Below are 42,150 nucleotides of genomic sequence, written 5' to 3'. Positions count from 1 at the left end.
CCGTTGGATCTGCAAGCGCGCGAGTCACTTCCGCCTGCACCGACATGTAGCCATTCGCCTGGCCGGGCTGCTCGGTGTAGGTGCGGTAGTAGTCCCGGTCCCAGAATCGGGTGACCCGCGTCAGTCGCCACGCCAGGCCCTCCATCGCCCACGTCAACGCCGTGGTCTTGCGGCCGTAGAGCACCGAGCGGCCCGTCGCGGGGTCGACGCTGCGCGCGGCGAGCAGCACACCGTGGCAGATGGCGCCCACGACCAGCCCGCGGGCGAAGGCGTCCACGACGAGCCGGTGCAGGATGTCGCTGTCGATGTAGCTGCGCATTCCGCGGGCGCGATGGCCGCCGGGCAGCAACAGCGCGTCGATGCCGTCGAGACCGGCTTGGGACCAGGCAATCGGATGCTGAAACTCGTTTGACGCCAACATGTCTCGATAGGCGGCGCGCCCGTCCCTGTTGGCCCTGAGCATCAGCCCGATCAGCGGGATGGCACCGAGCACCGGCAGGGCGGACCAGGCGTCCAGTCCGCGGCCGGTCACCATGATGTCGTCGGCCGAGCCCGGCGTGCCGCTCTCGGTGGCGAACACCACCCGATGACCGTCGCGGGTCAGGACGCGCCAGCTGACGGCGACCTCCGTGGGGTCGAAGTCGCGGTCCGGGATGGGGACGAGGACGGTGCCCATGAGGCCCTAGGCCTGCGCCACCTTCAACTCGAGGCCGACGTTGTTCTCCATGCCGCCGCGCAGCTTGCTGACGAAGTTGAACACCTTGCCCACGACGCCGTAGCGCTGCCCGATCGCGTCGTAAACCGCCGCCGTTTGCGACTTGTCGAGGATGGCCGCGGTGCCTTCGACGGCCTCGCTGGTCGGCTTGCCCTGCATCGTGCAGGTGGCCAACGTGACCCGCGGCGTGTTGCGGATCCGCTTGACCTTCCACGACTTTTCTCCAGTGATGACCAGGAGCCGGTCCTTGTCCGGGGCCGCCCAGATCGGCGTCGGCTTGGGCTTGCCGTCCTTGGTGAAGGTGGTCAGCAGGATGTATTGCGCCTTGGCGAGATCGGCGAAGGTGGGTGTCACGCTGTCAACCTACGGCAAATTGGGCGGCGAGCACACGCCTTACCCGTCGCAGCGGGCTCGGTGACCGCTGCGCCACAGACATGATGACCGCGCCCTCCACGGCGGCAACCGCGGTGGTGGCCAGATCGGCGGCCGCCGACCGTTCCACGCCCGCTTCGCGGAGTAACTGGGCCAGCATGCCTTCCCACGTGCTGAAGGCCGCCGCCGCGGCGTCGGCGGCGGCGGGCGCCTCCCCGCGGCCCAGCGTCGCCGCCACGATCGGGCAGCCGGCCGTGTAGTCGGTGTCGGCCAGCATCGCTTCCCACTTCTGCAGGAAGGCGCCCACCGCTCGCGCGGGATCGGCGTCATTCATGCAGTTCTGGATGGTTCCGGTGAGCTCGGCGGCAGCGGTTTCGGTTGCCGCCTCCACGAGTTCCGGTTTGCCACCGGGGAAGTTCAGGTAGAGCGTTCTGCGCGCCAGGCCCGAGTGGTCGAGTAGTGCCGAGACGCTCGCGCCGGCGACTCCGGCGGTGCGAACGAGCGCAATCGCGCTGGCAATCAACCGCTCCCGTGCAGACATCGACTTTCCTCACCTTCGCAGTTCGGCTCACTCACTTGCGGTAGACCGATCATTCTACTAGATTAGCGCCAATGGTAGACCGACCGATCTACCGCGACGAGGACCGGAGGCTACCGATGTCGAGCAACGCGGACGACACGATCACGACCCGACAGGCCGTCCGAAAATTCCGAAGGGAACGCCTCATCGGGCGTTACGTCGCCAACCCGGTGGTGGCGATACTCAGCCGGCTCGGCGTCCGGACGACGTTCGCGACCGAGCTCGAAACGACCGGGCGAAAATCCGGGACCCGCCGCCGCGTTCCGGTTGCCGCTAACTTCGACGATCAAGGAGCCTGGGTGATTTCCCAGCACGGACGACGCTCCGGCTGGGCGCTCAACGTCGCGGCCGACCCGAAAGTGCGTATCCGGCAACGGAACCGGTGGCGTTCCGGCATCGCCCGGTTCGCGCCCGACGATGATCCTGCGAAGCGGGCCCGCACCTTCGCGACATCGCGGCTGTGGTCACCGGTCGTCGCCGCAACCTTCCGCGCCCTGCAGTCCGACCCGATCAGCGTCCGAATCGACTTCACGGACTGACCCCCGCGAGCAGACGCAAAATCGCACGGGAATGGTCCCATTTATGCGATTTTGCGTCTGCTCGCGCAGGGAAACTTAGCCCTCCAGGTCGCCCTCGGTCTCGAGCAGGGCCTGGCGCAGCCCGTCCAGGGTCTCCTGGTCGGGCTGTGCCCACATGCCGCGGCCGGCGGCCTCCAGCAGCCGTTCGGCCATCCCATGCAGCGCCCAGGGGTTGGACTCCGCCATGAACTTGCGGTTCTCGGGATCCAGCACGTAGCGCTCGGTGAGCTGTTCGTACATCCAGTCCGCCATCACGCCCGCGGTCGCGTCGTAACCGAACAGGTAATCCACGGTGGCCGCCATCTCGAACGCGCCCTTGTAGCCGTGCCGACGCATGGCGGCCATCCAGCGTGGGTTGACGACGCGGGCACGGAAGACCCGCGTGGTCTCCTCGGACAGCGTGCGAGTGCGGATGGCGTCGGGTCTGGTGTTGTCGCCGATGTAGGCGGCCGGCGCCTGGCCGGTCAACGCCCGCACCGTGGCGACCATGCCGCCGTGGTACTGGAAATAGTCGTCGGAGTCGGCGATGTCGTGTTCGCGGGTGTCGGTGTTCTTGGCGGCCACCGCGATTCGCCGGTACTGACGGTTCATGTCATCGACGGCCTCGCGGCCGTCCAGATCGCGACCGTAGGCGAAGCCACCCCACGCGGTGTACACCTGCGCCAGATCGGCGTCGTCGCGCCAGTTGCGGCTGTCGATCAGCTGTAGCAACCCGGCGCCGTAAGTTCCCGGCTTGGAGCCGAAAATCCTTGTCGTGGAGCGGCGCTCGTCGCCGTGCTGCGCCAGGTCGGCCTGCGCGTGCGCCCGCACGTAGTTGTCGTCGGCCGGCTCGTCGAGCCCGTCGGCCAGCCGCACCGCGTCGTCGAGCATCGTCACCACGTGCGGGAAGGCGTCGCGGAAGAACCCGGAGATCCGCACGGTCACGTCGATGCGCGGGCGGCCCAGCTCGGCGAGCGGTATGGCGGTGAGGTCGACGACGCGCCGCGACGCGTCGTCCCAAACCGGCCGAACTCCCAGCAGCGCAAGCACTTCGGCGATGTCGTCGCCGGCGGTGCGCATCGCCGAGGTGCCCCACACCGACAGCCCCACCGATTGCGGCCACCGCCCGTGGTCGTCGCGGTAGCGGGTGAGCAGCGAATCGGCCAGGGCCACACCGGCTTCCCAGGCCAGCCGCGACGGCACCGCCTTGGGGTCGACGGAGTAGAAGTTGCGCCCGGTGGGCAGCACGTTGACCAGACCGCGCAGTGGCGATCCGGACGGCCCGGCGGGGATGAAGTGGCCGTCCAAGGCATTTAGGACCTGGTCGATCTCGGCGGCGGTGCCGGCCAGCCGGGGCACCACCTCGGTGGCGGCGAACCGCAGCACTTCCGCCACCTCGGGGTTGTCGGTGATGCATTCGGCCGCATCGGGATCCCAGCCGCCGGCCTGTAGGGCCGCGACGAGCTCACGGGCGGCCGCTTCCGTCCGATCGACCACGCCACGCTCATCGGTGCCGTCCTCGGCCAGGCCCAACGCCTGCCGCAAACCCGGAATGGCGTGTTCGCCGCCGAACAGTTGGCGGGCCCGCAGGATCGCCAGCACGAGGTCGAGTTCGGTTTCGCCCAAGGGCTTTTGCCCGAGGATGTGCAGGCCGTCGCGGATTTGCACGTCCTTGATCTCGCACAGCCAACCGTCGACGTGCAGCAGCATGTCGTCGAACGAGTCCTCCGGGGGCCGCTCGGTGAGCCCGAGATCGTGGTCCATCTTGGCGGCCCGGATCAGCGTCCAGATCTGTTGGCGGATGGCGGGCAGCTTGCCGGGGTCCAGCGCCGCGACGTTGGCGTGCTCGTCGAGCAATTGCTCCAACCGGGCGATGTCACCGTAGGTTTCGGCGCGCGCCATCGGCGGGATGAGGTGGTCGACGAGCACCGCGTGTGCCCGCCTCTTGGCCTGGGTGCCCTCGCCGGGGTCGTTGACCAGGAAGGGGTAGATCATCGGCAGGTTGCCCAGCGCGGCGTCGGATCCGCAGGCGGCCGACATGCCCAACGTCTTGCCGGGCAGCCATTCCAGGTTGCCGTGCTTGCCCAGGTGCACCACGGCGTGCGCACCGAACCCGGCGTCGAGCCAGTGGTAGGCGGCCAGGTAGTGGTGGCTGGGCGGCAGGTCGGGGTCGTGGTAGATCGCCACCGGGTTCTCGCCGAAACCGCGGGGCGGCTGCACCATCAGCACCAGGTTGCCGGCTTGCATTGCGGCGATGACGATTTCACCGTCGGGGTCTCGTGTGCGATCGACGAACAGGTCCCCGGGCGGCGGGCCCCAGTGCTTTGTCACCGCATCGGTCAGCTCCGCGGGCAGCGTGGCGAACCAGTCCCGGTAGTCCTTGGCGGACAACCGAATTGGGTTGCCGGCCAGTTGACCCTCGGTGAGCCAGTCGGGGTCCTGCCCGCCGCGCTCGATCAATGCGTGGATCAGCGCGTCACCGTCGTCGGCGTCGACCCCGGGCACGTCGCCCACCCGGTATCCGCGCTCGCGCATCGCCCGCAGCAACGCGACCGCGCTCGCCGGGGTGTCCAGGCCGACGGCGTTGCCGATCCGCGCGTGTTTGGTGGGGTACGCCGAGAACACCAGGGCCACTCGCTTGTCGGCCGCGGCGATGTGGCGCAGCCGCGCGTGCCGAATCGCCAGACCCGCGACTCGCGCGCATCGTTCCGGGTCGGCGACATAGGAGATCAGCCCGTCGTCGTCGATCTCCTTGAACGAGAACGGGACGGTGATGATGCGGCCGTCGAACTCGGGCACCGCCACCTGGGTGGCCACGTCGAGCGGGCTGAGCCCGTCGTCGTTGTCGCTCCACTGGGCCCGAGAGCTCGTCAGGCACAATCCCTGCAGGATCGGAATATCCAGGGCGGCAAGGTGTTCGACGTTCCAGCTGTCATCGTCTCCGCCGGCGGACGCCGTGGCCGGTTTCAGTCCCCCGGCGGCCAGGACGGTGACCACCATGGCGTCGGCGTCGCCCAGTCGTTGCAGCAGTTCGGGTTCGGCGGTGCGCAGCGACGCGCAGTACACCGGCAACGGCCGCCCGCCGGCGTCCTCGATGGCGCGGCACAGCGCCTCGATGTAGCCGGTGTTGCCGGCCAGCTGTTGCGCGCGGTAGTACAGGACGGCGATCGTGGGGCCGTCGCCGACGGCGGCGGGCCGCTCCAGCTCGCCCCACGTGGGGGTGACGACGGGCGGCCCGAACCCGAAGCCGGTCATCAGCACGGTGTCGGACAGGAAGGCGTGCAGCTGGCGCAGGTTTTCGACACCGCCGTGCGCGAGGTAGATGTGCGCCTGCACCGCGATGCCGGCCGCGAGCGTGGACAGGCCGGTCAGCTCGGCATCGGCGGCCTGCTCGCCGCTGACCAGCACCGTCGGCACGCCGCTGGCGATCACCGCATCGATGCCGCTCTGCCAGGCGCGGTAGCCCCCGAGGATGCGGACCACGACGATCGCGGCGTCGGACAGCAGGTCGGGCAGATCGGCTTCATCCAGGCGGGATGGGTTGGCCCACCGATAATTTTTTCCGCTGGAGCGGGCGCTGATCAGGTCCGTGTCGGACGTCGAGAGCAGCAGGATGGTCGGCTCAGCCACCCCCTATTCGTACCGGAACGTCCCCGCGATCCGGGCGGCGACCTCCTCGGCGACCCGCAGCGCCTCCTCGCTTTTGCCCGGCTCGTAGCGATCCGCCGCGGCGTCGTAGTCGGCGCCGGCGATGGACCCGTGGTCGGCGGCCAGCTCCACCAGCTCCACCGGCCACCCGACCCGTTGGAGGCTGGCGGCGAACTCCGTGCTGACCGCCACCGGTACGACGTCGTCGCCCAGGCCGTGCAGCAACGTGAACGGCGCGCCGACACGCTCCGGGGAGAGTTCGTCGCTGACGCGCCGACCGAAAATCGGGTCGGGGACCATGAACGCGCCTGCCAAACAGACGGTATGCGCCAACTGCACATCGCCGCTGACGGCCAGCGCCGCCGCCGCCACGCCTCCCATCGACCACCCGACGAGCACGATGGCGTCGGGTTCGGCGGCGTGCTTGCGCGCGAAGTCGAGCGATCCCAACAGGTCCGCGCGGCCGCCGTCCTCGGCGTGGGAGTTCCAGTCCGGCGCCACGACCGCCGCGCCGCGCTCGGCGAGCATGCCGGCGAGGGGCCCGAAAGACGCGCGCGCATCCGTCTGCATGCCGTGCCATAACAGGACCGTGGGCTGCGCCGGATCGCCGTAGACATCGACCAACCGGCCTGGCGCGTATTCGACCGTCTGCATGCGGACGAGTGTGCCCGGCGCGGCACCGATCCAATCCCAGACCCGGAAAAAATTAGTGACGCTCGCGTGCCTTAGCCGGTGTTAGCGTTGTTTGAACGTCAAGAACGACAAGCTGACCCGAGGATGGCCGAATGTCAATAGTTGCCGATGCACTCCGCATGCTCACCAACTTGGGAAACTTCGGATCGCAGTTCATCGGACTGGACGCCAAACTCACGCCGCCCACCTCCGACACCGACGGCGGCAGCGAATACCTGGCAGCCAGCGTGACCGGCATGACCGGCGGTCTGGGAAGCTCATTTACGTCGCGTCAAATTCTCGGCGGGGTATATAAGGCGACCGATTTCGTCACGCAATACGACCGCAACAAAGGGGTCAGAACTAATTTCAGTGACGCGAGATGGGCGAAACATACCAAGTATTTGTACAACCCAAACGACAGGGTGCAGACCGCTTTGCGGGGCAAGCCGGGTTTCAATGTGGCAAACCCTATGCAAGGCCGTACGGGCGCAGCGGTAAATATCCTCCCCTGGACGGCCAGCGTTGTCGGGTACTTGGAACTGCTGACGGGATTCGGCCCTCCTAACGAGGGAAACGATCTGAAAGCGGGTGCGGAACTGTGGGGTGCACTCCACGAACAGCTGAAATCAGCCATTCCTCGCGAGGGCTGGGAAGGAGAGGCTTCTGACGCCTACGCAGCCCAGGTGGCGTTGCTGCGAGACATCGCGCAGACGATGGCGGGTCTGGACGGCCAGCTGGCAGAGATCGTCGCGAATCAAGCGGAATGGGTCACCCACTTTCGCCTAGGCTTCGGGATATTGCTCAACCTGCTTACCGCGGCGATCGCCATTGAGGTCGTCCTGAGAATAGCTTTGGCGTATGTACCGGGCGGACCGGCGTGGGCAGTGGGTTGGGCAATCGCGGCGTCGTCGCTTGCAATGGCTGCTGCCCTCGGCATGCTCGGCGCCTTGACTGGCATATCGGTGGAAAACCGCAACAAGGCGGACCATCTGACCTCCGAGATTGAGCGCCTGGGTGCGGCCGCGGCCCAAATCGCGGTTGAGTCGACCGCCCAGAGCGTGGTCACGGCGGCACCCGAGTCGCGGGTCTCCGAATTCCAAAGTCTTGACGGCCCGTCCGCGACGCTAGCCGCGCCCGGCGGCGGGCAATCCGTCCGGCCAAAGGTGACTGGGCAGGAATCCGAACGCACGCAGACAGGCACGCTCGAGAGTTCCCCGGACGCCAAACGCGACGACACCCAATCCGCCGGAATGCCAACCCTCGCGGCATTGATGCAATTGTCGAATCGAGAGGGGAACAACCCGGCGCAATCACCCGGTCGGCAACGGCGCCAGGCGAATTCAACGACCGAAGCGACCCCGGCGGACACCGGCCAAACCCAGGGCGCGGGCTCGGATGCCACCGACCGGGCACCCGTCGAGGCCGCCGGCGCTACCAAGCGGACGCCTCAACCGAACCTCGGCACGCAACTTCGCTGACGGCGTGGCCGTACCGTGGACGGATGGCCAGATCGCGTGACACCGACGCCTGCCCGGGTGCGCTGCAGGTGCACCGGGCGGCCGACGGCGCGTTGGCGCGGATCCGGCTGCCCGGCGGCGCGCTGACCGCCGCCCAACTGGCGGCGCTGTCGCGGGTGGCGAGCCAATACGGCTCGTCGACGCTGGAGCTCACTGCGCGCGGCAACGTGCAGGTGCGCGGGATCAGCGATGTGGCGGCCGCGGCCGCGGCGGTCGCCGAGGCCGGACTCTTGCCGTCGGAGACGCATGAACGGGTCCGCAACATCGTCGCGTCCCCGCTGTCCGGCCGGGCCGGTGGAACCGCTGACGTGCGGCCGTGGGTCGCCGAGCTGGACGCGGCGATCCGCGCCGAACCGAGCCTCGTCGAGCTGGGCGGCCGGTTCTGGTTCAGCCTCGACGACGGGCGCGGCGACGTCTCGGGCCTGCGCGCCGATGTCGGCGTGCACGCGTTCCCCGACGGTTGGGCGCTGCTGCTCGCGGGCCGTGACACCGGTGTCCGGCTGGCGGACGGCGAGGTGGTCGAGACGCTCGTCGTCATCGCGACCCGTTTCGCGACCACACGCGGAACCGCTTGGCGCGTCAAGGAATTGGACGACATAGAAGGCCTGTTGCCGGGTGTCGAACTCGGTGACGATCCCTTTCCGGCGGTCACCAGGCCGCCGGTGGGCTGGATCAACCAGAATGACGGCCGGGTGGCGCTCGGGGCCGCGGTGCCGTTGGGTGTGCTGTCGGCACGCGTCGCGGAGTATCTGGCGGTGATCGAGGTGCCGCTGGTGATCACGCCGTGGCGATCGGTGCTCGTCTGCGATCTCGACGAGGCCGTCGCCGACGTCGCGCTGCGGGTGTTGGCGCCGTTGGGATTGGTTTTCGACGAGAACTCGCCCTGGCTGAATCTCAGCGCCTGCACCGGCAGCCCCGGGTGCGCGCATTCGCGTGCCGACGTGCGCGCGGACGCAGCCATGTCGCTCGATGCCGACGCCACGGTGCACCGTCATTTCGTCGGCTGTGAACGCGCCTGCGGCAGCCCTCCGGCCGGTCAGGTGCTCTTGGCGACGGGCGACGGATACCGCCCGCTTCGCGGCGACCCCCAGCGCGGCGAAGCCGCCAGAACCTTAGGGTAATCGGGTGCTCGACTACATCCGCGACGCGGCGGAGATCTATCGCCAGTCGTTCGCGGCGATTCGCGCCGAGGCCGACCTGGCCCGGTTCCCGGACGACATCGCCCGGGTGGTGGTCCGCCTGATCCACACCTGCGGGCAGGTCGACGTCGCCGAGCACGTCGCCTACACCGACGACGTCGCCGCCCGCGTCGGATCCGCGCTGCGCAACGGCGCCCCGGTGCTGTGCGATTCGTCGATGGTGGCGGCCGGGATCACCGCGGCGCGGCTGCCCGCCGGCAACGAGGTGGTGTCGCTGGTCGCCGATCCGCGCGCCCCCGAGCTGGCCGCCCGGCGCCAGACCACCCGGTCGGCGGCCGGGGTGGAGCTGTGGGCCGACCGGCTGCCCGGCGCCGTGCTGGCGGTCGGCAACGCGCCGACCGCACTTTTCCGGCTGCTCGAGCTGATCGACGAGGGTGTCGCCCCGCCGGCCGGGGTGCTGGGCGGCCCGGTCGGATTCGTCGGGTCGGCACAGTCCAAGCAGGAGCTCATCGACCGCCCGCGCGGGATGTCGTACCTGGTGGTGCGGGGCCGCCGCGGCGGCAGCGCGATGGCCGCCGCCGCCGTCAACGCGATCGCGAGCGACCGCGAATGACCGGCCCCGCAAACCACAGAGGCACCCTCTGGGGGGTCGGGCTCGGGCCCGGGGATCCGGAATTGGTGACCGTCAAGGCCGCCCGGGTGATCGGCGAGGCCGACGTGGTGGCCTACCACAGCGCGCGGCACGGTCGCAGCATCGCGCGCGGCATCGCCGAACCGTACCTGCGGCCCGGCCAGATCGAGGAGCACCTGATCTACCCGGTGACCACGGAGGTGACCGATCATCCCGGCGGCTACGCCGGGGCGCTCGAGGACTTCTACGTCGAGGCCGCCGCGCGCATCGCCGCGCACCTCGGCGCGGGCCGCAACGTGGCGCTGCTCGCCGAAGGCGACCCGCTCTTCTACAGCTCCTACATGCATTTGCACACCCGGCTGACGCAGCGCTTCGATGCCGTCATCGTGCCGGGTGTGACGTCGGTGAGCGCCGCCTCGGCGGCCATCGCGACGCCGTTGGTGGCCGGCGACGAGGTGCTCTCGGTGCTGCCGGGCACGCTCCCGATCGCCGAATTGACCCGCCGCCTGGCCGACGCAGACGCCGCGGTGGTGCTCAAACTGGGCCGCTCGTATCACGCTGTGCGGGAAGCCCTTTCGGCATCCGGACAGCTTGACGACGCCTATTACGTGGAACGGGCCAGCACGGCCGGACAGCGCATCCTGCCCGCCGCCGAGGTCGACGAAACGGGCGTGCCGTACTTCTCGCTGGCGATGTTGCCGGGCGGGCGACGCGGGCGGCAGCCGGCGGCCGGCACCGTCGCGGTCGTGGGTCTGGGCCCCGGCGGCAGCGATTGGATGACCCCGCAGAGCCGGCGCGAGCTGGCGAGCGCGACCGACCTGATCGGCTACGGCGGCTATCTGGACCGCGTGCCGGTGCGCGACGGGCAACGGCGCCACCCCAGCGACAACACCGACGAACCGGCGCGGGCCCGGCTGGCGTGTGCGCTGGCGGAAGAGGGCCGGGCCGTAGCGGTGGTGTCGTCGGGCGATCCTGGGGTCTTCGCAATGGCCACCGCGGTATTGGAAGAGGCCAAAGAATGGCCGGGCGTGCGGGTCCGCGTCATTCCGGCGATGACGGCCGCGCAGGCCGTGGCTAGCCGGGTCGGCGCGCCGCTGGGTCACGACTACGCGGTGATCTCGCTGTCCGACCGGCTCAAGCCGTGGGACATCATCGCCGAGCGGCTGGCCGACGCCGCCGCCGCCGACCTCGTGCTAGCGATCTACAACCCGGCGTCCAAGACGCGCACTTGGCAGGTCGGCGCGATGCGCGACCTGCTCTTGGATCACCGCGAACCCGCGACGCCGGTGGTGATCGGCCGCAACGTGTCCGGACCCGACGAGGACGTCCGCGTGGTGCGGCTGGCCGACCTCGACCCCGCCACGGTGGACATGCGCTGCCTGCTGATCGTCGGCTCGTCGCAAACGCAATGGCACGCAAGCGATTTCGGTGATCGGGTGTTCACCCCGCGGCGGTACCCGAGTTAAGGCCTAGTCTTCGCTCCAGCTGCTCGGCATCATCGGCACGCTGGGGCCGTCGCTTAACCGGTCGCGCGTCAGCGTCGCCAGCCCGGCGGGCCGGGCGACACCGGATCGCGCTGCGGCCCCGGCGAATCCGAGCGGTCCGCCGCCCTGATCCGAAGCGCGCACCTCGGCCGGATCTTCGTCGTCGACAGCCTCCTGGTCCAGGTCCATGAATTCGTAGCGGTACGCGCGGTCCGTGGCCGTACCGGGGCGGCGCCGACGGGCCCGCGCCTTCTTTTTGGCATCTGCCGCCGCCGCGGCCGCGGCCGGCGCGTCGACGTCGTCGGGCGCCGGCTCCTCGGTCTTGCGACGCGCCCGGCCGCTGGCGGTGCCGCGCGCCGCCAGGCCCGAAAGTCCCACGGCGTACAGGGCGTCGGACATCCCCGCGCCGATCGCGTCGGTGGCCGTGGGGCTGAAGCCGGCACCCGGCCCGCCCGCGATCGGTCCGCCGCCGGCCGGAGTGGCCACGGTCGAGGCGGGCGCGCTGGACACCGTCTGGACATGGCTGGTGCCGGCGGGGGCGGTCCCGAGGGTCGGTGCCGGCGCGGAGGCCATCGGCGCCGGTGCGGGCGCGGCCGCCGGCAGCGGTGCGGCGACCGCGAGCGGGGCCGCGACGCTGACCGCGGTGACGGCCGCGGCCGCGCCCCCTGCCGCGGCGCCGGCCAGTAGGGAAACGGCCATCGGTGCGAGCACGACCGCCATCTGGATGGCGGCTTGCATGAAGGGCCAGAAGATCATCAGGGTGTGGAAGATGGCCCAGCCGAGGGCGCTGGAGAGGGCCGGCGAGAAACCCAATTGGCCGAAGAACGAGGCGAGGCCGTTGACGAACGGCACCGGTGGGAACGGCCAGCCACCCGGGTTGAGATCCTTGGACACCGGCCACGCGAAGTTCTTGGTGTACTGCTGCAGCCACGCCGTGAGCTGGTCCTGCCAGGACGGGTAGGTCTGGGTGGCCTGCTGTTGGGCGTCGGCGGCTTGCGCCGCGGCGACGCTCGCCTCCGCGCCCGGGGTGACGATGGGCGGCGCGGGCGTGGACGCGGGGACCGCCGCGAGGGCGGACTCGGCCACCACCTGGTAGGTGGTCATGGTCTCGGCGGCCTGCAGCCACATGCGCGCGTAGTCGGCCTCGTTCACCGCGATGGGAATCGTGTTGATGCCGAAAAAGTTCGTCGCCACCAGCGCCGCGTGGGTCGCGTGGTTGGCGGCGAGCTCGGGCATCGTCGGCATGGTGGCCAGCGCCGCCGTGTAGGCGCCGGCGGCCGTCTCGTGCAGCGCGGCCGCGGCCGCGCTGTTGGCCGAGCTCTCCAGCAGCCAGGCCAGGTACGGGGCGTGGGCCGCCACGTACTGTTCGGCGCTGGGCCCGCCCCAGGCACCGCCCTGCACGGCGGCCAGGAGCGCGCCGAGTTCGTCTGCGGCATCGGTGTATTGGCTGCTCATCGACGACCACGTCGCCGCAGCGGCGAGCAGCGGCCCTGGTCCGGGGCCGCTGCTCAGCAAGGTCGAGTGCAATTCAGGCGGGAAGGCGATCCAGATCGGGGCGGTCATCGTCGGTGGCCTGCGGGCACGAACACGAATACCTCTTCGGTGGGTGGGCTGGGGCTGGGTACCTTCAGTGGTCGGTTTGCCGGACGGATTAGTTCCCCCGGGTTGATTTCGGGTGCTCTTTGCGCGCGGACCGGGCATGCGCAACGATGCAGTGATGCGGTGTGACGCGGCGCGTGAGGCGCTTTCGGCTCGACTGGACGGCGAACGTCCCCAAGCGCTCGCGCAGCAGGTCGACGCGCATCTCGAATCGTGCCGCCGGTGCCGTTCGTGGCTGATCGGCGCCGCGGTGCAGACCCGCCGGATGGCCTCGGTCGAGCCCGGCGACGGACCGGACCTGGTGGCGAAGATCATGGCGAGCATCGGCGAGGAATCGTCGGGACGGCAGCGCCGGATGCGTTGGCTGCGTGCGCACTACCGGCGGTGGGGCCTGATCGCTGTCGGGTTGTTCCAGGTGGCGATCGCCGCCGCGCAGATCAGCGGGATCGATTTCGGCATGGTGTCGGGTCACATGCACGGCGCGATGTCGGGTGAGCACCTGATGCACGAGTCCACCGCCTGGTTGCTGGCGTTGGGTTTGGCGATGGTCGCCGCCGGCGTGTGGCCCGTCACCGCGATTGGGGTGGCGGCGATTACGGGCGTCTATTCGGTTGCGCTCCTGGGCTACGTGATCGTGGATGCCTTCGCGGGCGAAGTGACGGCGACGCGCATCGCCAGTCACATGCCCTTGCTGTTGGGCCTCGCGTTCGCGTTGCTGGTGGCGCGGGAGCGGGTGCGATCGGACCGATCGGGCGCCTCCGAAGGGACGGACGACGACGCCGGTTGGCGACCGGAGGCTCCCACCGGCCGACGACGCGCCCACCTGTGGCCCATCAACCGGTCCGCCGTCGACCCCGCCGCAGCCGCTACGACGGGCCGTCGTAGACTAAGTGAGCCCGCGAAACAAAGGTGGTTCGCCATGATCGCGTCAAGCGATGACGAGGCCGTTACCGAACTCGCGTTGGCCGCCGCACGTGGAAGTGACCGTGCGCTCGAGGCATTCATCAAAGCCACCCAGCAAGACGTGTGGCGGTTCGTCACGTATCTGTCGGATGCGGGCAGCGCCGACGACCTGACACAGGAGACCTTCCTGCGGGCGATCGGTGCCATCGAACGGTTCTCCGGGCGTTCGAGCGCCCGGACCTGGCTGCTCGCGATCGCGCGCCGCGTCGTCGCGGACCACATCCGCCACGTCCAGTCACGGCCCCGCGCCGCGCTGGGCGCCGACCCGGAGCACGTGCTGCGCGGCGACCGGCACGCCCGCGGATTCGAGGACCTGGTCGAGGTCACCACGATGATCGCCAGTCTCACCGCCGAGCAAAGGGAAGCCCTGCTGCTCACCCAGTTGTTGGGGCTGCCCTACGCCGACGCCGCGGCGGTTTGCGGTTGCCCGGTGGGCACCATCCGATCCCGCGTCGCACGCGCCCGCGACGCGCTGCTGGCCGCCGACGCCGAGCGCGACGACCTGACCGGCTAGCCCAAACCCGTCACCCAGTCGGTGGCCTGCTCGACGCTGCCCACCACCGTCACGCCGGCCGGTAGCGGCGGCCGCGCCACCATGACCACCGGAATACCCTGTGCCGCAGCCGCGTCCAGCTTCGCGCGGGTCATGTCCCCACCGCTGTTCTTGGTGACCAACGCGTCGATGCGGTGTTTTCGCAACAGGGCCAGCTCGCCGTCGTAACGATACGGGCCGCGGGACAGCACCAGCTGGTGTCGGCGCGGCAGGGACGACGGCTCGGGTTCGGTCACCGCGCGGATGAGAAACCACGCGTCGCTGTCCGCGAAGGCCTTGGTTCCCGAGCGTCCGGTGGTGAGAAACACCCGCGAAAACCCTTGTCGCGCGACGGCTTCCGCGGCCTGGCTGTCCGATTCGACCACGACCGCCGAGCCCGGGTCCCAGGCCGGACGAGCCAGCACCAGGTGCGGCATCTTCAGCTCAGCGCAGACGGCGGCGGCGTGCGCCGTCATCGTCACCGCGAACGGGTGGGTCGCATCGATCACCGCGTCGATGCGTTCATCGAGGAGCCAGCGCCGCAGTCCGTCGGGGCCGCCGAAGCCACCGATGCGTACCGGGCCGACCGGCAGCGCGGGGTCGGGCACCCGCCCGGCCAGGGAGCTGACGATGTCGATGTGCGGGTGCAGGGCCTTGGCCAGTGCGCGACCTTCGGCCGTGCCGCCGAGCAGCAGCACGCGCATCAGTGCCTGCTCCCCCGCGTGCGCCCGGTCGAATACAGGTAGCTGTCCGTGAATCCCTCGGCGGCGAGCACACCGCCGATGATGATCACCGCCGTCTTGCTGATGCCGGCCCGATGCGTCTGTTCGGCGATGTCGGCGAGCGCGCCGCGCAGCACCACCTGCTGCGGCCAGCTCGCGAATGCCACGACGGCACAGGGTGTTTCGGGCCGGTAGCCACCGTCGAGAAGCTGTGGCACGATGGCATCGATCTGGGCCGCGGCCAAATGCAAGACCAGTGTGCCGCCGGATCGGGCGAGGGTGGCGAGGTCTTCACCGGGCGGCATGGCCGTCGACAAGGTGGCGACCCGGGTCAGGGTCACGGTCTGCGCGACGCCGGGAACGGTGAGCTCGCGCTTGAGCGCGGCCGCCGCCGCGGCGAAAGACGGTACGCCGGGCACGATTTCGTAAGCGATCCCCAGCGCGTCGAGCCGTCGGCATTGCTCGGCCAGCGCGCTGTAGATGGACGGGTCGCCGGAATGCAGCCGTGCAACGTCGTGGCCGGCGGCGTCGGCGTCGGCGAGCTCGGCAACGATCTGGTCCAGCGTCAGCGGGCCGGTGTCAACGACTTTCGCCCCGGGCGGGCACGCCGCCAACAGGTCGTCGGGCATGATCGAGCCCGCGTACAAACACACCGGGCAGGACCCGAGGAGCCGCTGGCCGCGGACGGTGATGAGATCGGCCGCACCCGGGCCGGCACCGATGAAATAGACCGTCATTTGGTCATCGCCCACTGGGTGACGGGCATCTGTGGACGCCAACCGGTGAAGCCGCCGAGCGGCTCGCCCCGATAGTGTTGGAAGCGGTGCAGGTGTCCCCCGAGTCGCGAATACGCCTGCGCGAGAGCCGCTTCGGATTCGGCGGTGACCGCGTTGGCGACCAGGCGGCCACCCGTCGGCAAGTTGTCGAGGCAGGCGTCGAGCAGTCCCGGCTGGGTGAGGCCGCCACCGATGAAGATCGCCGACGGTGGGTCCAGCCCGTCGAACGCCGCCGGGGCATCAGCACGCACATCGATGCCGGCGCCGAAATGGGCGGCGTTGAACTCGATGTTGTCGCGGCGTCTTTCGTCCCGCTCGAATGCGACCGCGGTGCAGCCGCGCCAGCTCAGGCACCACTCGACGCTGACGCTGCCAGAGCCCGCGCCGACGTCCCAGAGCCGCTCGCCGGGGCGCGGTGCCAGCGCCGCCAGGGTCACCGCGCGGATCCCGTGTTTGGTGATTTGCCCGTCGTGCGCGAACGCGTCGTCGGGCAGCGGCGACAGGAGTTCGTCGGGCAGGTAGCGGATGGCGATGACGTTGAGGTCGTCGATGTCCGATGGCGCGCCGTCGGCCCATTCGCGCGCGGTGCCGTCCCGGCGATGTTCGGTTGGCCCGCCCAAGTTTTCGAGGATGGTCAGGACCGATTCGCCGCGGCCATGCGCGTCGAGTAGCACAGCGACCTCGTTGGGTGTGGCGCCGCTCTTCGACAGCACGATCGCCTGGCCGCCGCGGCGTATCGCGGTGTGCGTCGGCGCGGTGACCAGGCTGATCACCTCCGTGTCGTGGGCGTTCCAGCCCATTCGCGCGCACGCCAGTGTCACCGAGGACACGTGCGGCAGCACCCGCACCTGCTCGGGGCCGTGCAGCCGTATCAGCGTCCCCCCGATGCCGTGCAGTAGCGGATCGCCGCTGGCCACCACGTGCACGTCCCCCTCGTGGTCGTCGAGCAACGTCCGCAGCGCGGGCAGCATCGGCGAGGGCCACTGCCGCCGGGGCGCGGCAACGGTGTCGTCGAGCAGGTCGAGTTGCCGTTTCGACCCGTAAATTGTTGTGGCCCTGCGCAATTCGTGACGCGACGACTCCGCGAGCCCCGCCATGCCGTCGGCGCCGATCCCGACAACGATTATCATCGCGGCATCCTGCGCCATAAAAACTGCGGCACCACCCGCATTACGGCCGAGGCGGGACCCAGCGCCCACGGGATCCACACGGAGCGGCGGCCTTTGGCCAGCGCCCGCGCGGTCGCCGCGGCCACCTGCGCCGGGGTGCTGGACAACGGCGCCGGCTCCATGCCCGCCGTCATGCGCCCGATCACAAAGCCGGGCCGGGTGATCAGCAGTCGGATCCCGGTGCCGTGCAGCGCGTCGGCCAAGCCGCTGGCGAACCCGTCGAGACCGGCCTTCGCCGAGCCGTAGACATAGTTGGCGCGGCGCACCCGCGCGCCGGCGATCGAGGAGAACACCACCAGTTGGCCTTTGCCGGCTTCGCGCATCGCGCCGACGAGATGGGTGAGCATGCTGACCTGGGCGACGTAATCGGTGTGCACGATGGCCGCCGCGTGCGCGGCGTCGGTCTCGGCGCGGGCCTGGTCGCCCAGGATTCCGAAGGCCAGCACCGCCGTGGCGATGGGCCCGTGCTCCACGACGACCGAGGCGATCAGCGGGGCGTGCGACTCCAGGTCGTCGGCGTCGAACTCCTTGGTGTGTACCGCCGTCGCGCCGGCGGCTTGGAGGGTGGCGACCTCCTCGTCGAGTTGGTCGGCCTTGCGCGCGGCGAGCACCACCGTCGCCCCCGGCGCCAGCAGCCGCGCCAGCTCGACGCCGATCTCGCTGCGGCCACCCAGGATTAGTACTGGGCCCGCGCCCGTGTCGCCCACGGCTGCGATTATGACCTGCGCTAGCGTGGGCGGTGATGGCGAATACCACTACGCGGCTCACGGACGATGCGCTGGCGTTTCTGTCCGAACGGCATCTGGCCATGCTGACCACACTGCGAGCCGACAATTCACCGCATGTCGTGGCGGTGGGATTCACCTTCGACCCCAAGACGCACATCGCCCGGGTCATCACCACCGGCGGCTCGCAGAAGGCGGTGAACGCCGACCGGGGCGGGGTGGCGGTGCTCAGCCAGGTCGACGGCGCGCGGTGGTTGTCGCTGGAGGGCCGATCGAAGGTCAACACCGACGTGGATGCCGTCCGCGACGCGGAGTTGCGGTACGCCCAGCGCTATCGCACCCCACGCCCGAACCCGCGCCGGGTGGTCATCGAGGTGCGGGTCGAGCGGGTGCTGGGATCGTCGGGCTTGCTCGACCGCGGCGAGGATTAGCTTCCGCCAGCGCTTTATTTATCCGCGTCGGCTTGCATCGCGTAAGTAGATTTCGCCTACACCCACATCACTAAACTGGAGTTCCTCGGTTACTGCCAGGCCTTTGCAGAAGTAAATCGTCGTGCTCTCGCTTACGACAAGATTCTATGAATTCGATTGCAGCGGCGCGGTCGTGTAGAAAATGCTCATACTGCTCAGGTGTAAGCTCGTAATATTCTTCATAGTCTACGAGCCCGTTGCTTACAGGAATCGACGCATAGTAGCGGCCTGACATCGATTCAATCCCGATGGAATATCGATCCTCTCGCGAGAAATATGTATCGTCAAATTTCATTGGTATCCCGTCTACTCGAAGATATCCGTCACAGTATAGTCGTCGGGCGGAATTCTCCCGCCGTCTATTACGGCCTCAGACGCCCCATCCGGCAGGATTCCCCCGGGTATCCACTGTTCATTCGCACCAGCCTCGTTGCCAGAAGGGATCCGTAGGTTGAACTCTTCGGGGTTAGCGATGTCGACTCGAACGATACCGTTTGAGTCAAGAAATCCCTCGGGAAGGCCAAGCTCTCTTTCCATGATTCGCGGATCATTTTTTGCTGCTTGAAGCATTGCATCAGCTTCATCCCTTGGCATTACGAAGGAAGTCCCGTCAAGCTGAGCGATGCCATATTTCTCGAGGGTGCTCTGCGGCATAAATCGCGTAGCGCCGTCGCTGAATTTCTGCAAGTGACTCTTGATATAGTCAGGCGACAGGTATTCGGAAGGGTCGGGACGACTGCCCTTCGGCATGGCGAGAATTTCATCTCGCTTCTCGGGACTGAGTGCCTCCGAATGCTCGCCGTCCCCGTTGACAGGGTTTCCCTCGTCATGGCCGTCCCGCCCACCCTCGTGCCCCGGCGACTTGCCATTCCGATCATCACCAGGCTTGCCGTCGTCAGGCCCGTCGGGTCGCCCGTCGTGCGGCGGCTTTCCATCAGGATGCCCGCCCGGATGGGTGCCGTCACCGGGCCCACCGACGCCGCCGCCAGGTGCGGGCAGCTCACTTGGGTGACCGTTCGGGGGCGCCAGATGCGGCGCGGCGGCCGACGGCGCGGCAGGCGAGGGCGCGGCAGACGGGGGCGCGCTCGGGGACGCCGCCGGCGCTGATTGCGGCGAGTGTGAAGCCATAGGCGCCGACTCGACGGGACTCCTTGCGGGCGAGAGCGGAAGCGGCGAATGCTCAACCCCCGCCGCCATCCGCTCGCCCGCCGCGATGGGCGCGGCCGCAGCGTGCGATGCGGCGACCGGGGCCGAGGCCGGCTCGCGTGGACCTCCGCCTGGCGTCGACTCGTGCGGACCACCAGCTGGTTCCGGCGCGGGACGATCGCCGATCCCCCGGGGTGGCTCCGGCGGCGTCGCACCCGTTTCAGCCGGTTCGTGAGGCGCGCCCGCCGTCGCACCACTCGGCCCCGGCGCCGACTCCACCGGCACCTCCGGCAACTTCCCTGGCGGCAGTCCCACCGCGCTGCCACCGGGGAGCGGATCGCCCGTGGGCAGGTCTTCCCCGAGCTTCTGGAGGCCTTTAGAAAGGTCGCCGCCGTTGGCCGCGACGTCAGCCAGTGCACTGCCGGCACCATCCAATTCGGTGGCCGCGCCGGCGGCGCCTTGCGCCACCCGCTCGCTGTCGGTAATTCCTTGGCTCGCTTCGACGCCACCGGCGGCACCTTCGGCTGCTTTCGACCCAGCCTTCACGGCGCCACCACCGACAAGCAGCGTCACGCCGTCGAAAATGCCTTCACCGACACCCACACCGGGCCTGCCGGAGGTCAAATCGTCCCAGTGGGTAAGGCTTGTCACGAGCCCCAGGTCGTTCTTCAGTGCGCCCTCGGGATCGAGAAGGGCATACGCCGGGATGGACTTCATTGCGCTTTGGTCAAGTGCTGACCAACTGGCCACGGCTCCGTTCAGATCGAAGACGAATCGGCTCGGATCGAGCTGATCTCCGACCTCCACCGTCCCCACAGCGCCCTTGAAGAAACCTGTTCCCGCATCGGCGGTGTAATCGAAGTCGTCGGCCACGAATTTGCCGACGGTTTCACCCAGGAATTCGACGAACTGACCGCGCATGTAGGTCTTCATCTCGCCGACCAAACCGTCGATGATCTGCATTCCGGTCTTGATGACATGTTCGCGGGCCTGCGCTTCCCGCTTCATGTTGTCCAGCACGGCGTTGATGTCCCGCACGATCTTTTCGAGCTCGTCGGCCGCATCGCCTTCGAAGATCAACACGATGTCATGGGCAAGATTGGTCAGAGCCCCAAGGCGACCCAACAAATCGCATATCTTGTGCTGGGCGTTCTCCACCTCGTGCGCGAATCCGTCCAAAGCTTCGGCCAACTCATGGCACCCAGCCGCCAACTTGTTCAACTCGCTGGCCAGTTTTGATAAGGCATGCTGCACCAACTCGGCTTCGGGAACCTGCTGTCCACCGATCACCGACTTCGGAGCGTTAAGCCCGTGCCCCGCCCCGCGGAGCGCGTCACGGAAGCCTCGCCAACATCCGGCGGCCGCGCGCATTCCGCCGCCGTTGCCGTTGGGCCAGACATCGTCAACCAACGCCTCTACGACTGCCCACAGCAGCGGCTGTGCTACCCCGGGGCCCACTGTCACAGGTCTAGACGGAGTCGGGAACTGCTGCGGTTGGCCGGGCGTGGGCAGCACGTGACCGCCGCCGCCCATGTTGGACGCCGCGTCGGCCCGCGAGTAGTTGGAGGCGCAAAGTTGCACTTTGGCCCCGACGTACCTGCACGCCGAGATGCCTGCCGCCGCCGCGTGCAGCAACGCCTCGGCCGCGGCCTGGTAGCCCAAACCGAACATCAAACCGGCAGCATCCTGGCCACTGTTGATACCGAAACCTGCGGTCAGCGGTCCCAATGCTGCCGCCAAGCCCTCGGCTATTGCGTCCACAGCGCTACCCGCGGCGTACATCGCCTCGGGGTCGACGGACAGCGGAGCCACGCGCGAAATTCTTGCCGAGACCGCGCGCAGGCGCTATTCACCCAATGCTGGCTTTGCCAAGCTAGCCGCGGCCATAGAGCTGCCACAACTCATTCATCAACAGCCCGAGCAACTAGGGCGATCCGGTGCCGCCCGGCCGATACCGCGAGGGTCGGTTCAGCCGGCTCACCATCGAGTTGAATGCTGACCCCGCTAGGCAGGCCACTCAGCGTGATCCGCACTGCGGTATCGGTGGCGACCGCGATCGTCGACTTCGGCAACGCGGCCAATCCGGCGCGCTGGAGATCAACCGCGATTCCGGCGACGCCGGTGAGCCGCAGCGTGAGGTACGGCAGCGGAGACACGGGTGGGCCTGGCCGCCAGTCCAATTCGCTGTACACCCCTGGGGTTGGGTCGAAGTTCAGGAGGAATCCGCGATGATGCCGCACGGTGTGCGTCGGATCGGGGCGCGCATACGAGCGTGCGTCGACTTCCGCGATCGCCCCGCGCCGCGCCGTCACCCCCGGGTCCGCGGTCAGGCCCGACAACCACCACACCTGATGCGGCCCGATGCCCAGGTCGTCACGAACCAGTTGCGGATGCCACGCGAACGTGATGTGTCCCGGATCGACTTGCCGCAAGCCGGTTTCCATGTGCGCAATCGGGTCTTCGAACTTGTCCTGCAACACCCACGCGAGGTGATCCTCGAACGGATACACCGTAAAGCGGTGCCGGTAGCCCAGCCGGTCGAGTTCAAGCACCTGCTCGGCGGCCGACGCGAACGGCACCAGCTCGTCGACCATTCCGTGCGCGATGACGTAGGGCAGCCAGCGGGCGTTCACCAGTAGCTTCCATGTGTCGCCCTCGCGGGCACAGGGCGATTGCGGGTCGAGGTCGGCCGGGATGTCGATGTCGGGGAGCAGCCGTACCCCGCACGTCGGCGGACCTGCGAGCACGAGGGCTTGCGAAAACACTTGCGGGTAGGTCAATCCCAGCTTGTAGGCCGCATATCCGCCCATCGAGTAGCCCGAAATCACGGTGCGGTTGGGGTCGGTGCCCAGTTGCTCGGCGACGCGCGCCCACACTTCCCAGACGTCGAGCTCTCCGGTGTCGAAGTACCACGTCGACGGGCCCCGGGCCAGCGGCGTGACGACGACTGAGTTCCGGCCCTCGCACACTTGGTGCAGCAGGTGCGGGTCGATCGCGGCGAACTGGCTCTGCCCCAACGCGAGCGAGTGCAACAGCAGAGTCAACGGCAAGGGTTGGCCCGGCTTGAAACTCGAGGGCAGGCACACCGAATACGGCTGCACCCGACCGAGGAATTGCGGCTTGGTGCTCAAGATATCGTCGGCGGCCACACCCTGGCCCAGCTCGACCGAGGACACATACCACCGAGTCGACGGGCCGGTGATCACCGGCTCGGACTCGGTCTCGCCGGCCGCCAGCCGATCCCACTGCACCGTCACGGCGAACTTCGAGACGTCGCCGGCGGTCAAGGCGCCGGCCTGCGCGGCGTCCGACCAGAAGTTCAGGTGCGGCGGCTCTTGCTCGTTGGTGCGGAACGCCACGTTGTACACGTTCGGTTGCCCGGGCAGCGCGCCATGCTCGGCGGGCACGTCGGCGAACCCGTCGCCCGCCGCGTTCGAGAGCCCTGCTGCGAGCCGCACCGTCCACGTGCCGTGCGGCTCGAGCAGGGTCCGGGGCACTTGCGCCAGAAACGTTCGCGATTCCATGTCGACGCTGTGCTGCACTGGCGTCGTGGACCGGGTGGTCAGGTCGATCAGCGCGGCGCCATTGCCCGAAACCAGCAGGGCCATGTCGATGCCGGCCGAGCGCACCCCGGCCCCGGCGGGCCACTGCTCCGGCGCGGCGCGAGCGGGGTCGGTGTCGAGGGTGAACAGCGCGATGGGGACCGACGCGTCCAGCAGGGTGTTCCAGTCGACCCGCCACCAGGTGTCGGTGGCGGTGAGCCCGATCGCGACGCGGAAGATGTCGGCGCCGTTGCGGGCCGCCGGACCATCGGGATAGATGTAGGTGCCGCGCGGCGGCGCCTGCACTTTCAGATCACCGATCGGCAGGCCGGTCGCGCCGTGGTCGTCGTACAGGAAGTCGGTCCAAAACAGGGCACCGCCGGCCAGGCGGCCGGCGCCGCACGTGCGCGGAAAGTCTTCCCCGAACGGCCATCCCGACGGCACCGGTAGTCGCGGCTCTGGCCGCAGCGCCGCCGCTGGCGCCCCCTCGGGCATGCCGTCGACCACGACGAGCTCGGCCGGTGGTGCGGGTGCCGTCGCGGCCGGATGGACCAACGTGTCGGCGATGTGGCGTGCGATGCGGATCGGCAGGAGAGTCAAATCCAGAAGTGACATCAAGCCCCAACGTACGCGCCGGTGGGCCTCGACTGCTACGGCACGGGCACCACGATCAGGTCGTGCGGCCGGTTGTTGACCGGCAGCGCGCCGTCCTCGGTCACGACGACGATGTCCTCGATACGCGCGCCCCATTGGCCCGGGAAGTAGATGCCAGGCTCGATTGAGAAGGCCATGCCGGTGGCCAGCGGCAGGTCGTTGCCCGCGACGATGTAGGGCTCCTCGTGCACCGAGAGTCCGATGCCGTGTCCGGTGCGGTGTACGAAAACGTCCGCAAGCCCCGCCTTGGCCAGCACCCCGCGTGCGGCGGCGTCGACCTGCTCGGCGGTGACTCCGGGACGGACGGCGTCGACGGCCGCCCGCTGCGCCCGCTGTAACACGGAATACTGCTGCGCTACTTCGGGTTTCGGCTCGCCGATGCTGTAGGTGCGCGTCGAGTCGGAGTGATATCCGGGCTCGTAGGCGCCGCCGATATCGACGACGACGATGTCACCGACTTGCAGTTCGCGGTCCGAGTAGCCGTGGTGCGGGTCAGCGCCGTGCGGGCCGGAGCCGACGATGATGAACGCCACCTCCGAATGCCCTTCGGCCACAATCGCTTCCGCGATATCGGCAGCTACGTCGGCCTCGGTCCGCCCGGGAGCCAGAAACTCCGGCACTCGGGCGTGCACGCGGTCGATGGCCGCACCGGCCTTGCGCAGCGCATCGATCTCGCATTCCTCCTTGGCCATCCGCAGCCCGCGCATCACGTCGGTCGCCAGCACCGGCAGCGCGCCCAGCGCATCCGCGAGTGGCAGCAGGTGCAACGCGGGCATCGAGTCGGTGACGGCGGTCGCGGCCGGGCCGGCGCCGAACACCGCACCCACCAACCGGTAGGGGTCGTCGCCGTCCACCCAATCCCGCACCACCAGCCCCAATTCCGCGATGGCCGACCCCTTGAGCGAGGCCAGCTCCAGTCGCGGCACCACCACCGTCGGGTCTCCGGACGCGGGCAGCACCAGCGCGGTGAACCGCTCGAGCGTCTGGGCGCGCGACCCGACAAGGTAGCGCAAGTCGTACCCCGGGGTGATCACCAGCCCCGACAGCCCCGCCTCGGCGGTCGCGGCCGCCGCCGCCGCCAGCCGTCGGGCGTACACGCCCGCGTCGAACCGATGAGATTCCATGGCAGCCAGGCTAACCGGTCCGGCGAACGTCGACTTGACGCGCCGAATTGACTGAGCGGACGACAAGAAGTCGACGTTGGGCGACGTGAGACGATGACCGACATGCGATCGCCGCTACTGCTGCTCGACGGGGCCAGCATGTGGTTCCGGTCCTACTTCGGGGTGCCGTCGTCGATCACCGCCCCCGATGGCCGGCCCGTCAACGCCGTACGCGGATTCATCGATTCGATGGCGGTCGTGATCACCAAGCAACGCCCCAGCCGGCTGGTGGTCTGCCTGGACCTGGACTGGCGGCCGCAATTCCGGGTGGACCTCGTCCCGTCGTACAAGGCCCATCGGGTGGCGGAGGAAGAGCCCGAGGGCGAACCCGACGTCGAAGAGGTCCCCGACGACCTGACCCCGCAAATCGACATGATCATGGAACTGCTGGATGCCTTCGGCATCCCGACGGCGGGCGCCGAAGGGTTCGAGGCCGACGATGTGCTCGGCACGCTGGCCGCCCGCGAACGCCGCGACCCCGTGGTGGTGGTCAGCGGAGACCGCGACCTGCTGCAGGTCGTCGCCGACGACCCCGTCCCGGTCCGGGTGCTCTACCTGGGCCGCGGCCTGACCAAGGCCACCCTTTTCGGACCGGCGGAGGTCGCCGAACATTACGGCGTGCCGAAGCATCGGGCCGGACCGGCCTACGCCGAATTCGCCCTGATGCGGGGCGATCCGTCCGACGGCCTGCCGGGCGTGCCGGGCGTCGGGGAGAAGACGGCGGCGACCCTGCTGGCCCAGCACGGGTCGCTGGAAGAGATCCTGGCGGCCGCCCGCGACCCGAAATCGAAGATGGCCAAGGGCCTGCGCTCGAAACTGCTGGGGGCGACCGACTACATCGAGGCCGCCGGGAAGGTGGTGCGGGTCGCCACCGACGCTCCCGTCAGCCTGTCGACCCCGACCGACGCGCTGCCGCTGGCGGCCGACGACCCGGGCCGCACCGCCAAGTTAGCGACCGAACTGGGCGTCGGGTCCTCGATAACCCGGCTGCAGAGAGCGCTCGACGCCCTGCCCGGGTGACCGGCTACTGCGGCCGGCCGACCTCGTAAGTGCCCTTATTGTCCTGGAAGGTCACCGTCACGTGCTTGGCGGCGCCGTCGATGCTGACGTCGCAGTCAAAAGTGGCGCCCTTCTTGACGGTGGGGTTCTGGCCGTGGTTGCACTTGACGTCTTTGACGTTCTTGGCGCCGTAGCCGTTCGTCTCGTCGGACAGGACTTGCTGGACACCGGCCTGCGCCTTATTAACGTCCAGCTTGGTGGTGACGAAGAACCCGGGCTGCCAGAAGCCGAGCACCAGCACGACCGCGATGAGCAGGAAGGCGATCGCCCCGCCCACGCCGGCGATCAGCCCTACCGAGCGCTTTTTCGCCGGTTGTTGGTCATACGGCGGGTACTGCTGCGGGTACTGGCCGGGCTGGCCGTACTGACCCGGCTGGCCATACTGCCCGGGCTGCCCGTACTGGCCCGGCTGCGCGTACTGACCCGGCTGGCCATACTGCCCCGGCTGGCCATACTGCCCCGGCTGACCGTACTGGCCCGGCTGCGCGTACTGCTGAGGCTGGCCGTAGCCGGGCTGCTGCGGGTATTGCTGCGGGTAGGCCTGTTCGGCCGGCTGCTGGTATTGCGGGTACTCGGCGGGCGGCGTGTACGCCGGAGCCTGCCAGGTGGCCTCCTGGCCCGGCTGCTGCTGCCACGGCGAACCGACCTGGGTCGGTTCGGAGGACTGATCGCTACCTTGGCCGGGCGGTTGCCACTGCTGGTCCGGTCCCTGCGGTCCGCTCATCGTCTCTCCTCAGCCCCTTATGTCTCGGCACGAACTATCGGCGTCGTGATTTGTTGGATCTACGGTAGCTTCGGCTCAGCCTACCCGGCGTCAACAGCGACGACGCCGCGCCGAACGTCATTGATCGCGCGCTTGGCGGTGGCCCTCAGCTCAGCGTCCGGGGCCGCGTTGCGGACCTGGTCCAACAGGTCGAGCACCTGGCGACACCAACGCACGAAATCGCCCGCCAACAGCGGCGAGCCGGTGCCCGCCGGGTCCACGGCTGCCAGGGCCGCCGCCAGGTCGCCGGATTTGGCCCAGCGGTAGATGACGTTGACGAAACCGTCGTCTGGCTCCCGACTGGGCGCGATCCGGTGCGTCTGCTCGTCGCCGCGCAGCGCGTACGACAGCCGAGCGGTTTGCTGCAGCGCCTGCCGCACGCGCTGGGTGGGCGCCTCGGCGGCGAACGCCGCCCGCGGGCCCTCACCTCCCCTGCTCTCGTAAAGCACCGCCGAGACCACCGCCGCCAACTCGGGTGGCTTCAGGTCCGCCCAGGCGCCCGTGCGCAGGCATTCGGCGACCAGGAGGTCGCTTTCGCTGTAGATGCGGGCGAGCAGGCGCCCGTCGTCGGTGACGCGGGGATCGGTGTCCGGGCCTCGGATGAAACCGCGCTCGGTGAGCAGCCCGACAATCCGGTCGAAGGTCCGCGCCAGCGAATTGGTCGCGGCGGCAACCTTTTTCTCCAACTGCGCGTTGTCGCGTTCGATCCGCAGGTACCGCTCGGCCTGCCGCACCTGGGCTTCGAGGCCGGGGCTGTTGTGCGACGGGTGCCGACGCAGCTCGTCGCGCAGCGACGCCAGTTCGGGGTTGTGAAATCCGTCGTCCTGGTCGCCGCGCCCGCCGCGGCGCCTGGCCGGAATCGCGAGCCCGGCGGCCACCGACCGCAACGCCGACGCCAGGTCTCGTCGGACCCGCGGCTGCCGGTGCTCGACCCGCTTGGGCAGCGGCATGGAACCGACCGGGGCCGACGCTCCCGGATAGTCGGCCGTCGAAATCCGCCCCGCCCAACGGTTTTCGGTAAGGACCAGCGGGCGCGGGTCCTCGCCGTCGCGGGCCGATTCCAGCACCACCGCCAGCCCGCCGCGCCGGCCGTGGGTGATGTTGATGATGTCGCCACGCCGCAGCGCGGCCAGCGCGTCGCTGGCCGCCTGGCGCCGCTGCAGCCGCGAGGCGCGGGACTGCGCGCGTTCCATCTCCGAGATGCGCGCCCGCAGCCGGGCGTAGTCGAGGATCGGCGCCTGCGGGCCGCCGAGCTCGCCGGCGATCTCGGCGAGCATCGCGTTGCCGCGTTCGATTCCGCGCACCAGGCCGACCACGGAGCGGTCGGCCTGGTACTGCGCGAACGACTGCTCCAGCAGCCGGTGCGCCTGCTCGGGACCCATCTGCTGCACCAGGTTGATCGTCATGTTGTACGACGGGGCGAACGAGCTGCGCAGCGGGAAGGTGCGGGTGGAGGCCAGGCCCGCCACCGCTACCGGCTCGGTGTTCTCGTCGGCGGGATTCCACAGCACCACCGCGTGGCCCTCGACGTCGATGCCGCGCCGCCCGGCGCGGCCGGTCAGCTGCGTGTACTCCCCCGGCGTCAGCGGCATGTGCTGCTCGCCGTTGAATTTGACCAGCCGCTCGAGCACCACCGTGCGGGCGGGCATGTTGATGCCGAGCGCCAGGGTCTCGGTGGCGAACACCGCCTTGACCAGGCCGGCGGTGAACAGCTCCTCGACGGTGTGCCGGAACACCGGCAACATCCCGGCGTGGTGGGCGGCCAGGCCGCGCAGCAGCCCCTCCCGCCACTCGTAGTAACCGAGCACCGCCAGGTCGGCGTCGGCGAGATCGCCGCACCGGTGCTCGATCACCTCGGCGATCTGCGCCCGCTCCTCCTCGGTGGTCAACCGCAGCGGCGAGCGCAGGCACTGCTGGACGGCGGCGTCGCAGCCGGCGCGGGAGAACACGAACGTGATCGCCGGCAGCAGCCCCTCGGAGTCCAGCGTCGCGATCACGTCCGCCCGCCCGGGTGGCCGGTAGAACCGCGGCCGGCCGGGCGCACCGCGTCCGCCGCGCCCACGCCGCGGCTGCCAGTCCGACATCCGGTCCGCCTCCCGGCGGTGCGCGATGTGGCGCACCAGGTCCGGGCTGACGCGTGACTCCTGGCCGGCGACCGGCTGCCCGCCGCCCTCCGAGCTGCGGTAGTCGAAGAGGTCGAACAGCCGCTTGCCCACCAATACGTGCTGCCACAACGGCACCGGCCGGTGCTCGTCGACCACCACGGTGGTATCGCCGCGCACCGTCTGGATCCAGCCGCCGAACTCCTCGGCGTTGCTCACCGTGGCCGACAGGCTGACCACCCGCACCTCGTCGGGCAGGTGCAGGATCACTTCCTCCCACACCGGGCCGCGCATCCGGTCGGCCAGGAAATGCACCTCGTCCATCACGACGTAGGAAAGTCCTTGCAGCGCAGGAGAATTGGCGTAGAGCATGTTGCGCAGCACCTCGGTGGTCATCACCACCACGGGGGCGTCGGCGTTCACCGACATGTCACCGGTCAGCAGGCCGATCCGGTCGCGACCGTAGCGCGCGGTCAGGTCGGTGTGCTTCTGATTGCTCAGCGCCTTGAGCGGCGTGGTGTAGAAGCACTTGCCGCCGGCGGCCAGCGCCAGGTGCACGGCGAATTCCCCCACCACCGTCTTGCCGGCGCCGGTCGGCGCGCAGACCAGCACGCCGTGGCCGCGTTCCAGCGCGGCGCACGCCCGCCGCTGGAAGCCGTCGAGCGCGAAGGGCAATTCGGCGGTGAACCGGGTCAGCTCGGCGAGCTCCGCCAGGTCCTGCGGCACCGAGGGCTCAGGTGACATCGTCGTGCTGGCCGGCGGTGAACGACGGCTCGGGGACCGACTCCTGTATCGGTGTGGGCGGCTCGATGGCCGATGCCTGGTCATCGGGAATCGCGGTTTGCGCTTCGCGCTTGGCCTTGCGCCGGTCGTGCAGGCGGGCGATCTGGATGGCGAACTCGAGGAGCACCGACAACGCCACGCCCAGGGCGGTCATCGAAAACGGGTCGGACCCCGGGGTGAAAACCGCGGCGAACACGAACATCCCGAAGATCAGGCCGCGCCGCCACGACTTCAGCCGCTCATAGGTGAGCACGCCGGTCATGTTGAGCATGACGATCAGCAGCGGAAATTCGAAGCTGACTCCGAACACCACCAACAGGTTGATCAAGAAGCCGAAGTACCGGTCCCCCGACAGCGCGGTCACCTGCACGTCGCTGCCCACGGTCAGCAGGAAACCCAGCGCCTTGGACAGCACGAAGTACGCCAGCACCGCGCCCGCGACGAACAGCACCGCCGCGGGGACCACGAACCCGACCGCGAAGCGGCGCTCCTTCTGGTACAGCCCCGGCGTGATGAACGCCCACAGCTCGTAGAACCACACCGGACAGGCCAGCACCACCCCGGCGGTCAACCCGACCTTGAGCCGCAACATGAACTGGTCGAACGGCGCCGTCGCCAGCAGCCGGCATTGACCGTCGGCGCTGATGCTCGCGCGCGCCGACTGCGGCAGCGAACAGTACGGATGGCGCAGCCACTCGCCCAGGCTCTCCAGGCCGAAGAGGGAATGCGAGTACCAGAAGAACCCGAAGATCGTGGTGACCAGGATGGCGGCCAGCGAGAGCAGCAACCGGGTGCGCAGTTCGGTCAGGTGATCGACGAGCGACATCGTCGCGTCGGGATTGGTTCGGCTGCGCCTGTTACGCGGGTTTAGGCGCTTCAGGACGCCGGCAGTGCGCGCAGAAACCTTGAAAACTTTCACGACGCTCGTTCAGTGGCGTTCGGGCACCGCGACGATGACGGCGGCTATGCCGGGCGTGCTTCGGTGTGCCCCTGCTCGGTGGCCGTCGGCGGCTCCACCCGCTGCGACTGAACGGGCTGAGGGGTCTCGATGGAAGGCGCTTCGGACTTGTTCTCGGTCTGCATTTCGCGCAGCTCGGACTTGAAGATGCGCATCGACTTGCCCAACGAACGTGCTGCATCGGGGAGCTTCTTGGCACCGAAAAGCAGGATCACCACCACGGCGAGGATGGCCCAGTGCCACGGACTAAGACTGCCCACTTTGATTACCTCCAGACGTCTACCCGATGCTACCGCAGCCCGGCGATACACCGGGCCGCCCGCGCCGTGGCCTCAGCGGGTAAGCGCCTGATAGGACTCGCACGCCGCGGCCGCGGCATCCCGGACACGTGTTGCCAGTGATTCCGGTTCAAGCACCCGCACGTCCGCCCCGAAGCCCAGCACCAGGCGGGTCATCCAGTCCTCGGAGGCGTAGGTCATCACCGCCTCGCAGGAACCGTCCGGCAACTCGTTGACCTCGCGCATCGGGTAGTACTCGAACATCCACGACGCCGACGGCGCGACGCGCAGCTTGGCCGACGGCAATGCCGGGTCGCCGTCGAAGAGCGAGGTGTCCGGCGGCGCGTGCACGGCCAGTTCGGGCGGGGCCGCCGGCTCGTCCAGCTCGGCGGCGTCGACGATCCGGTCGAAGCGGAACAGCCGCACCCCTTCGGCGTCGCGTGACCAGGCCTCCAGGTAGCTGTGGCCGCCGATCAGCAGCACCCGGATGGGGTCGACGATCCGGCTGGTCAGGGTGTCATGGGAAGCGGAGTAGTAGTCAATGGACAGCGCGTGTTTGTGCTGCACCGCCGTGCGCACCGCGGCCGCCGCGTGGCTCTCGACGGGCGCGGGCTCGTCGACGGCCGTCGCCGCGATGTCCTGCCCGACGGCGCCGGCGGCCGCCTCGATCTTGGCGATCGCACTGCGCGCCGCTTCGGGATCGACGACGCCGGGGATGTCGGCCAGCGCCCGCAGCGCCACCAGCAGCCCGGTGGCCTCGGGCGAGGTGAGCTTCAGGGGCCGGTCGATGCCGGCGGAGAAGGTCACCTCGATGGTGTCGCCGGCGAACTGGAAGTCGATCAGGTCGCCCGGGTAGTAGCCGGGCAGGCCGCACATCCACAGCTGGTTGAGGTCCTCCTCCAGTTGCTTGGCCGACACCCCGAGGTCGGCGGCCGCCTTGGACCGGGTGACCCGCGGGTTGGCCTGGAAGTACGGCACCATGTTGAGCAGCCGGATGAGGCGGGTGGACACGGGGGTCATGGGCGCCACTCTCCCCCGCAAGCGGGAGGTGCCCCCACCTCATCGCTCCGTCCCCCTCGCCGCTGCGCGGCTGGGGGTGCCCCCACTGCATCGTCGCCGGCGCGAGTCATGCCGAGACCCCCGCCTGGGCACGCAGCCGCGTGAGCACGTCGTCGCGCAGGGACTGTGGCTCGAGCACGACGGCGTCAGCCCCGTAGCCGGCGATCTCGCGCGCCAGCCCGTCGCTCGATTTGATGTCGAGGTCGATCACCTCGCCGTCGCGGCCGCCCAGCTGTCGCGCGCCGGCGGACGTCCCGGCCCGGCGCAGCGCGGTGGCCCGCCCGTCGGCGACCCACACCCGCGCATGTCCGCCGGTCGGGGTCTCGGCCACCGTCCGGGCCACAATCTGGCGCAGGTCCACGTCCTCGGGCACGACGACGGCCCCGGGCTGGCCGATCGGCGTGACCTCCGCGCCGATCCGCGACAGCCGGAACGTACGGGTGGCGCCGCGGTCGCGGTCGTGGCCCACCAGATACCAGCGGCCCTTCTCGGTGACCACGCCCCACGGCTCCACCGTGCGCATGCTGTACGGCTCGGCGCGCGACGGCCGGTGCGGGAACTGCACCGCCTGGCGAGAATCGATGGCCGACAACAGGATTCCAAGCACCTCCTCTGAACCGCGCAGCCCCGGCACGCCGGCCGGCGAGGCGATGGCCACCGGCGCGTCAGGGTCGACGTCCACCCCGGCGGCGCGCAGCTTGAGCAACGCGCCCTGGGTGGCGGTGATCAGTTCGGGCGATTCCCACAGTTGCGTCGCGACGGCGACCGCGGCCGCCTCGTCCGCAGTGAGCTCGACCGCGGGCAGCGAGTAGGCGTCCCGGTTGATGCGATACCCCTCGGCGGGGTCCATGGCCGACGCCCTGCCCACCTCCAGCGGGATCCCGAGATCGCGCAACTCGTTCTTGTCACGCTCGAACATGCGCGAGAACGCCTCGGCGCTGGGGCTATCCGAATAACCCGCCACGCTGGACCGGATCTTCTCCGCGCTGATGTAACCGCGGGTGGACAGCAGGGCGATGACGAGATTGACCAACCGCTCGACTTTGGAGGTCGCCATTCGCACCAGGTTATAACCGCCACGCGCCGCGCGCCTGCACCGGTCGGCGAGTCGAGCGCACGCGATATCACGTTCGCGGCTGCGGCTACATGCTGGCGATCAGCCGCTTGACCCGCTCGTCGACCGCCCGGAATGGGTCCTTGCACAGCACCGTCCGCTGGGCCTGGTCGTTGAGCTTGAGGTGCACCCAGTCGACGGTGAAGTCGCGGCCCGCGGCCTGGGCGGCGCTGATGAATTCGCCACGCAGCCGCGCGCGGGTGGTTTGTGGCGGGTGGTCGACCGCCTCCGCAATCTCCTCGTCGGTGGTGACGCGCGCCGCCAGGCCCTTGCGCTGCAGCAGGTCGAAGACGCCGCGCCCGCGTTTGATGTCGTGGTAGGCCAGGTCCAGCTGGGCGATCTTCGGGTCGGACAGCTCCATGTCGTAGCGGTCCTGGTAGCGCTGGAACAGCTTGCGCTTGATCACCCAGTCGATTTCGGTGTCCACCTTGGCGAAGTCCTGGCTCTCGACGGCGTCGAGCTGGCGACCCCACAGGTCGACGACCTGCTCGATCTGGGCGTTCGGCTCGCGGGTCTGCAGGTGTTCGACGGCGCGGCTGTAGTACTCGCGCTGGATGTCCAGGGCGCTGGCCTGACGCCCGCCCGCCAACCGCACCGGCCGCCTGCCGGTGATGTCGTGGCTGACCTCCCGGATGGCGCGGATGGGGTTGTCCAGCGAGAAGTCGCGGAAGGGAACGCCCGCCTCGATCATCTCCAGCACCAGCGCCGCGGTGCCCACCTTGAGCATCGTGGTGGTCTCGCACATGTTGGAGTCGCCCACGATCACGTGCAGCCGCCGGTACTTCTCGGCGTCGGCGTGCGGCTCGTCGCGGGTGTTGATGATGGGCCGGCTCCGGGTGGTGGCCGAGGAGACGCCCTCCCAGATGTGCTCGGCCCGTTGGGACAGGCAGAACGTCGCCGCCTTAGGGGTCTGCAGCACCTTGCCCGCCCCGCAGATGAGCTGGCGGGTGACCAGGAACGGCAGCAGCACGTCGGAGATCCGGGAGAACTCGCCGGCGCGCACGATCAGGTAGTTCTCATGGCAGCCATACGAGTTGCCGGCGGAGTCGGTGTTGTTCTTGAACAGGTAGATGTCGCCGCCGATGCCCTCGTCGGCGAGGCGCTGCTCCGCGTCGATCAGCAGGTCTTCGAGCACCCATTCGCCGGCCCGGTCGTGGGTGACCAGCTGCACCAGGCTGTCGCACTCGGCCGTCGCGTACTCGGGGTGGCTGCCCACGTCGAGATACAGGCGGGCGCCGTTGCGCAGGAAAACGTTGGAGCTGCGGCCCCACGACACCACCCGACGGAACAGGTAGCGAGCGACCTCGTCCGGAGACAGGCGGCGATGGCCGTGGAACGTGCAGGTGACACCGAACTCGGTCTCGATGCCCATGATTCGCCGCTGCACGTAATCGAGGGTACTGGTTGTCTGACCGCGAGGGTGCGGAAGCCGCGCCTACGGGTCCGCACGAGTTTTGGGCGACCGCCCGACGGGCCGCGCGGGCAGGGATCCGGCGCGACACCCGGACGGCTCACCAGCATCGTGGGCACCAGCGGCCCCAGAACCGCCACGTGCCGACCCGGTCTGCCCTGGGCGTTCAGCTGATAGCGAACGCGGGCCGGGGCGCGGTGCGGGCCCGATTCAGCCCGCGGAGTCGCCGTTGGAACCGGGCGTTTCGCCGTCGGATTCCGCCTGCTTCGAATCCCCCTCTTGCAACAGGCTTTCCAGGGTCGCCCGGTTGATCCGGCGGAACGCCCGCCGCGGCCGGTTGACGTCCAGAATGGCGACCTCCAGGCTGCCCACGTCAGGGGATGGCTGATCGCCGCCAGAACCCTCGGCGCTGCCGGCCCGCAGCGCCTTCACCGCGATCCGCGTCGCGTCACGCAGGTCGGCGTTCTCGGCGTAGGACTCCTTGAGCGCGGTGGTGATCGGCTCGGTGGTACCACCCATCACCACGAAATGGGGTTCGTCGGCTATCGAGCCGTCGTAGGTAATGCGATAGAGCTCAGGCGGTTTCGTCTCGCCGTAGTGCGCGACCTCGGCGACGCACAGCTCCACCTCGTAGGGCTTGGCCTGCTCGGTGAAGATGGTGCCCAGGGTCTGGGCGTAGACGTTGGCCAGCTGACGGCCCGTGACGTCGCGGCGGTCGTAGGCGTAACCGCGGGTGTCGGCGAACTGGATCCCGCCGCGGCGCAGGTTGTCGAACTCGTTAAACTTGCCCGCGGCCGCGAAACCCACGCGATCGTAGAGCTCGCTGATCTTCTGCAGGGAGCGCGACGGGTTCTCCGCGACAAAGAGCACACCACCGGCGTAGACCAGCGCCACCACGCTCTTGCCGCGCGCGATGCCCTTGCGGGCGAGCTCGCTGCGCTCGCGCATCGCCTGCTCGGGCGAGATGAAATAAGGAAAGCTCACTTCTCACCGCCGTCGGGGCCGAATGTGTCCGCGCGGGAACGACTTTCGATGACTTCGCGGGCCAGTTCGGCGATCCGGCTTTCGGGCACCTCGGCCGCCCCCTCGGCACCGATGGTGACCGCCGTCGGGTAGATGCCGCGAACCAAGTCGGGTCCGCCGGTGGCCGAGTCGTCATCGGCGGCGTCGTAGAGCGCCTCGACGGCCACCCGCACCGCGGAATCGGCATCGACGACCCGCGAGTAGAGCTTCTTCATGGACGACTTGGCGAAGATCGAGCCCGAGCCCACCGACTGGTAGCCCTCTTCTTCGATGTTCCAGCCGCCGGCGGCGTCGAACGAGACGATCCGGCCGGCGCCTTCGGGGTCGGGTGCGTCGATGTCGTAACCCGCCAGCAGCGGCAGGGCCACCAGGCCCTGCATCGCGGCGGCGAGGTTTCCGCGCACCATGATCGCCAGCCGGTTGACCTTTCCGGCGAAGGTGAGTGGCACGCCCTCGAGCTTTTCGTAGTGCTCCAGTTCCACCGCGTAGAGGCGGGCGAACTCGACGGCGATCGCGGCGGTGCCGGCGATGCCCGTGGCGGTGTAGTCATCGGTGACGTACACCTTCTTCACGTCGCGCCCGGCGATCATGTTGCCCTGGGTCGAGCGCCGGTCCCCCGCGATGACGACGCCGCCGGGATATTTCAGGGCAACGATCGTGGTGCCGTGCGGCAGTTGCGAGCCGGCCCCGGCGGAGTGCGCGCCGCCGCCCAGGCTCACCGGCAGCAGCTCCGGCGCCTGGCGGCGCAGGAAGTCGGCAAACGACGACAGGTCGACGGTGGGATTTCGGGAAAGGGCCGAGCCCGGAAGTGCTGAGTTTGTGGACAGGCGATCGGAGAAGGGCCAGGTCACTGTCCGCCCTTTTGGACGTATGCCCGGACGAAGTCTTCGGCGTTCTCTTCGAGGACGTCATCGATCTCGTCGAGCAGATCGTCGGTGTCCTCGGCTAGCTTCTCGCGGCGCTCCTGGCCCGCGGCCGTGCTGTCGGCGAAGTCGTCGTCGTCGCCACCACCACCGCCACGCTTGGTCTGCTCCTGAGCCATCGCCGGCCTCCTGCTTCATCTGAACTTGTTCAGCCGCTGCTTGCTTAGTAAGCCACGCTGCTCGCTGTTATCTCCCTACCCTACCGGTCAACCCCGACGTTCCCCGGCCTAACAGGCCTAGCTGGTGAGTTGTTCCACCAGTTCGGCGGCGCTGTCCACCGAGTCCAGCAGGGCCCCGACGTGCGCCTTGCTGCCCCGCAGCGGCTCGAGCGTCGGGATCCGGACCAGCGAATCACCGCCCAGGTCGAAGATCACGGAGTCCCAGCTGGCCGCGGCGATGTCGGCGCCGAACCGGCGCAGGCACTCACCGCGGAAGTAGGCCCGCGTATCGGTCGGCGGGTTGTCCACGGCGTCGAGCACCTGATGTTCGGTGACCAGGCGCTTCATCGAGCCGCGCGCGACCAGCCGGTTGTAGAGGCCCTTGTCCAGCCGGACATCGGAATACTGCAGGTCGACGAGGTGCAGCCGGGGGGCCGACCAGCTCAGGTTCTCCCGCTGCCGGAAGCCCTCGAGCAGGCGCAGCTTGGCGGGCCAGTCGAGCACCTCGGCGCATTCCATCGGGTCCCGCTCGAGTTGGTCGAGCACGTGCGCCCACGTCTGAACGATGTCGGCCGCGCGGGCGTCGGGGTCGCGGCTGTCGACCAGCTTCGCCACCCGGTCCAGGTAAATCCGTTGTAGCGCAAGGCCCGTCAATTCCCGGCCGTCGGCCAGGGCCACGGCGGTCCGCAACGACGGATCGCGGCTGATCGCGTGGACCGCGTGCACCGGCCGGGCCAGCACCAGGTCGCTCAGGTCGATCCCGTGTTCGGGGCCGACTTCGATCAGGTCCAGCACCAGCGCGGTGGTGCCCAATTTCAGGTAGGTCGACGTCTCGGCGAGGTTGGCGTCGCCGATGATGACGTGCAGCCGGCGGTATCGGTCGGCGTCGGCGTGCGGTTCGTCGCGGGTGTTGATGATGCCGCGCTTGAGGGTGGTCTCCAGCCCGACCTCGACCTCGATGTAGTCGGAGCGCTGGGACAGCTGGAAGCCGGGCTCGTCCCCGGAGGGGCCGATGCCGACCCGGCCCGAGCCGGTCACCACCTGCCGGGACACCAGAAAGGGGGTCAACCCCGCGATGATCGACGAAAACGGCGTCTGCCGCGACATCAGGTAGTTTTCGTGCGCGCCGTAGGAGGCGCCCTTGCCGTCGACGTTGTTCTTGTAGAGCTGCAGTTTGGCCGCCCCCGGCACGCTGGCGACATGCCTGGCGGCGGCCTCCATGACGCGCTCGCCGGCCTTGTCCCAGATCACCGCGTCCAGCGGGTCGGTGCATTCGGGCGCCGAATATTCGGGGTGGGCGTGGTCGACGTAGAGCCGGGCCCCGTTGGTCAAGATCATGTTGGCGGCGCCGACCTCGTCCGCGTCGACCACCGGCGGCGGCCCGGCCGAACGGCTCAGATCGAAACCGCGGGCGTCCCGCAGCGGGGACTCCACCTCGTAGTCCCAGCGGGTGCGTTTCGCGCGCTGGATGCCGGCGGCGGCGGCGTAGGCCAGGACCGCCTGAGTCGAGGTGAGGATCGGGTTGGCCGTCGGGTCCGACGGTGATGAAATGCCGTACTCGACCTCCGTCCCGATAATCCGTTGCATGACCTAAGCGTAGGCCCGCCGACGATGCGGCCCGCGCGGCGGGGCGAGGTGGGGGCACCGCCCCGCCGCGAAGCGGCGAGAGGGCAAGGCGGGCAGTCGGGGCTAGGCCCGCCGACGATGCGGCCCGCGCTGGGGGAACCGCCCAGGCGCGAAGCGGCGAGGGGGACGGGGCGAGGTGTGGCGGGCAAACGACCAGCGCGGGTGGGCCGCCCGCCGTAGGGTGAGCCGGCATGGAGCTAACTCTGCGCCGCACGCCGCGCCGCCGAGGTGCGGCCAGCGGTGCGGCTGAAAGCTGGTTCCTGCAGCGGGGTTTGCCGTCGGTGCTCACCCGCCGCGCTCGCTGGCGACGCCTCTGGCCACGTTCGGCGCCCATGCTGGCGGCATACGCGACGTTGCAGGCCTGCGTGCTGCCGGTATATCTGATCACCGGCGGCCATGACATCGAAATCACCGGAACGCCAACAACTTCCGAGCTGATCGTGCTGGTGATCGTCGGTCTCAGCCTCCCGCTGATGGTGCTGGTCGGCTGGCTGGTGTCCCGGTCACGAAGCGGGCGGACGCGGGCCGCTCTGGCGACGGCGTCGGTTCTGGTGGTCGCCGGCGTCGGGGTGGCGACGGGCGACGCCGCGCAACTGCCGCAGCAGGCGGCCGTGCTCCTCGTCGTGCTAATCCTGACCGGCTTCGGCATCGGCTCGGTGGTCGGTTGGGCGATGCGCATGATGCTGTCGCACTTCACCATGGTCGGCGCGCTGGCGGTTCGGGCGTTGCCGGTCGTGTTGCTGACCGCGTTGGTGTTCTTCAACACCTACGTCTGGCTGATGGCCGCGACGATCAGCGGGAACCGGCTGGGGCTGGCGATGGCGTTCCTGGTCTCCATCGCGGCGGCCTTCGTCGTCTCGGCCACCGTCGAGCGGGTCCGGCCGATGCTGAAGTCGACGGCGGCGCTGCCCGAGGAAAAGGAACACCTCGCCGGCACGCCTTTCGCGGGCTTGCCCGACGCCGGAGATTCCGCGCCGCTGAAGAAGACGGAACGCCTCAACGTGGTGTTCGTGCTGGCCGCCTCGCAGCTGGCGCAGATCCTGGTGGTGGCGGTGGTGACCGCCGCGATCTACCTGATCCTCGGCTTGATCGTGCTGAGCCCCGAACTGCTCAACGAATGGACCCACACCTACAAGAGCACCGCGACCGTGCTGGGATTCACGCTGCCGGTTCCGGATTCACTGGTGCACATGAGTCTTTTCCTCGGCGCGCTGACCTTCATGTACATCAGCGCCCGCGCGGCCGGCGACGCCGAGTACCGCAGCACCTTCCTGGACCCCCTGATCGAAGACCTGCACACCACCCTGGTCGCCCGCAACCGCTACCGCGGCGCCGTCGCGCTGACCGCGCGTGCTGTTGACGGCACCGGTGGCAGTGACTAATTTCACCGTGTGTCCGCCCCCGAATCCGACCGCGCCGTCGGTAAACACGCACTCGACCTGGCAGGAAAGCGCTACGGGGAGGTGCTGCTGGTCACCGCCGGCGAGGCCGGCCCGCAGGCCACGGTCTACAACAGCTTCCCGCTGAACGACTGCCCGGCCGACCTGTGGTCCGCGCTCGACCCGCACGCCATCGCCGCCGAAAACGGTGTGGCCGCAGCGCTGCTCAACGGCCCGCGGTACTGGCTGATGAACGCGATCGAGAAAGAGGCCCAGGGGCCACAGGTGACCAAGAACTTCGGCGGCATCGAGATGATTCAGCAGGCCACCGTCCTGTTGTCTTCGATGAATCCCGCGCCGTACATCCCGAACAAGGTCAATCGCCACACGGTCTTCGTCTTCAACGCCGGCGAACAGGTCTACGAGCTCATCGACCCGCAGGGACAGCACTGGGTGATGCAGACCTTCAGCCAGGTCGCCGACCCCAACCTGTCGCAAGCCGACCTACCGCGGCTCGCCGACCGACTCGACCTGCCGGCGGGGTGGACCTACCAGCCGCGAGTGCTCACCGAAGAGTTGCGCGTGGACACCAGGGCCCGGGCGGCCCAGGTGCTGCAGGACAACCTGACCAACAGCTACTCGCTGGTGACCGACTGACGGCCGAAGCCGTCGAAACTCAAACCACGCACATCCGCCTCGGCGTGTCGTGTGCGTGGTTTAAGTGTCGCGACGCGGCTTGAGCGCCTACAGGTACTGGCCGAGGTTGGACTCGGTGTCGATGGCCCGCGATGCGCTCGAGCTCTTGCCGGTGACCAGGGTGCGGATGTAGACGATCCGCTCGCCCTTCTTGCCCGAAATCCGCGCCCAGTCATCGGGGTTGGTGGTGTTGGGCAGGTCCTCGTTCTCGGCGAACTCGTCGACGATCGAGTCGAGCAGATGCTGGATGCGCAGACCCGGTTGCCCGGTCTCCAGCACCGACTTGATCGCGTTCTTCTTCGCGCGGTCGACGACGTTCTGGATCATCGCCCCGGAGTTGAAGTCCTTGAAGTACATGACTTCCTTGTCACCGTTGGCGTAGGTGACCTCCAGGAACCGGTTGTCGTCGATCTCGGCGTACATCCGCTCGACGACCTTCTCGATCATCGCCCGGATGCAGGCCGACCGGTCGCCTCCGAACTCGGCGAGGTCATCGGCGTGCACCGGCAGCGACTCGACCAGGTACTTCGAGAAGATGTCTTGCGCCGCTTCGGCATCCGGCCGTTCGATCTTGATCTTCACGTCCAGACGGCCGGGCCGCAGGATCGCCGGGTCGATCATGTCCTCACGGTTGGAGGCGCCGATCACGATGACGTTCTCCAGCCCCTCGACGCCGTCGATCTCGCTGAGTAGCTGCGGGACGACCGTGGTCTCGACGTCCGAGGAGACACCCGTGCCGCGGGTGCGGAAGATCGAGTCCATCTCGTCGAAGAACACGATCACCGGCGTTCCTTCGGACGCCTTTTCGCGCGCCCGCTGGAAGATCAGCCGGATGTGCCGCTCGGTCTCGCCGACGAACTTGTTCAGCAGTTCGGGGCCTTTGATGTTGAGGAAGTAGGACTTCGCCTCGCGCGCGTCGTCGCCGCGCACCTCGGCCATCTTCTTGGCCAGCGAGTTCGCCACCGCCTTGGCGATCAACGTCTTCCCGCAGCCGGGCGGGCCGTACAGCAACACACCCTTGGGCGGGCGCAGCGCGTACTCCCGGTACAGCTCCTTGTGCAGGAAGGGCAGCTCCACGGCGTCGCGGATCTGCTCGATCTGGCGAGTCAGGCCACCGATGTCGGAGTAGCTGACGTCGGGCACCTCCTCGAGCACCAGATCCTCGACCTCGGCCTTGGGAATTCGCTCGAACGCGTAGCCGGCCTTGGTGTCGACCAGCAGAGAATCGCCAGGCCGCAACTTGCGCGGCCTGGTGTCGTCATTGAGAGCGTCGGGGTGACCCTCCGGCAGGTCCTCAGCCACCAGTGGCTCCGCGAGCCAGACGATGCGTTCCTCGTCGGCGTGACCGACGACCAGCGCCCGATGTCCATCCGCAAGCAGTTCGCGCAACGTCGAGATCTCGCCGACGGATTCGAACGTGCCGGCCTCGACAACGGTCAGCGCCTCGTTGAGACGAACCGTCTGACCCTTACGCAGCGACGACGCGTCGATGTTGGGCGAGCAGGTCAAGCGCATCTTGCGACCCGAGGTGAACACGTCGACCGTGTCATCCTCGTGCGCGGCCAGCAAGACGCCATAGCCACTCGGCGGCTGCCCGAGCCGGTCGACTTCCTCCCGCAACGCGAGCAGTTGCTGGCGCGCCTCTTTGAGCGTCTCCATCAACTTCGAGTTGCGGGCCGCAAGCGAGTCGATACGGGCTTCGAGCTGATGCACGTCGCGCGCGGAGCGGGCGCTACCCTGCGCCCCGGCCGCATGCTCTAGTTGCTCGCGCAGCAACGCTGCCTCGCGGCGTAGTTCCTCTAATTCGGCAGCATCGCCGCTGGACATACCTGACTCGCGGGGGGTACCGAATGATTCAGAACGCTCTGAGCCACCCATGTTGCGCTCCTTTCCCACACCGAATTGGCGCGGTGGATACCTTCAAAGCTACCGGCGATTGACCAATGATGTGGTGAGTCAAATACCCACGAAAAGTTAAGATTTTTGTCTCGCTGGTAATCTCGGCCACTAATCTCGCTGATCGAAAGGGCCGCCGTGAC

36 protein-coding genes and 1 pseudogene are annotated in these 42,150 nt (G+C 68.8%); 11 read left to right on the top strand and 26 right to left on the bottom strand.

Annotation, left to right across the window (positions count from 1 at the left end; genetic code table 11):
• The 3 genes from A5702_RS16805 to A5702_RS16795 form a co-directional block, all read right to left on the bottom strand.
• Positions 1-676, bottom strand: a 676-nt coding sequence (locus tag A5702_RS16805) for a type 1 glutamine amidotransferase domain-containing protein (protein ID WP_068222060.1), incomplete at its 3' end; no start/stop codon positions are given.
• A gap of 6 nt (positions 677-682) precedes the next feature.
• Positions 683-1,069 carry a PPOX class F420-dependent oxidoreductase gene (locus tag A5702_RS16800; protein ID WP_068222058.1) on the bottom strand — a complete coding sequence of 129 codons (387 nt, stop codon included), beginning with the start codon at positions 1,067-1,069 and terminating at the stop codon, positions 683-685.
• 4 nt (positions 1,070-1,073) lie between these two features.
• A complete protein-coding gene (locus A5702_RS16795; protein WP_068222056.1) occupies positions 1,074-1,628 on the bottom strand; it encodes a TetR/AcrR family transcriptional regulator in 555 nt (184 codons plus the stop codon).
• A 71-nt stretch (positions 1,629-1,699) separates the two neighbouring features.
• Between A5702_RS16795 and A5702_RS16790 the strand changes: the two genes are divergently transcribed.
• On the top strand, positions 1,700-2,206 hold the full coding sequence (locus A5702_RS16790) for a nitroreductase/quinone reductase family protein (RefSeq protein ID WP_197506592.1): 507 nt from the start codon (positions 1,700-1,702) through the stop codon (positions 2,204-2,206).
• A 75-nt stretch (positions 2,207-2,281) separates the two neighbouring features.
• Here A5702_RS16790 and cobN read toward each other — a convergent pair whose 3' ends face one another.
• Together cobN and A5702_RS16780 are read right to left on the bottom strand one after the other, a co-directional pair.
• Positions 2,282-5,854 (bottom strand): cobaltochelatase subunit CobN, encoded by a 3,573-nt coding sequence (gene cobN / locus A5702_RS16785; protein WP_068222054.1) that lies wholly within the window; start codon positions 5,852-5,854, stop codon positions 2,282-2,284.
• Between the two features lie 3 nt (positions 5,855-5,857).
• Positions 5,858-6,526 (bottom strand): S9 family peptidase, encoded by a 669-nt coding sequence (locus tag A5702_RS16780; protein WP_067815856.1) that lies wholly within the window; start codon positions 6,524-6,526, stop codon positions 5,858-5,860.
• A 158-nt stretch (positions 6,527-6,684) separates the two neighbouring features.
• On the opposite strand from A5702_RS16780, the gene A5702_RS26415 reads away from it, so the two are divergent.
• The 4 genes from A5702_RS26415 to A5702_RS16760 are packed head-to-tail and all read left to right on the top strand — an operon-like array spanning position 6,685 to position 11,300.
• Positions 6,685-8,025, top strand: coding sequence for an EspA/EspE family type VII secretion system effector (locus A5702_RS26415; RefSeq protein WP_156669658.1), 1,341 nt, complete (start codon positions 6,685-6,687; stop codon positions 8,023-8,025).
• Positions 8,026-8,048: 23 nt separating this feature from the next.
• On the top strand, positions 8,049-9,185 hold the full coding sequence (gene cobG / locus A5702_RS16770) for a precorrin-3B synthase (protein WP_068222047.1): 1,137 nt from the start codon (positions 8,049-8,051) through the stop codon (positions 9,183-9,185).
• Between the two features lie 4 nt (positions 9,186-9,189).
• Positions 9,190-9,816 carry a precorrin-8X methylmutase gene (locus A5702_RS16765; RefSeq protein WP_068222046.1) on the top strand — a complete coding sequence of 209 codons (627 nt, stop codon included), beginning with the start codon at positions 9,190-9,192 and terminating at the stop codon, positions 9,814-9,816.
• Entirely contained in the window at positions 9,813-11,300 is a 1,488-nt protein-coding gene (locus A5702_RS16760; RefSeq protein ID WP_068222044.1) for a precorrin-2 C(20)-methyltransferase, read from the top strand. Before A5702_RS16765 ends, A5702_RS16760 begins: the two co-directional genes overlap by 4 nt.
• 3 nt (positions 11,301-11,303) lie before the next feature.
• Here the strand turns inward: A5702_RS16760 and A5702_RS16755 are convergent, their stop codons facing one another.
• Complete coding sequence (locus A5702_RS16755; protein WP_068222042.1) at positions 11,304-12,881, bottom strand: PPE family protein; 1,578 nt, start codon at positions 12,879-12,881, stop codon at positions 11,304-11,306.
• A 136-nt stretch (positions 12,882-13,017) separates the two neighbouring features.
• Here A5702_RS16755 and A5702_RS27160 point away from each other — a divergent pair.
• Positions 13,018-13,653 (top strand): annotated as a pseudogene (locus A5702_RS27160) (DUF2275 domain-containing protein); the annotation flags it as partial.
• 183 nt (positions 13,654-13,836) lie between these two features.
• A complete protein-coding gene (gene sigC, locus A5702_RS26990; RefSeq protein WP_231633729.1) occupies positions 13,837-14,394 on the top strand; it encodes an RNA polymerase sigma factor SigC in 558 nt (185 codons plus the stop codon).
• Here the strand turns inward: sigC and A5702_RS16745 are convergent.
• From A5702_RS16745 to A5702_RS16730, 4 genes are read right to left on the bottom strand one after another with little or no spacing between them, the layout of a single operon-like run.
• Positions 14,391-15,119, bottom strand: a complete 729-nt coding sequence (locus A5702_RS16745) for a cobalt-precorrin-6A reductase (RefSeq protein ID WP_197506594.1) — start codon at positions 15,117-15,119, stop codon at positions 14,391-14,393. The two genes, sigC and A5702_RS16745, sit on opposite strands and share 4 nt — an antisense overlap.
• Positions 15,116-15,871, bottom strand: coding sequence for a precorrin-4 C(11)-methyltransferase (gene cobM, locus A5702_RS16740; protein WP_068222040.1), 756 nt, complete (start codon positions 15,869-15,871; stop codon positions 15,116-15,118). The genes A5702_RS16745 and cobM overlap by 4 nt, the downstream gene beginning before the upstream one ends.
• Positions 15,868-17,040, bottom strand: coding sequence for a bifunctional cobalt-precorrin-7 (C(5))-methyltransferase/cobalt-precorrin-6B (C(15))-methyltransferase (locus A5702_RS16735; protein WP_068222066.1), 1,173 nt, complete (start codon positions 17,038-17,040; stop codon positions 15,868-15,870). The genes cobM and A5702_RS16735 overlap by 4 nt, the downstream gene beginning before the upstream one ends.
• Entirely contained in the window at positions 17,037-17,786 is a 750-nt protein-coding gene (locus A5702_RS16730) for an SDR family NAD(P)-dependent oxidoreductase (protein ID WP_068222039.1), read from the bottom strand. Before A5702_RS16730 ends, A5702_RS16735 begins: the two co-directional genes overlap by 4 nt.
• Positions 17,787-17,821: 35 nt before the next feature.
• Between A5702_RS16730 and A5702_RS16725 the strand changes: the two genes are divergently transcribed.
• Complete coding sequence (locus A5702_RS16725; RefSeq protein WP_055399415.1) at positions 17,822-18,235, top strand: F420-dependent biliverdin reductase; 414 nt, start codon at positions 17,822-17,824, stop codon at positions 18,233-18,235.
• A 70-nt stretch (positions 18,236-18,305) separates the two neighbouring features.
• Here A5702_RS16725 and A5702_RS25800 read toward each other — a convergent pair whose 3' ends face one another.
• The 4 genes from A5702_RS25800 to A5702_RS16710 all read right to left on the bottom strand — a co-directional run bounded on the left by A5702_RS25800 (position 18,306) and on the right by A5702_RS16710 (position 24,740).
• A complete protein-coding gene (locus A5702_RS25800) occupies positions 18,306-18,569 on the bottom strand; it encodes a hypothetical protein (protein WP_082956094.1) in 264 nt (87 codons plus the stop codon).
• A gap of 11 nt (positions 18,570-18,580) precedes the next feature.
• Positions 18,581-21,232 carry a hypothetical protein gene (locus tag A5702_RS16720; RefSeq protein WP_068222038.1) on the bottom strand — a complete coding sequence of 884 codons (2,652 nt, stop codon included), beginning with the start codon at positions 21,230-21,232 and terminating at the stop codon, positions 18,581-18,583.
• 89 nt (positions 21,233-21,321) lie between these two features.
• Complete coding sequence (locus tag A5702_RS16715; RefSeq protein WP_068222037.1) at positions 21,322-23,577, bottom strand: alpha/beta hydrolase-fold protein; 2,256 nt, start codon at positions 23,575-23,577, stop codon at positions 21,322-21,324.
• Between the two features lie 35 nt (positions 23,578-23,612).
• A complete protein-coding gene (locus A5702_RS16710; RefSeq protein WP_068222035.1) occupies positions 23,613-24,740 on the bottom strand; it encodes a Xaa-Pro peptidase family protein in 1,128 nt (375 codons plus the stop codon).
• A 102-nt stretch (positions 24,741-24,842) separates the two neighbouring features.
• Here A5702_RS16710 and A5702_RS16705 point away from each other — a divergent pair, with 102 nt between their 5' ends.
• Entirely contained in the window at positions 24,843-25,799 is a 957-nt protein-coding gene (locus tag A5702_RS16705; protein ID WP_067815950.1) for a 5'-3' exonuclease, read from the top strand.
• A 4-nt stretch (positions 25,800-25,803) separates the two neighbouring features.
• Here A5702_RS16705 and A5702_RS16700 read toward each other — a convergent pair whose 3' ends face one another.
• The 11 genes from A5702_RS16700 to dop form a co-directional block, all read right to left on the bottom strand.
• A complete protein-coding gene (locus A5702_RS16700; RefSeq protein WP_067815892.1) occupies positions 25,804-26,562 on the bottom strand; it encodes a DUF4333 domain-containing protein in 759 nt (252 codons plus the stop codon).
• An 80-nt stretch (positions 26,563-26,642) separates the two neighbouring features.
• Positions 26,643-29,417 (bottom strand): RNA helicase, encoded by a 2,775-nt coding sequence (locus A5702_RS16695; protein WP_068222063.1) that lies wholly within the window; start codon positions 29,415-29,417, stop codon positions 26,643-26,645.
• 19 nt (positions 29,418-29,436) lie between these two features.
• Positions 29,437-30,405, bottom strand: a complete 969-nt coding sequence (gene tatC, locus A5702_RS16690) for a twin-arginine translocase subunit TatC (RefSeq protein ID WP_156669657.1) — start codon at positions 30,403-30,405, stop codon at positions 29,437-29,439.
• 44 nt (positions 30,406-30,449) lie between these two features.
• A complete protein-coding gene (gene tatA / locus A5702_RS16685; RefSeq protein ID WP_055399400.1) occupies positions 30,450-30,704 on the bottom strand; it encodes a Sec-independent protein translocase subunit TatA in 255 nt (84 codons plus the stop codon).
• 72 nt (positions 30,705-30,776) lie between these two features.
• On the bottom strand, positions 30,777-31,742 hold the full coding sequence (locus tag A5702_RS16680) for a YafY family protein (protein WP_068222032.1): 966 nt from the start codon (positions 31,740-31,742) through the stop codon (positions 30,777-30,779).
• Positions 31,743-31,848: 106 nt separating this feature from the next.
• Positions 31,849-32,838 (bottom strand): YafY family protein, encoded by a 990-nt coding sequence (locus A5702_RS16675; RefSeq protein ID WP_068222030.1) that lies wholly within the window; start codon positions 32,836-32,838, stop codon positions 31,849-31,851.
• A gap of 85 nt (positions 32,839-32,923) precedes the next feature.
• On the bottom strand, positions 32,924-34,282 hold the full coding sequence (pafA, locus tag A5702_RS16670; RefSeq protein ID WP_156349405.1) for a Pup--protein ligase: 1,359 nt from the start codon (positions 34,280-34,282) through the stop codon (positions 32,924-32,926).
• 234 nt (positions 34,283-34,516) lie between these two features.
• The gene (prcA, locus tag A5702_RS16665; protein ID WP_055399392.1) at positions 34,517-35,290 is read right to left on the bottom strand and encodes a proteasome subunit alpha; all 774 of its coding nucleotides are present in this window, start codon (positions 35,288-35,290) and stop codon (positions 34,517-34,519) included.
• Positions 35,287-36,180, bottom strand: a complete 894-nt coding sequence (gene prcB / locus A5702_RS16660) for a proteasome subunit beta (RefSeq protein WP_068222028.1) — start codon at positions 36,178-36,180, stop codon at positions 35,287-35,289. The genes prcA and prcB overlap by 4 nt, the downstream gene beginning before the upstream one ends.
• Entirely contained in the window at positions 36,177-36,371 is a 195-nt protein-coding gene (locus A5702_RS16655; protein WP_007170369.1) for a ubiquitin-like protein Pup, read from the bottom strand. Before A5702_RS16655 ends, prcB begins: the two co-directional genes overlap by 4 nt.
• A gap of 117 nt (positions 36,372-36,488) precedes the next feature.
• Positions 36,489-37,997 carry a pup deamidase/depupylase gene (gene dop / locus A5702_RS16650; RefSeq protein WP_068222026.1) on the bottom strand — a complete coding sequence of 503 codons (1,509 nt, stop codon included), beginning with the start codon at positions 37,995-37,997 and terminating at the stop codon, positions 36,489-36,491.
• Between the two features lie 230 nt (positions 37,998-38,227).
• Between dop and A5702_RS16645 the strand changes: the two genes are divergently transcribed.
• Complete coding sequence (locus A5702_RS16645) at positions 38,228-39,418, top strand: hypothetical protein (RefSeq protein ID WP_082956093.1); 1,191 nt, start codon at positions 38,228-38,230, stop codon at positions 39,416-39,418.
• 9 nt (positions 39,419-39,427) lie between these two features.
• A complete protein-coding gene (locus tag A5702_RS16640) occupies positions 39,428-40,072 on the top strand; it encodes a hypothetical protein (protein WP_068222022.1) in 645 nt (214 codons plus the stop codon).
• Positions 40,073-40,159: 87 nt separating this feature from the next.
• Here A5702_RS16640 and arc read toward each other — a convergent pair whose 3' ends face one another.
• Complete coding sequence (arc, locus tag A5702_RS16635) at positions 40,160-41,989, bottom strand: proteasome ATPase (RefSeq protein ID WP_067815957.1); 1,830 nt, start codon at positions 41,987-41,989, stop codon at positions 40,160-40,162.
• Between the last annotated feature and the right edge of the window lie 161 nt (positions 41,990-42,150).

Origin of the sequence: Mycobacterium sp. E3339 (genome assembly GCF_001666915.1) — a bacterium.
GTDB lineage: Bacteria > Actinomycetota > Actinomycetes > Mycobacteriales > Mycobacteriaceae > Mycobacterium.
This window is presented reverse-complemented; position numbering and strand designations above follow the sequence as displayed.

Bases quoted from the DNA above. Each gene is read 5' to 3' on its own strand.
- A5702_RS16795 (WP_068222056.1), bottom strand. From the start codon at position 1,628: ATGTCTGCACGGGAGCGGTTGATTGCCAGCGCGATTGCGCTCGTTCGC.
- A5702_RS16790 (WP_197506592.1), top strand. From the start codon at position 1,700: ATGGTAGACCGACCGATCTACCGCGACGAGGACCGGAGGCTACCGATG.
- A5702_RS16780 (WP_067815856.1), bottom strand. From the start codon at position 6,526: ATGCAGACGGTCGAATACGCGCCAGGCCGGTTGGTCGATGTCTACGGC.
- A5702_RS26415 (WP_156669658.1), top strand. From the start codon at position 6,685: ATGCTCACCAACTTGGGAAACTTCGGATCGCAGTTCATCGGACTGGAC.
- cobG (WP_068222047.1), top strand. From the start codon at position 8,049: ATGGCCAGATCGCGTGACACCGACGCCTGCCCGGGTGCGCTGCAGGTG.
- A5702_RS16760 (WP_068222044.1), top strand. From the start codon at position 9,813: ATGACCGGCCCCGCAAACCACAGAGGCACCCTCTGGGGGGTCGGGCTC.
- A5702_RS16755 (WP_068222042.1), bottom strand. From the start codon at position 12,881: ATGACCGCCCCGATCTGGATCGCCTTCCCGCCTGAATTGCACTCGACC.
- sigC (WP_231633729.1), top strand. From the start codon at position 13,837: ATGATCGCGTCAAGCGATGACGAGGCCGTTACCGAACTCGCGTTGGCC.
- cobM (WP_068222040.1), bottom strand. From the start codon at position 15,871: ATGACGGTCTATTTCATCGGTGCCGGCCCGGGTGCGGCCGATCTCATC.
- A5702_RS16735 (WP_068222066.1), bottom strand. From the start codon at position 17,040: ATGATAATCGTTGTCGGGATCGGCGCCGACGGCATGGCGGGGCTCGCG.
- A5702_RS16725 (WP_055399415.1), top strand. From the start codon at position 17,822: ATGGCGAATACCACTACGCGGCTCACGGACGATGCGCTGGCGTTTCTG.
- A5702_RS25800 (WP_082956094.1), bottom strand. From the start codon at position 18,569: ATGAAATTTGACGATACATATTTCTCGCGAGAGGATCGATATTCCATC.
- A5702_RS16715 (WP_068222037.1), bottom strand. From the start codon at position 23,577: ATGTCACTTCTGGATTTGACTCTCCTGCCGATCCGCATCGCACGCCAC.
- A5702_RS16710 (WP_068222035.1), bottom strand. From the start codon at position 24,740: ATGGAATCTCATCGGTTCGACGCGGGCGTGTACGCCCGACGGCTGGCG.
- A5702_RS16705 (WP_067815950.1), top strand. From the start codon at position 24,843: ATGCGATCGCCGCTACTGCTGCTCGACGGGGCCAGCATGTGGTTCCGG.
- A5702_RS16700 (WP_067815892.1), bottom strand. From the start codon at position 26,562: ATGAGCGGACCGCAGGGACCGGACCAGCAGTGGCAACCGCCCGGCCAA.
- A5702_RS16680 (WP_068222032.1), bottom strand. From the start codon at position 31,742: ATGACCCCCGTGTCCACCCGCCTCATCCGGCTGCTCAACATGGTGCCG.
- A5702_RS16675 (WP_068222030.1), bottom strand. From the start codon at position 32,838: ATGGCGACCTCCAAAGTCGAGCGGTTGGTCAATCTCGTCATCGCCCTG.
- A5702_RS16655 (WP_007170369.1), bottom strand. From the start codon at position 36,371: ATGGCTCAGGAGCAGACCAAGCGTGGCGGTGGTGGTGGCGACGACGAC.
- dop (WP_068222026.1), bottom strand. From the start codon at position 37,997: ATGCAACGGATTATCGGGACGGAGGTCGAGTACGGCATTTCATCACCG.
- A5702_RS16645 (WP_082956093.1), top strand. From the start codon at position 38,228: ATGGAGCTAACTCTGCGCCGCACGCCGCGCCGCCGAGGTGCGGCCAGC.
- arc (WP_067815957.1), bottom strand. From the start codon at position 41,989: ATGGGTGGCTCAGAGCGTTCTGAATCATTCGGTACCCCCCGCGAGTCA.